Origin of the sequence: Pseudomonas sp. HY13-MNA-CIBAN-0226, assembly GCF_040310305.1 — a bacterium.
Lineage (GTDB): Bacteria > Pseudomonadota > Gammaproteobacteria > Pseudomonadales > Pseudomonadaceae > Aquipseudomonas > Aquipseudomonas gregormendelii.
The window spans coordinates 113,724-170,557 of sequence record NZ_JBEOPS010000016.1; the positions used below are offsets into that span (position 1 = coordinate 113,724).

At 60.9% G+C, this 56,834-nt stretch carries 52 protein-coding genes and 2 pseudogenes (2 of these 54 cut by a window edge); 17 read left to right on the plus strand and 37 right to left on the minus strand.

Translation table 11 applies throughout. The annotated features are described in order from the left end of the window. Together AAEZ05_RS18500 and AAEZ05_RS18505 are read right to left on the minus strand one after the other, a co-directional pair. On the minus strand, window positions 1-51 hold the beginning of the coding sequence (locus tag AAEZ05_RS18500; RefSeq protein WP_045058490.1) for a catalase. 1,416 nt of this gene lie to the left of the window's left edge; the window shows 51 of its 1,467 coding nt (coding positions 1-51); its start codon is at window positions 49-51; the stop codon falls past the left edge of the window. Between the two features lie 125 nt (window positions 52-176). After that, window positions 177-866, minus strand: coding sequence for a hypothetical protein (locus AAEZ05_RS18505; protein ID WP_350648388.1), 690 nt, complete (start codon window positions 864-866; stop codon window positions 177-179). 442 nt (window positions 867-1,308) lie between these two features. Here AAEZ05_RS18505 and AAEZ05_RS18510 point away from each other — a divergent pair, with 442 nt between their 5' ends. Then, window positions 1,309-1,575, plus strand: a complete 267-nt coding sequence (locus tag AAEZ05_RS18510) for a Rho-binding antiterminator (protein ID WP_045058492.1) — start codon at window positions 1,309-1,311, stop codon at window positions 1,573-1,575. Window positions 1,576-1,678: 103 nt separating this feature from the next. Here the strand turns inward: AAEZ05_RS18510 and AAEZ05_RS18515 are convergent, their stop codons facing one another. The 3 genes from AAEZ05_RS18515 to AAEZ05_RS18525 form a co-directional block, all read right to left on the minus strand. Further along, window positions 1,679-1,927, minus strand: a complete 249-nt coding sequence (locus AAEZ05_RS18515; protein WP_045058493.1) for a CsbD family protein — start codon at window positions 1,925-1,927, stop codon at window positions 1,679-1,681. Window positions 1,928-2,037: 110 nt separating this feature from the next. Then, entirely contained in the window at window positions 2,038-2,463 is a 426-nt protein-coding gene (locus AAEZ05_RS18520) for a VOC family protein (RefSeq protein ID WP_045058494.1), read from the minus strand. 48 nt (window positions 2,464-2,511) lie between these two features. Then, entirely contained in the window at window positions 2,512-4,401 is a 1,890-nt protein-coding gene (locus AAEZ05_RS18525) for a sigma-54-dependent Fis family transcriptional regulator (RefSeq protein WP_350648390.1), read from the minus strand. A 244-nt stretch (window positions 4,402-4,645) separates the two neighbouring features. Here AAEZ05_RS18525 and AAEZ05_RS18530 point away from each other — a divergent pair, with 244 nt between their 5' ends. Then, on the plus strand, window positions 4,646-6,469 hold the full coding sequence (locus AAEZ05_RS18530; protein WP_350648392.1) for an NAD(P)/FAD-dependent oxidoreductase: 1,824 nt from the start codon (window positions 4,646-4,648) through the stop codon (window positions 6,467-6,469). Between the two features lie 81 nt (window positions 6,470-6,550). Here AAEZ05_RS18530 and curR read toward each other — a convergent pair whose 3' ends face one another. Beyond that, window positions 6,551-7,135 carry a TetR family transcriptional repressor CurR gene (curR, locus tag AAEZ05_RS18535; RefSeq protein WP_045058497.1) on the minus strand — a complete coding sequence of 195 codons (585 nt, stop codon included), beginning with the start codon at window positions 7,133-7,135 and terminating at the stop codon, window positions 6,551-6,553. 197 nt (window positions 7,136-7,332) lie between these two features. Between curR and AAEZ05_RS18540 the strand changes: the two genes are divergently transcribed. The 8 genes and pseudogenes from AAEZ05_RS18540 to AAEZ05_RS30805 all read left to right on the plus strand — a co-directional run. After that, the gene (locus AAEZ05_RS18540) at window positions 7,333-8,010 is read left to right on the plus strand and encodes a type 1 glutamine amidotransferase domain-containing protein (RefSeq protein ID WP_350648394.1); all 678 of its coding nucleotides are present in this window, start codon (window positions 7,333-7,335) and stop codon (window positions 8,008-8,010) included. A gap of 104 nt (window positions 8,011-8,114) precedes the next feature. Then, window positions 8,115-9,236: an alkene reductase gene (locus AAEZ05_RS18545; protein WP_350648396.1), complete on the plus strand. Its 1,122-nt coding sequence runs from the start codon at window positions 8,115-8,117 to the stop codon at window positions 9,234-9,236. A gap of 398 nt (window positions 9,237-9,634) precedes the next feature. Beyond that, window positions 9,635-10,177, plus strand: a complete 543-nt coding sequence (locus AAEZ05_RS18550) for a DUF3833 domain-containing protein (protein WP_350597786.1) — start codon at window positions 9,635-9,637, stop codon at window positions 10,175-10,177. An 11-nt stretch (window positions 10,178-10,188) separates the two neighbouring features. Further along, window positions 10,189-10,881 (plus strand): SDR family NAD(P)-dependent oxidoreductase, encoded by a 693-nt coding sequence (locus AAEZ05_RS18555; protein ID WP_502947558.1) that lies wholly within the window; start codon window positions 10,189-10,191, stop codon window positions 10,879-10,881. Window positions 10,882-10,924: 43 nt separating this feature from the next. Then, window positions 10,925-12,463 (plus strand): cryptochrome/photolyase family protein, encoded by a 1,539-nt coding sequence (locus tag AAEZ05_RS18560; protein ID WP_350648398.1) that lies wholly within the window; start codon window positions 10,925-10,927, stop codon window positions 12,461-12,463. Next, window positions 12,460-12,642 carry a DUF2256 domain-containing protein gene (locus tag AAEZ05_RS18565; protein WP_082069139.1) on the plus strand — a complete coding sequence of 61 codons (183 nt, stop codon included), beginning with the start codon at window positions 12,460-12,462 and terminating at the stop codon, window positions 12,640-12,642. The genes AAEZ05_RS18560 and AAEZ05_RS18565 overlap by 4 nt, the downstream gene beginning before the upstream one ends. Before the next feature lie 182 nt (window positions 12,643-12,824). Next, window positions 12,825-13,508 (plus strand): annotated as a pseudogene (locus AAEZ05_RS30800) (PAS domain-containing protein); the annotation flags it as partial. A gap of 108 nt (window positions 13,509-13,616) precedes the next feature. Then, a pseudogene (locus tag AAEZ05_RS30805) lies at window positions 13,617-14,051 on the plus strand (methyl-accepting chemotaxis protein); the annotation flags it as partial. Window positions 14,052-14,505: 454 nt separating this feature from the next. Here AAEZ05_RS30805 and AAEZ05_RS18575 read toward each other — a convergent pair. From AAEZ05_RS18575 to AAEZ05_RS18650, 16 genes are all read right to left on the minus strand, one after another. Beyond that, window positions 14,506-15,546: a 3-ketosteroid-9-alpha-monooxygenase, oxygenase component gene (locus tag AAEZ05_RS18575; RefSeq protein WP_045058503.1), complete on the minus strand. Its 1,041-nt coding sequence runs from the start codon at window positions 15,544-15,546 to the stop codon at window positions 14,506-14,508. A gap of 178 nt (window positions 15,547-15,724) precedes the next feature. After that, on the minus strand, window positions 15,725-17,101 hold the full coding sequence (locus AAEZ05_RS18580; RefSeq protein ID WP_350597779.1) for a DUF1329 domain-containing protein: 1,377 nt from the start codon (window positions 17,099-17,101) through the stop codon (window positions 15,725-15,727). A 101-nt stretch (window positions 17,102-17,202) separates the two neighbouring features. After that, window positions 17,203-18,405, minus strand: a complete 1,203-nt coding sequence (locus AAEZ05_RS18585; protein ID WP_350648402.1) for a helix-turn-helix transcriptional regulator — start codon at window positions 18,403-18,405, stop codon at window positions 17,203-17,205. Between the two features lie 76 nt (window positions 18,406-18,481). Next, complete coding sequence (locus tag AAEZ05_RS18590) at window positions 18,482-19,690, minus strand: acetyl-CoA C-acyltransferase (protein ID WP_350597775.1); 1,209 nt, start codon at window positions 19,688-19,690, stop codon at window positions 18,482-18,484. A gap of 6 nt (window positions 19,691-19,696) precedes the next feature. Beyond that, entirely contained in the window at window positions 19,697-20,167 is a 471-nt protein-coding gene (locus AAEZ05_RS18595; RefSeq protein WP_122839851.1) for a MaoC family dehydratase, read from the minus strand. Between the two features lie 10 nt (window positions 20,168-20,177). Next, window positions 20,178-20,963 carry an SDR family oxidoreductase gene (locus AAEZ05_RS18600; protein ID WP_152644248.1) on the minus strand — a complete coding sequence of 262 codons (786 nt, stop codon included), beginning with the start codon at window positions 20,961-20,963 and terminating at the stop codon, window positions 20,178-20,180. Between the two features lie 117 nt (window positions 20,964-21,080). Then, entirely contained in the window at window positions 21,081-21,959 is an 879-nt protein-coding gene (locus tag AAEZ05_RS18605) for an SDR family oxidoreductase (protein ID WP_350648404.1), read from the minus strand. 59 nt (window positions 21,960-22,018) lie between these two features. Then, window positions 22,019-23,170, minus strand: a complete 1,152-nt coding sequence (locus tag AAEZ05_RS18610; protein ID WP_045058508.1) for an acetyl-CoA C-acetyltransferase — start codon at window positions 23,168-23,170, stop codon at window positions 22,019-22,021. 3 nt (window positions 23,171-23,173) lie between these two features. Then, on the minus strand, window positions 23,174-24,232 hold the full coding sequence (locus AAEZ05_RS18615) for an acyl-CoA dehydrogenase family protein (protein WP_045058509.1): 1,059 nt from the start codon (window positions 24,230-24,232) through the stop codon (window positions 23,174-23,176). 9 nt (window positions 24,233-24,241) lie between these two features. Continuing rightward, window positions 24,242-25,405 (minus strand): acyl-CoA dehydrogenase family protein, encoded by a 1,164-nt coding sequence (locus tag AAEZ05_RS18620; RefSeq protein WP_045058510.1) that lies wholly within the window; start codon window positions 25,403-25,405, stop codon window positions 24,242-24,244. A gap of 10 nt (window positions 25,406-25,415) precedes the next feature. Then, a complete protein-coding gene (locus AAEZ05_RS18625) occupies window positions 25,416-26,168 on the minus strand; it encodes an enoyl-CoA hydratase family protein (protein WP_350648407.1) in 753 nt (250 codons plus the stop codon). Then, window positions 26,165-27,277: an NAD(P)H-dependent flavin oxidoreductase gene (locus AAEZ05_RS18630; protein ID WP_045058512.1), complete on the minus strand. Its 1,113-nt coding sequence runs from the start codon at window positions 27,275-27,277 to the stop codon at window positions 26,165-26,167. The genes AAEZ05_RS18625 and AAEZ05_RS18630 overlap by 4 nt, the downstream gene beginning before the upstream one ends. Continuing rightward, the gene (locus tag AAEZ05_RS18635; RefSeq protein WP_045058513.1) at window positions 27,274-28,182 is read right to left on the minus strand and encodes an enoyl-CoA hydratase; all 909 of its coding nucleotides are present in this window, start codon (window positions 28,180-28,182) and stop codon (window positions 27,274-27,276) included. Before AAEZ05_RS18635 ends, AAEZ05_RS18630 begins: the two co-directional genes overlap by 4 nt. Before the next feature lie 15 nt (window positions 28,183-28,197). Beyond that, the gene (locus tag AAEZ05_RS18640) at window positions 28,198-28,995 is read right to left on the minus strand and encodes a CoA-transferase subunit beta (protein WP_045058514.1); all 798 of its coding nucleotides are present in this window, start codon (window positions 28,993-28,995) and stop codon (window positions 28,198-28,200) included. A gap of 12 nt (window positions 28,996-29,007) precedes the next feature. Further along, window positions 29,008-29,883, minus strand: a complete 876-nt coding sequence (locus AAEZ05_RS18645; protein WP_045058515.1) for a CoA transferase subunit A — start codon at window positions 29,881-29,883, stop codon at window positions 29,008-29,010. A 12-nt stretch (window positions 29,884-29,895) separates the two neighbouring features. Next, window positions 29,896-30,786: a VOC family protein gene (locus tag AAEZ05_RS18650; protein WP_045058516.1), complete on the minus strand. Its 891-nt coding sequence runs from the start codon at window positions 30,784-30,786 to the stop codon at window positions 29,896-29,898. Window positions 30,787-30,985: 199 nt separating this feature from the next. On the opposite strand from AAEZ05_RS18650, the gene AAEZ05_RS18655 reads away from it, so the two are divergent. Together AAEZ05_RS18655 and AAEZ05_RS18660 are read left to right on the plus strand one after the other, a co-directional pair. Beyond that, complete coding sequence (locus AAEZ05_RS18655; protein WP_045058517.1) at window positions 30,986-32,158, plus strand: acyl-CoA dehydrogenase family protein; 1,173 nt, start codon at window positions 30,986-30,988, stop codon at window positions 32,156-32,158. After that, on the plus strand, window positions 32,155-33,348 hold the full coding sequence (locus AAEZ05_RS18660) for an acyl-CoA dehydrogenase family protein (RefSeq protein WP_350648410.1): 1,194 nt from the start codon (window positions 32,155-32,157) through the stop codon (window positions 33,346-33,348). The genes AAEZ05_RS18655 and AAEZ05_RS18660 overlap by 4 nt, the downstream gene beginning before the upstream one ends. A gap of 113 nt (window positions 33,349-33,461) precedes the next feature. On the opposite strand, the gene AAEZ05_RS18665 is transcribed toward AAEZ05_RS18660, so the two are convergent. Genes AAEZ05_RS18665 through AAEZ05_RS18675 form a run of 3 tightly spaced genes read right to left on the minus strand, consistent with a single transcriptional unit; the run spans window position 33,462 to window position 35,619 of the window. Next, a complete protein-coding gene (locus AAEZ05_RS18665) occupies window positions 33,462-34,097 on the minus strand; it encodes a nuclear transport factor 2 family protein (protein ID WP_045058519.1) in 636 nt (211 codons plus the stop codon). Continuing rightward, on the minus strand, window positions 34,097-34,870 hold the full coding sequence (locus AAEZ05_RS18670) for an SDR family NAD(P)-dependent oxidoreductase (RefSeq protein ID WP_045058520.1): 774 nt from the start codon (window positions 34,868-34,870) through the stop codon (window positions 34,097-34,099). Before AAEZ05_RS18670 ends, AAEZ05_RS18665 begins: the two co-directional genes overlap by 1 nt. A gap of 14 nt (window positions 34,871-34,884) precedes the next feature. Then, window positions 34,885-35,619, minus strand: a complete 735-nt coding sequence (locus tag AAEZ05_RS18675) for an SDR family NAD(P)-dependent oxidoreductase (protein WP_045058521.1) — start codon at window positions 35,617-35,619, stop codon at window positions 34,885-34,887. Between the two features lie 275 nt (window positions 35,620-35,894). Between AAEZ05_RS18675 and AAEZ05_RS18680 the strand changes: the two genes are divergently transcribed. Further along, on the plus strand, window positions 35,895-36,728 hold the full coding sequence (locus AAEZ05_RS18680) for an alpha/beta fold hydrolase (protein ID WP_350648413.1): 834 nt from the start codon (window positions 35,895-35,897) through the stop codon (window positions 36,726-36,728). Between the two features lie 90 nt (window positions 36,729-36,818). Here AAEZ05_RS18680 and AAEZ05_RS18685 read toward each other — a convergent pair whose 3' ends face one another. The 5 genes from AAEZ05_RS18685 to AAEZ05_RS18705 form a co-directional block, all read right to left on the minus strand. Beyond that, on the minus strand, window positions 36,819-38,048 hold the full coding sequence (locus AAEZ05_RS18685) for an NADH:flavin oxidoreductase (RefSeq protein ID WP_205893619.1): 1,230 nt from the start codon (window positions 38,046-38,048) through the stop codon (window positions 36,819-36,821). A 72-nt stretch (window positions 38,049-38,120) separates the two neighbouring features. Further along, on the minus strand, window positions 38,121-39,767 hold the full coding sequence (locus tag AAEZ05_RS18690) for a DUF1302 domain-containing protein (protein WP_052672974.1): 1,647 nt from the start codon (window positions 39,765-39,767) through the stop codon (window positions 38,121-38,123). Between the two features lie 94 nt (window positions 39,768-39,861). After that, complete coding sequence (locus AAEZ05_RS18695) at window positions 39,862-41,478, minus strand: FadD3 family acyl-CoA ligase (RefSeq protein WP_045058524.1); 1,617 nt, start codon at window positions 41,476-41,478, stop codon at window positions 39,862-39,864. A gap of 31 nt (window positions 41,479-41,509) precedes the next feature. Further along, window positions 41,510-42,532, minus strand: a complete 1,023-nt coding sequence (locus AAEZ05_RS18700) for a 2Fe-2S iron-sulfur cluster-binding protein (RefSeq protein WP_350648416.1) — start codon at window positions 42,530-42,532, stop codon at window positions 41,510-41,512. A gap of 78 nt (window positions 42,533-42,610) precedes the next feature. Continuing rightward, complete coding sequence (locus tag AAEZ05_RS18705; protein WP_350648418.1) at window positions 42,611-43,798, minus strand: acyl-CoA dehydrogenase family protein; 1,188 nt, start codon at window positions 43,796-43,798, stop codon at window positions 42,611-42,613. Between the two features lie 321 nt (window positions 43,799-44,119). On the opposite strand from AAEZ05_RS18705, the gene AAEZ05_RS18710 reads away from it, so the two are divergent. From AAEZ05_RS18710 to dmpG, 4 genes are all read left to right on the plus strand, one after another. Next, window positions 44,120-44,893, plus strand: coding sequence for a glucose 1-dehydrogenase (locus AAEZ05_RS18710; RefSeq protein ID WP_045058527.1), 774 nt, complete (start codon window positions 44,120-44,122; stop codon window positions 44,891-44,893). Between the two features lie 68 nt (window positions 44,894-44,961). Beyond that, a complete protein-coding gene (locus AAEZ05_RS18715) occupies window positions 44,962-45,753 on the plus strand; it encodes a fumarylacetoacetate hydrolase family protein (protein WP_045058528.1) in 792 nt (263 codons plus the stop codon). Between the two features lie 46 nt (window positions 45,754-45,799). After that, window positions 45,800-46,726, plus strand: coding sequence for an acetaldehyde dehydrogenase (acetylating) (locus AAEZ05_RS18720; protein ID WP_122839829.1), 927 nt, complete (start codon window positions 45,800-45,802; stop codon window positions 46,724-46,726). 10 nt (window positions 46,727-46,736) lie between these two features. Next, window positions 46,737-47,765: a 4-hydroxy-2-oxovalerate aldolase gene (dmpG, locus tag AAEZ05_RS18725; RefSeq protein ID WP_045058530.1), complete on the plus strand. Its 1,029-nt coding sequence runs from the start codon at window positions 46,737-46,739 to the stop codon at window positions 47,763-47,765. A 173-nt stretch (window positions 47,766-47,938) separates the two neighbouring features. On the opposite strand, the gene AAEZ05_RS18730 is transcribed toward dmpG, so the two are convergent. From AAEZ05_RS18730 to AAEZ05_RS18760, 7 genes are all read right to left on the minus strand, one after another. Further along, complete coding sequence (locus tag AAEZ05_RS18730) at window positions 47,939-48,772, minus strand: SDR family NAD(P)-dependent oxidoreductase (RefSeq protein ID WP_045058531.1); 834 nt, start codon at window positions 48,770-48,772, stop codon at window positions 47,939-47,941. A gap of 12 nt (window positions 48,773-48,784) precedes the next feature. Then, the gene (locus tag AAEZ05_RS18735; RefSeq protein WP_045058532.1) at window positions 48,785-49,552 is read right to left on the minus strand and encodes an SDR family oxidoreductase; all 768 of its coding nucleotides are present in this window, start codon (window positions 49,550-49,552) and stop codon (window positions 48,785-48,787) included. Window positions 49,553-49,687: 135 nt separating this feature from the next. Then, on the minus strand, window positions 49,688-50,923 hold the full coding sequence (locus tag AAEZ05_RS18740) for a helix-turn-helix transcriptional regulator (RefSeq protein WP_045058533.1): 1,236 nt from the start codon (window positions 50,921-50,923) through the stop codon (window positions 49,688-49,690). A gap of 147 nt (window positions 50,924-51,070) precedes the next feature. Continuing rightward, on the minus strand, window positions 51,071-53,503 hold the full coding sequence (locus tag AAEZ05_RS18745) for an efflux RND transporter permease subunit (protein WP_350648422.1): 2,433 nt from the start codon (window positions 53,501-53,503) through the stop codon (window positions 51,071-51,073). A 14-nt stretch (window positions 53,504-53,517) separates the two neighbouring features. Next, window positions 53,518-54,504 carry a WD40/YVTN/BNR-like repeat-containing protein gene (locus AAEZ05_RS18750; protein ID WP_045058535.1) on the minus strand — a complete coding sequence of 329 codons (987 nt, stop codon included), beginning with the start codon at window positions 54,502-54,504 and terminating at the stop codon, window positions 53,518-53,520. A 288-nt stretch (window positions 54,505-54,792) separates the two neighbouring features. Beyond that, the gene (locus AAEZ05_RS18755; protein ID WP_205893610.1) at window positions 54,793-55,743 is read right to left on the minus strand and encodes a bifunctional OB-fold nucleic acid binding domain-containing protein/MaoC family dehydratase; all 951 of its coding nucleotides are present in this window, start codon (window positions 55,741-55,743) and stop codon (window positions 54,793-54,795) included. Window positions 55,744-55,747: 4 nt separating this feature from the next. After that, window positions 55,748-56,834, minus strand: partial view of a thiolase family protein gene (locus AAEZ05_RS18760; RefSeq protein WP_045058537.1) — the 3' portion only. 125 nt of this gene lie beyond the right edge of the window; only the last 1,087 of its 1,212 coding nucleotides appear in the window; the start codon falls outside the window, past its right edge; its stop codon occupies window positions 55,748-55,750.

The window sequence follows — 56,834 nt, forward strand, 5'->3', positions numbered from 1 at the left end:
GTTATCGACAACCGGGGCGCCGGTGGCGTGAGTCAGGTTTTTATCGTTCATCAGGTTGACCTCTCAGGGCACTAACGAAGCAATTCGACCAGATCGCTAGTGGTAACGATGGCATGCGCGTATGTCGGTCCATTGATCTCATGCGCCGCGTTCGGCGTTATTGGGCCCTTTAGGCCTCAGGGCTTTTCCTTGGCATTCCATGTCCCCGGCAAAGAAAGATCACCCGATGCGACATCCCATACCGAACTCACACACAGCAGCGGGTCGTGCAGGTCGGCGTTAACCTTGAGCCCTGCCGTCACACCGTCGTATTTGAAGTTATCGGGAAATCCAACAGCTGCCAGGGGCACTTGGATAGTCACTGTGTCCTTGCCGACATTGAGTCCATAACCTGGAGAATCGATATACAGCGGAACGCCAGGCCAAGTCGCCGGCATCTTCGGTTTCATTCCTTCGGGAATATCACGGACTTTCAGACCGCTGGGCCCACAACTGGCTTCTTTGGTCAGGACGACCCAATGGGAATGCCACAAGCCACCATCATTGTCTTTTTTGCCGTCGTTGTTCTCATCCAGCTGCGGGGTATCGTCGAAGTCAGGGTGCGACGTCAGTGCCAGCGCGAGGATCCCGGACTTGGCTTCGAACCCTACGGCGTCGCTGCCCAGACTGGTTGGCCAGACATAACTGTAAACGTCCGAACCAGCGAATTTTCCGGTGGATTTCGGCGTGCTACTGCCCGCTGTTCCGGCGACAACTTGCTGAAAGACAAGATTATCGCCTTCTCGATAAATATGCGTGTGGACCAGATCAAACGCAGCATCTGATTGGCCTTTAGCGCTGTTGATGCCCCCCGGTTCATGGGCCATCAAAGGCAAGCTCACCGCTGAGCACATAATCAAACACGATAAACGTCGCATGCTTCGCCCCTCGAATTAAATGATTCGATCAGTGCACCGGGGGCTTTCGCGTCAGTTTCGCCAGCATTATTTAGTCCGGTAACTGCTGGTAGCACTCAGCCGTTTGGCACCATTGGTATCTTGTGAACGAGCGGATGATCCGGAAATACCAACACGCGAGCTACGTAAAAACGGCAAATTGCGAGGAGCGCGCCTCTGATGATGAACACGTCACTGGAGCGGATATCCGCTAAATAAGGAATGGATGATATTTTGACGAATTCAGGATGCTAAAATCGAACTGCGCCGTTGACAGTTTTGTCACAGCGAAGCCGCCAATCCAGAAGTTGCTGCTGCAATAGTCAGCCGGGGTTACTTCATCATTGAGCTACAGGTTGCTAGGAGAAATCAGATGAAAGCGTATCAGCCCCTGAACTGCGACCTGCATGACTACCTGGAGATAGCCTGTATGCACCATTACGACTTGCATATCGAACTGCTCCGAGGACCGGCTTTCGTGGCCAGGGCGCTGACCACACGGACCGCTCCGAGCAAGGAAGAATTTCTCGTTGTGGAGAATGAAGGCGGCAAGGTCGAGTTACGACTCGACCAATTGCTGGCAATAACACCACTCGACTCCAATGCCAGTTTCGGTCGAATAGCGCTCGCAGGGGCCTAGCAACAAGCCCGCCCCCGCACCCTACCGACAGACAATCCCAGCGAGTACGAGGGGGAGTAAAGCCATGAGGGTACGTGCCAGCTGGAAGTCCTCTACGCCTGGCTCAGCGGCGCAGGAACCGACTCACTAACAGCACCACTGCTGCACCTATCGCGAGTGCAGCAACCGGTTTTTCCTTAACAAACGTCGATACGTTGTCGAGTGTGTCGCCATAGGTTTTGGTCAGTTGACCAGCAACCTGGTGTCCAGCACCTTCAGCTTCAATCTTCGAATCGCCCAACAACCTGCCGACCGCGCTCTGCGCCTTGCCGGCGAGTTTTTCCGCAACACCTTCGACCTGTTCACTCTTCATGATTCACCCAACCTTTGCGTGTAAGTGGCCAGCTCAGGGTCGACCCAAGCCAGGGGATATTTGCACAGCGTTAGGGGGATAGGCGTAATGATAAGTTCAAAGTTGATGACTCATTTCGCGAAGAGCTGACTCATATCCTTGAACGCCTTGAACTCAAGGGCATTACCGCAGGGGTCAAACAAAAACATGGTGGCTTGCTCGCCGACCTGCCCCTTGAAACGAATGTAGGGTTCGATCACAAACTGCGTGCCAAAAGACTTCAGGCGCTCGGCCAGTACTTCCCATTCTGCCCAGCCCAAGATGATGCCAAAGTGCGGAACAGGTACGTCATGGCCGTCTACCGGGTTGCTATGGACGCTGTCCTGGGAAGTGGTTTTCGGGTGTTCGTGAATAACCAGTTGGTGGCCATAAAAGTTGAAGTCGACCCATTGGTTGCTGGAACGACCTTCCTCGAGGCCGAACACTTCGCCGTAAAAAGTGCGTGCAGCAGCGAGATCGTAAACGGGGATTGCGAGGTGGAAAGGCGCGAGGCTCATCAGAACTCCAATACAGTTGTTGTTGGCCAGGAAACAGCGATTGCGCACTCAACCAGGTCGTGAAATCCCATGTTGGCGCAGTTTGCGATACAGCGTATTGCGGCTAATCCCCAATCGGGCGGCAACACGAGCGACGTGCCAGTGTTCCGCCTCAATCAAGGTTAGCAGCGTCTGCCGTTCCGACACTCCCAGCGGGTTCTCGGCCAACACGGCAGGCGCTGCCGGCAGCAACTCCGCCACGTCTTCCAGAGTGACACGGCCCTCCAGCGCCAATGCGACCAGTGTGCGCAGGCACGTGCGCAGTTGCCGGACATTGCCCGGCCAGGGATGCGTCAGCAAGCGTTCTCTCACGCCTGTCTCCAGGCGAATCCTTGTACCTTTTGACTCTTCGCGCAGCAGCAGGTCGAGCAACCGGCCCTTGTCTGAACGCTCACGCAACGGCGGCAGCTGCACGGCGAAGCCGGCGACGCGATAAAACAGATCTTCGCGAAAACGCCCCTCGGCCACACAGGCTTGGAGATCCTGGTGGCTGGCACAGATGAGCCGTATGTCGAGCGCACGTGCCGTAGCGCCGCCCAGGGGCACCACCTGACGCTCCTCCAGCACACGCAGCAGCCGGGTCTGTAACGCGAGTGGCATATCGGCTATTTCATCAAGGAACAGAATGCCGCCATGGGCCTGCTCCAGCTTGCCGATCATCCCGTCCTTGCGTGCGCCGGTGAAGCTGCCACCGCGATAGCCGAACAGCTCGCTCTCGATCAGCGTTTCTGGAATGGCCGCACAATTGATCGCCACAAACGGTTGACTGGCTCTGGAACTGGCGCGATGCAGCGCTGCGGCAAAGGCTTCTTTGCCGGTACCGGTTTCGCCCTGTAGAAACACCGGTACGTCACGTTCCAGAACTCGTAATGCGCGAGCAAAGCCACGTTGCAGGCGCGGGTCTTCCAGGCACACGTGCACGTCGTTGACCGGGGCAATTGCAGGCGTGACGAGAGGCGCATGGCGCAAGGGCTCTCGCACCTGTCCGTAGAACTGGCGTCCGTCCAGAAGGCGCATTGGCCAGCAGACACTCGGTTGCGAGCTGGCTTGACTCATCACCTGATCGATAGGCGTCTCCAGCAGCATCGTCAGCGATTGCCCCACCACCTGCTCACGGCTGAGGCCCAGCAGGTCCAGCGCAGCATGATTGACTGAACGGATACAGGCACTTTCGTCAAAGCTGAGCAGCCCTTCGCCCAGCAGCCCGACGAAGCCTGCCTCAGGGTGAAAACGCAGCAAGTACCGTTGCGGATCATGCCCCAGGAAATAACAGCTCTCGATCAAGTTGGCTGTGAGGTTGGTCAACGCCATGGCTTTGAAGTGCTGCTGAAGACCCGGTTCCTCGCGCACGGATGAGAGGTTAAGAACGGCGAGCAACTCTCCGCTCGCATCGAATATGGGGCTGGCCGAACACGTCAAGCCGGCGTGCTTGCCACGGAAGTGCTGATCACGACGGATGGTGACGTGCTGTCGCTCGACCAGGCAGGTGCCGACACCGTTGGTGCCCTCGCAATCCTCGCTCCACACCGAACCAAGCCACAGTCCGGAACGCTGGAATTCGACTCGTTCGGATTCGTTGAACACACTGTCAATCGCCACACCACGAGCATCGGTGAGTAGCACCACGTGGCCGTCACCCCCCAGTTGGTGGTGCAGGCTGGTCATCTGCCAGTGCGCTACGGAGATGATGTGTTCCAGGGGCGCGCGGTGATCCAGCAGGCGTGGGTGCTCAACTACATTCGGCGCGCGGCGGCTGGCGGGATCGAGCTGATGCTGATCCAGGCAACGACGCCATGACCGGGTAATAGCCAGGTCAGTCGTATGGCCATGGCTGGCAGGGATGCCCTGTACAGCTTGCAGCACCTGTTGTGCATGGGCGTTGATAAAGGCCGGCTTCATTGTTCTTGTTCTCCGCTACGGTCAGGACACGGGGCTGTTGCCAGCTTATAGGAAAAGCCGACCGAGAGCGCCCCATGCACCGCGTGACACTCTGTCATCCACCATTCCCTAAATCGTGACATAGACCCGAGTCAAAGCCTGAGCCGCAGCGCTTCAGCCGCTCTGCAACGGGCCTCTCATAAAGGTGGCCCGAGCCTTGCTCCAGGGCAAGTTGTCACAAAAACAACAAGAACGGGAGAAGCCCATGAACATCGCTGTCGAAACACCCCTGCACACGCCAACTGCCCAGCTCGCGGGCTGGGTCGACAACCTCGGCGAGCGTCTCGCCCAACGCGACCTGGACGGCGCGCTGCAATTGTTTGCCGAAGAGTGTCACTGGCGTGACCTGCTGCTTTTCAGCTGGAACCTGGTGACCCTGGAAGGCAAGCCTGCTATCCGCGACATGCTCGAAACACGCCTTGATCAAACTCGGCCCGAGCAATGGACACTCGAAGGTGATGCCACGCTCAACAACGGTGTGCTCGAAGGTTGGATCAGCCTGGAGACCGCTACGGCGCGAGGTAAAGGCTACGTCAGGCTGAAGGAGGGCCTGTGCTGGACGCTGCTGACCAGCATGCGCGAGCTCAAAGGCTTTGAAGAACCCAGGGGCCGCCGTCGCCCGATGGGTGCCAATCATGGTCACGCCCATGCCGACAAACGCAACTGGCTGGAACGCCGTCGTGACGAAGAAGCATCACTGGGCATCACCACCCAGCCGTACTGCCTGATCGTGGGTGGCGGCCAGGGTGGGCTGGGGCTCGCCGCACGGCTCAAGCGAATGGGCGTGCCAACGCTGATCGTCGACAAGGCCGAGCGTCCTGGCGATCAGTGGCGCGGCCGTTACAAGTCGCTGTGCCTGCATGACCCGGTCTGGTACGACCATATGCCCTACCTGCCCTTCCCCGATCACTGGCCGGTCTTCACCCCAAAAGACCAGATCGGCGACTGGCTGGAGATGTACACCAAAGTCATGGAGCTCAATTATTGGCCGCGCACCGAGTGCGTGAGCGCCAGCTTTGACGAGCAAAGTGGCACCTGGACGGTGGACGTTCAACGCGATGGTGAGCGCGTGACGCTACAGCCTGCCCAGTTGATCCTCGCCACCGGCATGTCTGGCGTACCCAACGTTCCTGTTTATGCGGGTGCCGAGGTTTTCAACGGCCAGCAGCATCATTCCAGCCGCCATCCCGGCGGAGACGCCTGGCGCGGCAAGCGCGCGGTGGTCATCGGTGCCAACAATTCGGCTCACGATATCTGCGCCGACCTGGTGGAGAACGGCGCCGAGGTGACCATGGTGCAACGGTCCAGTACCCACATCGTGCGCTCCGATAGCTTGATGGATCTGGTCTTCGGTGGGCTCTACTCTGAAGACGCCCTGGAGTCAGGCCTGACCACGGACAAGGCCGACATGCTGTTCGCCTCGATCCCTTACAAGGTGATGCCAAGCTTTCATCAACCCGTCTTTGCCGCGATCAAGGAGCGTGACAAAGACTTCTACGAGCGCTTGACCAAGGCCGGTTTCATGCTCGATTTCGGTGACGACGAGTCTGGCCTTTTCATGAAATACGTACGCCGTGGTTCTGGTTACTACATCGACGTGGGCGCCTCGGAACTGATCGCTAACGGCACGATCAAGCTCAAGAGCGCACCGGGCCTGGGTGTGGAACGCATCGAAGCAGATGCCGTCGTACTCAACGATGGCAGCCGACTACCGGCCGACCTGATTGTCTACGCCACGGGCTATGGCTCAATGAATGGCTGGGCGGCGAAGCTGATTTCCCAGGAAGTCGCGGACAAGGTCGGCCGCTGCTGGGGCTTGGGTTCAGGGACCACGAATGATCCTGGCCCGTATGAGGGCGAACTGCGCAACATGTGGAAGCCCACGCAGCAGCAAAACCTCTGGTTCCACGGTGGCAACCTGCATCAGTCACGGCATTATTCGCTGTACCTGGCGTTGCAGCTGAAGGCGCGTTTTGAAGGCATCGACACATCCGTCTACGGCCTGGCGAGCAGTCATCACACTGGATGAGTAAAATGGCGCCCGGCCGGGGTTGGGCGCTTCTCCATGAGCATCAGGCTGTCCGTCCTCCGACCCATTAACGGGTCAGATTCAAACCTCCAGAAGCCGCTTCGTCATCGTCATCGACGTTTGCAAAGATTGCCCCGTGCGCTGCAGCTTGTTCAGCAAACTGGCACCCAACCAAAGTTGGTAGAGGGTTTCGGCCAGCTGACGAGCGTCGGCATCCGGAAGACTTTTATCCAGCTGGCCCTGTTCCAGGCAAGTCGTGATGCGCGCAACGATGCGCTCAGCGCCATCGCGTAGCGTGAGGCGCATCGATTCGGAAAGGTCGGCGACCTCTGCACTTAACTTCACCACCAGGCATTCGTCGCCATGGCCCTCCAGGGTGCAGCGGTTCTGCCAGCCCTGCCAGTAATCCATCAGCCGCTCGAAGGCATTGAGCCCGGGCAGTGTCAGACGTCTTTCCATGTCCGACAGGTAGCCGACAAAGTAATCCTCAAGCAGCGCCTGCCCGTAGAATTCCTTGGATTTGAAGTAGTGATAGAACGAGCCCTTGGGCACACCGGCAGTCTGCAGGATTTCGTTCAGGCCAACGCTGGTGAAGCCCTTTTCGGCCATCATTCGGTGGCCGGTATCGAGCAGATGTTGGCGGGTATCGTCGTAGGTCGGTTTCATGGGGCGCAAAGTACCAAACAATAGACCAGTCGTATATTTCTGATGGGCAGGAGTTTGCCATAGAGTGCGGTCGGAAACACACCTGAAAGAATTTACTAGACGACTGGTCTAATTGGAAACTATGCTGTGCCCCTCACTCCTTCCCGGGTGTCGAAGGCGAACCCGTCCTCGCACACCCGACCAACACAGGGCGCCCTATGAAAATCTTGATGGTTCTGACTTCCCACGACCAACTTGGCAACACTGGCAAGAAAACCGGTTTCTGGCTCGAAGAGTTCGCGGCCCCCTACTACGCCTTCAAGGATGCAGGTGCAGAGATCACCCTGGTGTCGCCGGCAGGCGGCCAGCCACCGCTCGATCCAAAAAGCGATGAGCCCGGTGCGCAGACCGCCGAAACCGACCGGTTCCGTCAGGACCCTGCAGCGCAATTGGCACTGGCCCATACCGGGCGCCTGGCCGATGTCAGCGCTGACAATTTTGATGCCGTGTTTTACCCCGGTGGACATGGCCCGCTGTGGGATCTGGCTGAAGACAAACATTCCATCGCCTTGATCGAAGCCTTCGACCGCAGCCACAAGCCCCACGGCTTCGTCTGCCACGCGCCGGGCGTACTGCGTCACGTCCTCGCTGCTGATGGCAAGCCGTTGATTGAGGGTCGGGACGTGACCGGTTTCACCAATGCTGAAGAAGCAGCCGTGGGCCTGACGGACGTCGTGCCGTTCCTGATCGAAGACGAATTCCAGCGTCTGGGCGGGCGCTTTTCCAAGGTGGCCGACTGGCAGGTTCATGTCGTCGCTGACGGCAAGTTGGTAACGGGTCAGAACCCTGCCAGCTCGGCGGCCGTCGCCGAAAAACTGCTGAAAATGCTGGCCTGACGGATATCAACTCACTGCCCAGGCACCGTGCGCGTGTTTGCACACGGTGTTTTTTTCGCCCCATCGATAGTCGACTGGTCTAATACCCAGCGAACAGGTATCTCATGAAAAACAGCGCTTACTTCACACCCGTCACCCTCGGCCGGCATACCCTGAAGAACCGTATCGTTCTGCCCCCCCTCACCCGCCAGCGCAGCTCGCAACCGGGCAATATCGCCAACCCGTTGATGGCCGAGTATTACCAGCAACGCGCCAGCGCCGGCCTACTGGTCACTGAGGGCACGCAGATCGAGCCTAGGGGTCAGGGATATGCCTGGACGCCCGGCATCCACACGCCTGAACAAATCGCCGGATGGCGCACGGTCACCGAGGCTGTTCATGCCAAAGACGGCGTGATCTTCGCTCAGCTCTGGCACGTCGGGCGGGTGTCTCACACCGCGTTGCAACCTGAGGGTGCGGCACCGGTGTCAGCTTCCGCGATCGCCACCGAGCGTGTCAGCGTATTTATTGAAACAGCGCCGGGTGCCGGTGCGCTTGTTGCGCCATCCGCTCCGCGAGCGCTGAGCACGGATGAAGTCCAGGAACTGGTTCAGTTGTATATCCAGGCTGCGCGCAATGCGATGGACGCCGGCTTCGACGGCATCGAACTGCACTGTGCCAACGGCTATCTGGTAAACCAGTTCATCTCTGCTCACAGCAATGTGCGCACCGATCAGTACGGTGGCTCTCTGGGCAACCGCCTGCGTTTTCTGCGTGACGTGGTGGCGGGCGTCGCCGAGTGCATCGGCCGGGAAAAGGTCGGCGTGCGTTTCGCGCCGCTGTTCACCACCACCGATGAAGCGCGGACCTATCTGGGGATGGTGGAGGAAGACCCGCACACGACCTACATCGAAGCGATCAAGGTGCTTGAAGATGTGGGCATTGCCTACCTGTCCATCGCCGAAGCCGACTGGGACGACGCGCCGATGATGCCGCACGCCTTTCGTCGTGCGGTGCGCGATACGTTCAGTGGCGCGATCATTTATGCCGGACGTTACAACGCCGAATCCGGCGCGCAATTGCTTGAGTCAGGCTTGGCAGACCTGGTCGCTTTCGGCCGCCCGTTCATGGCCAATCCGGATCTGCCTGCGCGGATCGCCCACGACTGGCCGCTCAACCCACTGAACCCGGCTACGGTCTACGGCGGTAATGCCGAAGGCTATGTGGATTACCCGACCTACGAGTAATCCCCTGGTTTAGCACCGCGCTCCCATTTCCCCGGGGGCGCGCATTTCCCCCTATCTCCCTTCCGTTGCCCTCCCGCGCTCTTGATCTGACGTTCTCGTTTCTACACAAAATAATGGCTGACGCATTGTCAGGGTTTTTTTTTCAGCCTATCTTGATTAAAACCTATACAGATCAGTTACTATCGTACAACTATTAAAGAATGGACTGGGCAAGCCCGCGTTGACGATGCCTGCTCCATACGCCGCGTACGACGGTGCAGCCGGCAAGTTGCATTGCGCAAAAACCGCGGCTTCATCTTTCGGCAGGTGCCAGAAACCTGTACACCACGAGGCACCTGTACAAGCATGTAAGGCAACTAAATTCACCCTCAGCACCTGCTCACCCAGGGAGAACGGCAATGACCCGACGTTTGGTTTTACTGGCTTTGGTACTCAGCATTGCGAGCTGTGGCAGCGTGGATGTCACCCACTATGCGGATCAGCAACCGGCATTAAATCTGGAGCGCTTTTTCAGCAAACCGGTCAAAGCCTGGGGGATGTTTCAGAAGCGTTCCGGTGAGGTGGCCAAGCGTTTCGAGGTCGACATCGTCAGCCGTCGTGAGGGCAACAACCTGATTCTCGATGAGCGCTTCCTGTACAGCGACGGCACCCGCCAACGCCGCGTCTGGACCCTGACGCCCGAGGGCCAGGGACGTTGGAGCGGTCGCGCCGATGACGTAGTGGGTGTCGCCAAAGGCGAAATCGCCGGCAATGCCTTGCGCTGGCGTTATCGCCTGAACCTGCCGGTTGACGGCACAACCTATGAAATGAGCATGGACGACTGGATGTACCTGATGGACGAGGACACGTTGATCAACCGCACCAGCATGTCCAAGCTGGGCGTCGAGGTTGGCCAGGTGACGTTGTTCTTCCGGCGCCAGGGTGCAGGAGAAACCCATTGAACGCGTTCACCATGAACTCCCTCGGCGATGGATATCGCGCCCTGGTGATCGGCGCGAGTGGTGCCCTGGGTACGGCTTTTTGCGAGCTGCTCGGCAAGGACCCTCGATGTGGCGGGGTTCGCCAGTTGGGGCGCAATACAGTGCCCGCACTGGATCTGGAGCAACCCGAAACCATCGCCAGCGCCGCCACTGAATTGGCAGCGCAAGCGCCCTACCAGTTGATCGTGCACGCCGCCGGCCTGCTCCATCGTGACCAGATCAAGCCGGAAAAAAGCTACAGCGCGATTGAGCATGAGGCGCTGCAGGCCGTGTTTCAAGTGAACGCGCTGGGGCCGGCGCTGGTGTTGCGGCACTTTTTGCCGTTGCTTGATGCCCGGGGCGCGATGGCGGTGCTCTCGGCGAAAGTCGGCAGCATCGGCGACAACCGTTTGGGTGGCTGGTACGCCTATCGCGCCTCCAAGGCCGCGCTGAATATGCTGATCAAGACCGCCGCCATCGAATTGGCCCGTACTCGTCCGCAGAGCCGACTGCTGAGTCTGCACCCAGGCACGGTCGTGTCGGGGTTGTCGCAACCATTTCGAGGGGCCACCAGCGCACGTCCGGCGGACGTTGCCGCAGCTGAACTCTTGAGCCTGATTGATCAGTTGACGCCGGCCGATAGCGGACATTTTTTTGCCTACAACGGAGAGCGCCTGCCCTGGTAGGCAGGGAACAAGCATGAATCTGCAGACGCTGGACTGAACAGATATGAACAAGCGCCATCGGTTGTGCCTGGTCCTGGGTGACCAGTTGTCCTTTGACTTGGCTTCCTTGCAGAAACTTGATGCCCAGTGCGATACGGTGCTGCTGGTCGAGGTCATGGAAGAAGCCAGCCATGTCCCCCACCATCCGCAGAAAATCGCGCTGATTTTCAGTGCCATGCGCCATTTCGCCAAGGCCCTGCAAGAACAGGGTCTGCAAGTCGAGTACGTGACCCTGGATGACCCGCAAAACAGCGGTTCGGTGGCGAGTGAATTGCGACGCTGGCAACAGCTGTTGCAAGCAGAGGAAGTACACGTCACCGAGTGCGGGGACTGGCGGCTGGAACAGGCGCTCAAGGACTGTGGCCTGGCCATCCATTGGCACGCCGACACGCGCTTTGTGTGCAGTCGCGCTGAGTTCGGCACTTGGGCGCAAGGCAAAAAGCAGTTGCGCATGGAGTTCTTCTACCGCGAGATGCGGCGCAAGAGCGGGTTATTGCTCAATGGCGACGGCTCTCCAGTAGGCGGCGCGTGGAATTTCGATGCCGAGAACCGCAAGGCCCTGCCCAAAGGGGTGAAAGCGCCCTACCCGCTGCACTTCAGTAACGACGCCATCACCTGCGATGTGCTTGCGCTGGTCAGGGCGCGCTTCAACCATCACTACGGCGCACTCGACGACTTCGACTATCCGGTCACCCATGCCGACGCACAGGCGCTGTGGGCGTATTTTCTGGATTATGGCCTGGCAGGATTCGGCGACTATCAAGACGCCATGGCCAGTGATGAACCTTTTCTATTTCATGCGCGCATCAGTGCGGCGCTCAATATTGGACTGCTGGACCTGCGTCAGTTGTGCAGCGACGTGGAAGCTGCATATTGGGCGCACCGGATTCCACTCAATGCCGCCGAAGGCTTCATCCGCCAGCTCATCGGCTGGCGCGAATATGTACGGGGCGTCTATTGGCTGAAAATGCCCGATTACGCCGATGGCAATCTGTTTGGCAACAGCCGGCCTCTTCCAGAGTTCTACTGGACGGGCGACACCCGAATGAACTGCATGGGACAGGCGATCGGCCAGAGCTTGAAACATGCCTATGCCCACCATATCCAGCGGCTGATGGTGACCGGCAACTTCGCACTGTTGGCCGGCATCGCGCCGAGCCAGATTTGCGAATGGTACCTGGCGATCTACATGGACGCCTTTGACTGGGTCGAACTGCCCAATACGCTGGGCATGGTCATGCACGCCGACGGCGGTTACCTGGGTTCCAAGCCTTATTGCGCCAGTGGTCAGTATATAAAGCGGATGTCTGACTACTGCCGTAACTGCGCCTACGAAGTCAGTGAGAGCACAACGGACGACGCCTGTCCTTTCAATTCACTCTACTGGCATTTCCTGATGCGTCATGGCGACCTGCTGCGCAGCAACCAGCGCATGAGCATGGTCTACAAAAACCTCGACCGCATGACCGAGCCCAAGCAGCAAGCGCTTTGGGAGCGGGGCCAGAAACTACTCGCCAAACTGGATGCCGGGGAGTCGCTGTGAAAAAGAGTGAGCTCCCGGTCAAAGTTTGCGCGGTCTGCGGATTGCCCTTCGCCTGGCGCAAGAAATGGGCGCGATGCTGGAACGAAGTGCGTTATTGCTCGGAGCGTTGCCGGCGATTTAGGAGCTCCTGCCTTACTAACGCCGTTACGGCTCGTTCGGCATCCGCGATTCGTATCTGATTTCACAGGTTTCCGTACATCTGACATCGACCTGCATAGCTTTCCGTTGGCTTGAAGGAAATGCCAAGCAGCCTATATCCACTGAGGTATGCATGTTCAACTCGACTATCAAAAAAGAACTGGCCGTCAGCCAGCGGCGCTTGGCTGACAGTGAAGCCACCCTTGCAGCCTTAGGTGGCTCCATGGCCCTGATTGAGTTCCAGCCTGATGGCACGATCCTCAGTGCCAATCGCAACTTCCTGAAGGTAATGGGCTATAGCGTTGAAGAAATCCAATCCCGGCATCACCGCTTATTCTGTACGCCGAAATACGCCAACAGCGCTGCTTATCAAAGCTTTTGGTCACGCCTGGGTAATGGCGAGTTCATCAACGACCGCTTCCTGCGCCTGGACAAACAGGGGCGTGAGCTCTGGCTGGAGGCCAGCTATAACCCTGTTCGCGATACCACCGGACGGGTGATCAAGGTCGTCAAGATTGCGACGGATGTAACTGCCCAGGTTCAGAAGGAACAAGAGCAGGAGAGCCAGATCAAGGCGATTAACCGGTCCATGGCAACCATCGAGTTCAACCGGCAGGGAGAAGTCGTCAACGCCAATGAAAACTTCCTTGCAGTGATGGGTTACCGCTTGGAAGAGATTGTTGGCAAGCACCACCGGCTGTTCTGTGAGCGTAGCGAAATCGAATCCCCCGATTACTGCCAGTTCTGGGAGCGCCTGAATCAAGGCGAATTTTTCTCAGGCAGCTTCAAGCGCCTCAACAACCAGGGACGCGTGGTCTGGTTACGTGCGACTTACAATCCGGTGTTCGACGCCAACGGCGATCTTTACAAAATAGTCAAGTATGCGAGCGATATTACGGATCAGGTTCTACAGCAGGAAACCGAGTCACGAGCGGCGCGCATGGCTTATGAGACTTCACTGAAAACTGACGATACAGCCCACGAAGGAGCCCGTGTAGTGCAGGACACCGTGGATGTCATGCAAAGCCTGGCCGACGAATTGAATCACGCAGCCGAAGGTGTCAATGCCGTCAGTCAGCAGTCGGAGATAATCAGCAGTATCGTGCAGACCATCCGTGGGATTGCCGAGCAGACGAATCTTCTGGCGCTCAATGCGGCCATCGAAGCGGCTCGTGCCGGAGATCAGGGGCGAGGTTTTGCCGTGGTTGCTGACGAAGTGCGCAACTTGGCTGCACGTACTAGTCAAGCCACTGTGAAGATTGTCGAGGTGGTGCAGCACAATCGTGAGTTGGCCACGGGGGCAGTGGCCAGGATGGAGGCGAGTAAAGACAAGGCAGAACAAGGCGTCAAATTAGCCGGTGAGGCGGGTCAAGTGATTCTCGATATTCAGGACAGTGCTCGTCAGGTCGTACAGGCGATCAGCCATTTCGCCTCGACATTAGCACGCTGACACAGCCATCAGCAGAGCACTTTAATACAGCCTGAAACGCTGGGCAGCGTTGTGGCGCCCACCTCTACGACGGGGCCGCCCCCATTGATAACAACTGTCGCGACAAACAGGGGCGGAGCGTTGCCGGCGGTTCAGAGGCAACCCTCCCCTGAAACAGCCCTAACGGAAATCCAGCCAGTTTGAGACTCCCGAACTCAGCGAAAGGCAGCTCGCATAGCGCTTGCACGCCTTGACGCTGGTCGACTCCGCCGGCACCGACATCTTTACAACCAACACCAGGAGAAACACTACTAACAAAGGAAAGGTGTAGGCATTTTTTATTTTCATTTTGTATTCCCTCATTGCCTTCAAATCGGACCTGAGTCATCACCATGGACTCAAGGGTGGCTGTGTCCTTGGGAGCGGCGCCTTGGAGAGTATTCACTTGCTTCTCGAAGGCGCCCTGCTCCCTTTATCAGCGCTCGTCGACCGTTATGAACTCGCGACGCAGCGCCATTGACGCGGGCACGTCGTCCTCATTGGTGAAGAATTGCTCATACCACTCGCGCAACTGATAGACCGGCCCGTCGGTTTCTGCGAGCACCGGCTTGTCGATACGGATTTTGTGCTTCCAGATCACCACGTCCTGGTAGAACGAGTCCCGGTTGCCCTGGACATACGCCCTGGCCACTTCCTGGTTTTGCTCTTCCGTCCAGCCCGGTACGCGCTTGACCATGCAACCAAAGCGCAAGTCAAAACTGTTTGGCGTCACTGGCACATGGCTGTTGAGCAGAATGGCGTGGATCCGCGCATCGCCGAACATCGAACTGATATGGGTGAAGTGAGTGGCCGGACCGTAGTAGGCCGATGGTGCGATCAGGTCACCGCCCAGGCGCTCGGAGTCACCATGAAAAATCTGATGGCCGATATGCCCTTCGAAAATGTTGGCGAAATACTTGGTTGGCGTACCGTGCACCGGCCCGAAATGCTGGGCATCCACCAGGTTATCGACCAACTCCCGTGGGTTGGTTTCGATCAGCATGGTGTCGATGTTCCAGTTATGAATCCAGTCCGGGTCGTCCATCTCAGGGAGGTGCGGAATGATCACGCCCTCTTTGGGCGGACGGCCTTCGGGGTTGTTCCAGACGAACAACAGGTTGTTCTCCTCGCAGGTCAACCAACTGCGCGTCTTGGCCTTGGGAGGAATGCGCTTGCAGTAAGGGATCTCCACGCATTTGCCGCCGGTGTCGTACTTCCAGTGATGGAACGGGCATACCAGTCTGTCGTTCTCGATGGTGCCCTGTGACAGGTCGGCGCCCATGTGCGGACAGTAGGCATCGAGAATACTGATGACGCCCTGGCTATCGGCAAACGCCACCAGCCGAGTGCCGAAGATTTCCAGGGTATGAGGCTTGCCATCACGGTAATCGTTGGCATTGCCCAGGCAGTGCCAGCCGCGCGCGTAACGGTGGGTACGCTGGGCATTCTCGATGTTGATTTCAGCGAGTTTCGTCATTGTTATTATTCCTCAAATGCAGACTTCGGGGCAGGCGATGCCCCCAAGAAATACCGGGTAATCCCATGGCGGATATCATTGAGCAGTCGCGCAGCAAGATCATCGTGCAGTTGGACTAGATCAAATGAGAGCTACTCTCAAAGTGCGCCCCTGAAACAGCGGGCGCCCTGTTGACTGCTTACTGGCCGAAGCGGCGAGCGGCTTCCGGGCCGAAGTCCCTGGGACTGAAACCGGGTTTGTTCAACAGGTAACCGTTGCGCTGCTCGTTGATCAGGTTGAACGCCAGGTAGCTGCCAGCATTGAGGTCGTAGTACAGGCCGACGCCCGCCTGCTGGGCCTGGCTCTCGTAGGCATAAAAGTAGTTGACCATCGAGGTGCGCCATAACTCGCCACGGTTGTCGTAGTTGTCGGCGAGCATCGGAAACCAGGTGTCTTCGTCGACATACAACTTGCGTTTGCCATACAGGTGGCGATAGCCAGGTTTGAGCGTGCCTTCCAGTTCCCAGACCCTGTGACGCTCATAACGCATGGCATCGGGATTGATGTGTCCGGGAGTCAACAGGCTGGCGTAGGTGAGCTTGGCGTCGTGCAGACGATAGGTGTTGTACGGAATGTACATTTCCCGTTTGCCAACGATCTTCCAGTCGTAGCGCTGGCCGGACCCGTTGAACAGGCGCACTTCATCCACAGTGATCGAGCCGCCACTGCCGGGGAATGACATGTCGAAACCATAACCCGGCGATTGACGCACGCGCCGGGTGCCTGGATCGTAACGCCAGGCCTGGCGCGGTTCGGTTTTGTCGTTCCAGAATTCGGTGCCGGTGTTGATCTCACCCTTGTCCCGCTGCGGTAGCAGAGTTTCGTTGAGATAGAACGACGAGTTGCCGTTGGTATCGCCGATCTTGCCGGGTTCCAATGATGGAGCCAGGTTGCGCGAATGCACCCTGCCCCAGTTGATATTGCCGTCCTTGAGCACGTAGGCGTTATCGGAGGTGTACTCTTCGGTCCAGGCCCGCAAGGTGAAGGTCGAGGCATTTTTCAACAGCTCCAGCCCGCTGCGCGGCACCGGGAATGGTGTGCCGCCGGTCTTGCCGACGACCCCTTCGCCGTCATCGACCAGACGCGCCACGCTGGCGTTTTCCCGAGTGGCCTGGCATACCGAGTCACTGACGCGAAAATCCCTGTGCGAGGGATACACCGGCATTTTGTAGGTGGCCGGGTACAATTTGAACAGGGCTTTTTGCCCGTCAGACAGGGAGTCACTGTATTGCGCGATGTTCTGCGCGGTGATCACAAACAACGGTTTTTCGTCCGGGTACGGATCCACGGGGTGGTGCCCCGTACCTTTGAAATCAACATGGGGCGGCGCGCCCAGCCACTTGCCACTGAACGCCGGGATACTGCCATCGGCATTGCCGGCCTGTTCCGCGCCCAGGCACGTCAAGTCTTTGCCAAGGCGCGGGATGTCCTCCGGTGCTGCGTTTGCGGTGCCGATGGCACAGCATCCAAATAACAACGTCAAGGCCCAGCCAGGGGACTTATTACTGCCGGTCATTTTTATTCTCCTTGGGTTCGACAACGGTTGCCCAGTATCGACAGGCAAGGAAACCGAGAGCATCGTCCGCACGGACTAACGCATTTTGGCCTGGCCCCAAGTCACAGCCGAGACCCGGCCGGCTGCGGCGCACCCAGCGCTACCACGCTATTGAGCATGATCCGCACCAGCTCGGTCTGGCGTCGGACACCCGTCTTGGAAAATATCGAACGCAGGTGCGCGCGTGCGGTATTGCGCCGGATATTCAGAATTTCCGAGGCGTCCTCAAGCGACAGGCCGTTGGCCAATTCCAGGGCGAGCGCGGTTTCTGCCGGGGTCAGGTTGTACAGCTGCGAAGTCAGCACCGTGCTCACCAGCGATTTGCTCACCGCGTCCCGCACATACACCACCACTGTGGGTTTACCGTGGCCTTCGAGCAGTTCCCGTGAAGGAATCAGTTCCACCACTACGCCGAGGCTGACCTGTCCCGAAGGACGGGAAATCGACGTCGCCTCGGCCACCTGCACGCCCCTGGCGGCGCCTTGCCTGGCACGCTGGAAGGCATTGCGCACCAGGCGCGCCAACTCCCGATTGTCACTGGGATAGGTAGCCTCCAGTCGACCTCCCACCACTTTAAGGCCGTCCTGACTGTCAAGGATTTCCCTGGCCACGGGGTTGAGTTGCACTACGCAGCCGTTCTCGTCGAGCACGAAGGTCGCCACTGCGAGGCGGCTGATCGTTTGCGAATACAGGCTGCCCAGAGACTCACTGCGGTCCAGCAGCGAATACATGTGCAAGGCCCGACGCAAATGGGGCAGCAACATGGCGCACAAGGCCCGCTCGGTCTCACTGAATTGCGGGTGGCCCTGTGGTCGATTGATCCGGAAACGCACGATGCCGCCATCCGGCATGCGTATATCCGCACCTAGCATGTGGTAACAATCGTAAGGTTGGCAGTACAGCAGGTAAAACGCCGAACTGGCCCATTCGGCATCGCTCATCAGCTCATCGATGGTGAATACCGTGTCGGTGGGCAAACCCTCGAACAGGGTAGATTTGGCGTAGTAGGCGTAATGGTTGATGCCGCCCTGGCCCAATTCGACATCACCGGCAACCACCATCGGTGACAGCAGCGGCTCATCCTGAACCCGCAGGATCAAGGTCACGAAATTAGCCTTGAACAGCGCGCGTATGTCGCGCAACGAGTCACTCAAGGAGGCCGTGTTCATCGACGAATCGTAGATGTTGCCAATGATCCGTTCGTACTCGGCCAACTCCAGGCCCATTTGCGCGAGGACCTGTGCATTGGGCATACAACTTTGCATATCCATTCCCCAGCAACGGGCCCGACCTGCGGGCCCCCATGGCTTTAATCGAATGTGCGGCCGCGTCCCGCTCGCTTCACGGCAGTTCGAACAGGCCGGCGGCGCCCATTCCGCCACCGATGCACATGGCAATCACCACATAACGCGCACCGCGCCGCCGCCCTTCGAGCAAGGCATGGCCCACCATCCGCGCGCCGGACATACCGAATGGGTGACCGATGGCAATCGCCCCGCCGTTGACGTTCAGGCGCTCTGCCGGGATCTGCAGCGCGTCGCGACAATGCAACACCTGGCAGGCAAAAGCCTCGTTGATCTCCCACAGGCCAATATCCCCCACCCCCAAGCCGAAACGCTTGAGCAGCTTGGGTATGGCGATCACCGGACCGATGCCCATTTCCTCGGGTGCGCATCCACCCACGGCAATGCCACGGTAGATGCCCAAAGGCGTCAATCCGCGACGCTTGGCCTCGGTACGACTCATCAACAGACTCGCCGCAGCACCGTCCGAGAACTGCGAGGCGTTGCCGGCGGTGACGAACGTCCCCTGCTCGATCCATTTACCGTCCTTCCACACCGGCTTCAGGTTTGCCAGGTCTTCAAGGCGCGTACTCGGTCGGTTGCACTCGTCACGCAGAACCTGCACACGCTCATGACCATTGGGCTGGCCATCAGCGGCGAACAGCAGCTTGTCCACGCTCAGGCCGACGATTTCCTCATCAAAGAGCCCGTCTCGTTGAGCAGCAGCCGTGCGCAGCTGGCTTTGCAATGAATACTCATCCTGGGCGGCGCGACTGATGCCATAACGACGGGAGACGATCTCGGCGGTTTCAATCATCGGGATGTAGGCGCTGGGCATCACTTGCAGCACCGCTTCGGATTGGGCGCGGAAGCTGTTTTTGTGTTTGGTCTGGGTCAGCGACAAGGACTCTACGCCGCCGCCAATGGCAATGTTCATCTCGCCACTCATGATGCTCTTGGCAGCTACGCCGATACTCATCAGCCCCGAGGCGCACATGCGGTCCAGCGCCATACCCGGCACACTGTCCGGCAAGCCACCGGTGTAGGCACAGAGCCGACCGATGTTATAGGCCTGGGTACCCTGTTGAACCGCCGCACCCATGATCACATCTTCTACGTCCCCAGGCTCAATGCCGGCACGTTCGACCACCGCGCGTACCACATGCCCACCCAGCACTGGCGCCTCGGTATCGTTGAACGATCCACGAAACGATTTGGCCAGCGCTGTACGGGCGGTGGCGACGATGACGACTTCATTCAGGTCCATGGAAACTCACTCGCAAATTGGGTTGAAGGTATAGCGGCTGATGGTGTCGATTACGCAGCCCGGGCGCGCCTGGCCTTCGACTTCCACGGTGATGCGCACCACCAGTTGCACGGCGTCGCCCACTGGCTCGGCGCGGATAATCTGGCCGCTGCCGCGCACCCGCGAGTCGACCTTGACCGGGGCCGGGAAGCGCACCCGATCGCTCCCGTAGTTGACGCCCATGGTCATGTTTGAAAGGGTCAACAACTGCGGCATGAACAGGTTGGCCAGGGACTGGGTCAGGTAGCCGTGGGCAATGCAGGTGCCGAACGGCCCGTTGGCGGCGCGTATCGGATCGACATGAATCCACTGGTGGTCACCCGTGGCCTCGGCGAACAGATCGATGCGTTCCTGGTTGATGGTCAGCCAGGCGGTGTGGCCCAGGTCCAGGCCTTCGGCCGCAAGCAGAGCCTGGGCGCTGCTGAAAAGGTGACTCATGAGCGTGCCCTCAAGCTTGTTGTGAACTGACTGACAGCACTTCACCGACCATGTAGGAGGCGTAGTCGCTGGCCAGGAACATCATCACGTTGGCCACCTCCCATACTTCGGCGGCGCGACCGAACGCTTCGCGCCCTGCCAGGCTGGCGAGCAATTGTTCGCTGGAGGCTTTCTTGAGAAAATCGTGCAGGGCAATCGACGGCGATACCGCATTGATGCGCACGCCAAACTCAGCGGCTTCCAGGGCGCTGCAGCGGGTCAGGGCCATTACGCCGGCCTTGGCCGCAGCGTAATGGGCCTGTTCCTTTTGGGCCCGCCAACCGAGCACCGAGGCGTTATTGACGATGGCTCCTGCGCCGCGGCGCTGCATGTGCGGCAACATCGCCCGAGTCATGCGAAAGGTGCCCGTCAATGTCACGTCCAGCACCCGCAACCACTCTTCATCGCTCATCTCTACCACACGCTTCTGGCCACCCAGCCCCGCATTGTTGATCAGCACATCGACCCCGCCCAGAGCCTCTTCAGCCGCCGCCACCAAGGCCTGGACTTCGTCTTCTATCGTGACATTGCACAGCTGGCCGTAGATCGCCTGCAGGCCGGTCTCGCCCTTGAGGCGCGCTACCGCCTCTTCCAGGCGCCGCGGGTGAACGTCGGAAATCATCAGCGCCCGACAACCTTCCTCGGCACTGCGTCGGGCCGCTGAGTAACCGATACCGGCACCGGCCGCGGCGGTGATCAATACCGACTTGCCGGCCAGTAATTGATGACCGGGAACATAAGGGGGGGCTTGTTTCACAGCGTCTACCTCCGAAGAAATCAATACGCTGCAGTTTTACGGAGCGGGCCAGGCGGGCACATCGTCAAAATGGGGTATGAAGGTCGAGAACGTTGACGTGAACAAAGGGTCGGGGCTTCAGCTGCCCCAGACGTTCTGTGCCTTGGGCGCTTCAGCGAGAATCGAGTCCACGGCCGCACCAATCTCTTCGACTTGCCACAACGCGCCTTTATCGCGGGTGACGCCCGTGCGCCAGCCGTCTCCCAGGGAGATCCGCCCGCCCTGGCTTTCGAAGACCTGGCCGCTGACATGGGCCGACGCCGGGCTGCCAAGCCACACCACCAGCGGCGCGACATTTTCCGGCGCCCAGGCATCGAAGCTGTCGTCCTCAGGCTTTTTCACCACGTCGGGCATGGCACTCTCGGTCATCGAGGTACGTGCCGCCGGGGCTAACGCGTTGGCGGTGACACCGTAGCGCGCGAGCTCCGCCGCTTGCACCAGGGTCAGCGAAGCAATGCCGCCCTTGGCCGCCGAATAATTGGACTGTCCCACCGAGCCTTGCAGGCCGGCGCCGGAGCTGGTGTTGATGATCCGGGCGTCGACCGGTTTGCCGGCCTTGGCAAGGTCGCGCCAGCGCCGACCGAGAATGTTGGCCAGGCAGTAATGGCCCTTGAGGTGGACGCGCATGACCATGTCCCAGTCTTCTTCACTGAGGCTGATGAACATGCGGTCGCGCAAGACGCCAGCGTTATTGATCAGCACATGTACTTCACCAAACGCGGCCAACGCCGCATCGACGATGCGCTGCGCAGTGGCCAGCGTGGTGATGTCGTCGCTGCTGGCAATGGCCTGGCCGCCGCTCGCGCGAATTTCACCTGCCACATCTTCTGCGGCATCGGCGCGAATATCGTTGACCACGACATTGGCCCCTTGCGCGGCGAACGCCAGGGCATAGGCGCGACCGAGCCCGCCTCCGGCCCCGGTGATGATCACGGTGCGGTCTGCACAAATAGCCATGTTTAACTCCTCTGGATTTGGGTGGACGCGCAGCCGAAGCGGCGGCCCACGTAAAAGAATTACAGCCGTTCGATGATGGTCACGTTGGCCTGGCCGCCGCCTTCACACATGGTTTGCAAGCCATAGCGCCCACCGCTGCATTCCAGTTCGTTGAGCAGCGTGGTCATCAGCCTTGCTCCGGTTGCGCCCAGCGGGTGCCCCAAGGCAATTGCCCCGCCATTGACATTGGTGCGTGCCGGGTCGTAATCCAGCTCTTTGGCCCAGGCCATGACCACAGAGGCAAAGGCCTCGTTGATCTCTACCCGGTCGATGTCAGCCATGCTCAGCCCGCTTTTGGCCAAAGCCCGGCGTGTCGCCGCAATCGGTGCGGTGAGATGCCAGATTGGATCGTCACCCAGCACCGTTAGGTGATGAATCCGCGCCCGTGGCGTCAAGTCGTAGCGTTTGAGCGCCGCCTCCGACACCACCAAAAGCGCAGCTGACGCGTCGCAGGTCTGGCTGGACACGGCGGCGGTGATCGATGGGTACTGAGGGTCCACCGGCTGCAGTTCAGCCATCTTTACCAGGCTGCTGTGCCGCGGGGTTTCATCCACCGCGAGGCCCTGGCAGGCGACGATTTCCCGAGCAAATCGCCCGTTGGCAATGGCCGCCAATGCGCGTTCGTGACTTTGCAGGGCAAAGGCTTCCATTTGCTCGCGACTGATCTGCCAATGATCGGCAATCCGTTGCGCGGCGTAGAACTGGTTCACCGGTTGCTGACCAAAGCGCGCACGCCAGCCAACGCTGCCCGAGAATGGATCGGCAAAGCCCAGGGGCTGGCCGGCCAGCATCGCGGAGGAAATCGGGATTTGGGTCATGGTTTGCACGCCGCCCACCGCGACCACATCCTGGGTGCCGCTCATCACCGCCTGCGCGGCAAAATGCAGCGCCTGTTGCGATGAACCGCATTGGCGATCCACGGTGGTGCCGGGGACCGTCATTGGCAGGCCTGCGGCCAGCCAGCTGGTGCGCGCTATATCGCCGGCCTGGGAGCCGATGGTGTCGACGCACCCGAATATCACGTCGTCGTAGTCTTGCGCGGGGATCACGTTACGCTCCACCAGTGCCTTGAGCACATGGGCGCCCAGGTCAATCGCGTGGATCTCGCTCAACGAGCCCTTGCGCTTGCCGGTGGGGCTGCGCAGTGCATCAACAATGTAAGCCTGTGCCATGACTCATTCCTCGAAAGTGTGTCCAGGCCCCAGGCCAGTAGTGTCGGCGAACAAGTAGTCGCTGACGCGGTTTTTGTGAAATCCGCGGTCGCCCCAGGATGCATCCAGAGCCCAGGCGCGCTTCATGAACATCTGCAAATCGACTTCCCAGGTGTATCCCATTGCGCCGTGAACCTGGATGCCTTTGCGGGCAGCGATCCAGCTCGCCTCATTCGCCGCGAGGCGGGCCTGGGAGACCCATACGCCCGCGTTGACGTCGCACCGGGCCAGGGCATGTGCGGCGCGGTACAGCACGGGTTTGGCCTGTTCGATGTAGCGGGCGACATCGGCCAGGTGATGCTTGACAGCCTGGAAGCTGCCGATCGGCTTGCCGAACTGTTTACGCTGGGCCACGTAGTCCACGGACAGGTCCAGCATGCGTTGCGCCAATCCCAGCAGTTGCCCGGCCACCGACAGCGCGCCACGGTCCAGCAGACGGTCCTGTAAAGCACGCCCCTGCTCGCCACTGGCCACACAGGTCGCCGGCGTTGGGATCCACTTCACCTCACCCAGGCGGCGCGAAGCGTCGATGCTCGGATGGTTTTCTACCTCAACCTGAGAGCGAGGCACCACGTGGATCTCATCGCCATGGGTGAGCAGCAGTACTTCTGCCAATTGCGCATCGCTGACCAGCAAATTGACCGGATGACTGATCGCCATGCGCAAGCTCCCATCGGCGATCCGGGGCAGCAGTTCGGCGCGGGCCGGGTGGCCTGCGGGCAGGCCGGCAAGTAAGCCACTGGCAACATAAGCGGTGTCGGCCAATGAATCGGGAATGGCGTAGTAACCCAGTTCCTGGGTCATCAGTGCCCAGGTCACATCATCCATGCCCAGGCCGCCTTCGGCCTCGGGCACTGACAAGGCAGTCAGGCCCTGGCCGGCGATCTTGTTGCGCAGGTCCCGCGAGCGGCCGGCATCGGTTTCCCAGATTTCCCGAAGCATTTCCGGGGCGGCTTCGGTCATCAGGAAACGACTGATGGCCTCGTGAAACGCCAACTGGTCATCGTTAAAAGTGAAGTCCATGGCGGTTCCTTATTTCGGCAAGCCGAGCATGCGCTCGGCAATGATGTTGCGCTGGATTTCGTTGGTGCCGGCGTAGATCGGCCCCGACTGGGCGAACAGGAAACCCTCCAGCCAGCCGGCCGCATCGCCGGCCTGGGAGGCCTTGCCCACCAGCTCGCCGCGCCCACCGAGAATGCGCATGGCAGTCTCGTGCATCTTCAGATCCAGCTCTGACCAGATGATTTTGTTGATGCTCGACTCAGCGCCGATCTGCTCGCCTCGGCTCAGGCGGCCCACGGTGTGATAGGCCGACAGCGCGTAGGCTTCAGCGCCCATCCAGGTCTCCAGCACGGCATCGCGCAGGCTTGGGTCGCGGTCGGCGCTGGCGCGGTGTGCCTTGTACAGGGCCACGAGCTTGCGTGCCGTGGCCTGGAAGCGCGCCGGTGAGCGCAGCAACAGGCCGCGCTCGAAACCGGCGGTGGCCATTGCCACGTGCCAGCCCTGCCCCTCGGTACCGATACGGTTAGCCACCGGCACCCGCACGTCATCGAAAAACACCTCGGCGAAGGCGTCCTTGCCGTTGAGCGCCTTGATCGGGCGAATGCTCACTCCCGGTGCGTCCAGCGGCACCATGATGAACGAAAGCCCGTGGTGCCGGCTCGATCCTGGCTCGCTGCGGAACAGCCCGAACAGCCAGTCGGCGTAGGTCGCCCGGGTTGACCAGGTTTTCTGCCCATTGATCACGTAGTGGTCACCGTCGATCAGGGCCTTGCTGGTGATTGCCGCCATGTCGGACCCCGCGTTGGGCTCCGACCAGCCTTGCGCCCACATGTCCAGGCTGGCGGCCATACGCGGCAGGAAACGCTGCTTCTGCTCCGGCGTGCCGAATTCCATCAGGGTCGGCCCCAGCAACAGCTGGCCGTTCTGATTGACACGCATGGGGGCTCCGGCGCCGTAATACTCTTCCTCGAAGATCAGCCACTCGATCAGGTCGCTACCGCGTCCGCCCAGATCGGCTGGCCACATCACCATCGACCAGCGGCTCTCGAACAGCTTGGCCTCCCACGAGCGGTGCTGTTCAAAACCTTCGCGAGTGTCGTAGCTGGCCAGCGGCTCGCGTGGCAGGTTGGCTGCCAGCCAGGCCCGCACTTCGGCGCGGAAAGCGATTTGCTTGGGGGTGTAAGTCAGGTCCATGGCGTTTATCTCAGAACTTGGCGTCGCGTTTTTCAACGAAGGCCCGGCGCGTTTCCGCGGAGTCCGGGCTGCTATAGGCCTGCATGGTGAAGCCCTGTTCCCAGCGGTATTTGTCTTCCAGGTTGCCGTCTTCAATACCGTTCAAGGCTTCCTTGGCGATGCGGATCATGCCCGGGCTTTTTTCGGCAATTTTCGCCGCAATGCCCAGGGCGGTTTCGCGTAATTGATCCTTGCTGACAATCCGCTCGATGAAGCCGTATTGCAGCGCTTCGGGGGCGCTGATGCTGTCGCCGGTGAAAAACAGGTAACGGACTTTTTGCACCGGGAACAGGCGCTGCAGATGTGCACCGCCGCCCATGGCACCGCGGTCGACTTCCGGCAGGGCAAAGGTCGCGCAGTCGGAGGCGACAACAATGTCCGCCGCACCGGTGATACCAATGCCGCCGCCCAGGACAAAACCATGGACCGCGACAATCACCGGCACCGGGTTGCGATGCACGGCCTTGAAGGTGGCGTAGTTACCGGCATTGACCTCGACGATCCGCTCCGGGTACTTGTCCAGCTCCTTGATGTCGACTCCGGCGCAAAAGCCCCGGCCCTCGGCGCGAATCACGATCACCCGCACTTCGGGATTAGCCCCAAGGGCTTCGATGTGCTGCGCCAGGGCCTGCCACTCCTGGCTGTCGAGGGCGTTGACCGGGGGCTTGGCGATCACCAGTTCAACGATGCCCTGATTGAGTTGTGTGCTAAATGCCTGGGTCACAGGTGTTCTCCGATACTGGCGGGACGATTCGATGGGAGGTGCTGGCTGCGTGCCAGGAGCGTATCCAGGCAGTGCTGTGCCTCACCGGCGATGCCTTCGATCACCTCGCGGCAACTGAGCAATTCACCAATCGCAGCGGCGACCTGTCCACTGGGCAGGATGCCCTCGTCCGGTGCGCCATCGACCATGGAGCGCTGCAACAGCACCGGCTGGTTGGCAGCCATCACCACCTGCGACAGCTGCGATGGGTCTTCGCGTAGTGCACGGACGAACACCGAGGCCATGTGCGCCAGGCTCATGCCGGTTTGCTGCTTCCACTGCCACGCACTGCCCAGGGCGATGCGCAGGCGACCGAAGGGGCCCGCTTGTTCGAGGTGATTGATGAAGCGGTTTTCGATCATTCGGTGGCGCATGCCATCGACCGCAGTGGTCACACGCACCTGCTGCGGATCCTTGACCTTCAGGTAGCGCTCTAGTGTCGCGGCCGGAGTCGGCGATTCGCGGGTCATGAGAAACCGTGTGCCCATGGCGATTCCCGCGCCACCGGCAGCCAGGACCGAAGCCAGCCCACGGCCAGTGGCGAACCCACCCGCCGCGATCACCGGCACCCTGACCGCCGCCAGTACCTGGGGCAGCAGGATCGAACTGGGTACGCCGCCGGTATGGCCGCCGCCCTCGCCGCCCTGGACAGTGATCAGGTCGGCGCCCAGCTCCACGGCCTTGAGCGCATGCTTCAAGGCGCCCACGGTGGGAATACACAGCACCTTGGCCGCCTTGAAGCGAGCGATGGTCTGTTTGTCCGGACCACGCCCGTAGCTCACGGCGCGCAAGCGGTACTGAATCGCCAGGTCGACACACTGCGCAGCGTTGTCCTGGAACATATGGAAATTGAGCCCAAAATTGCTGCCGCCGGTGGCATCGATTACCTTGCGGATTTCGCCTTCCAGCTCATCAGCCGGGATGGTCGCCCCGGCCAGGAAACCGAAGCCCCCGGCCTGAGTCGTGGCGATCACCAGGTTGGCATCAGCGACCCAGCCCATGGCGGTCTGCACGATCGGGTAACGGCACCCGAGGGCTTCGGTCAGCGGTGTTTCCAACCAGCGGTTCATTGGTTTTCGTCCTCGGCCTGCTTGTTGGCGCGGGCCATCCCCTTGGCATCGAAACCGCCCAGTTTGTCGCCGGACAGCAACTCGTTATGGGCATGGGCAAAGTGGTGCCAGGCAAATACCGCATCCATCGCCGTGCGTTTACCTTGCAGGTCTTCGACGTGGTTGACCGCCTGTTTGGTCAGGGCCAGGCCCATGCGTGGCTGGCGGGCGATGCCTGCGGCCAGGGCGTAGGTCGCCTGTTCAAGCTCTTCACGCGGCACCAGGCGATTGACCATGCCCACTTGCCAGGCCCTTGTGGCGCTCATGCGGTCACCAGTGAAGAGAAATTCCTTGGCGATACGCGGATTCATTTCGTAGGGGTGAGCAAAATACTCCACCCCTGGAATGCCCATACGCACCACCGGGTCCTGGAAAAATGCGTCGTCGCTGGCAACGATCAAATCGCAGACCCAGGCCAGCATCAGCCCACCTGCTACGCACGCGCCCTGGACCATGGCGATGGTTGGCTTGGGCAGTTCGCGCCAGCGCCGGCACATGCCCAGGTACACTTCCTGCTCGCGGGCATACAGTTGCTCGCCACCGGGTTTGTTGGTGTGGTCCCACCACAGGTGCGCGCGCTCGAACGGTTTGTCGATATCCCGGCCGGGCGAGCCGATATCGTGGCCTGCGGAAAAGTGTTTGCCGTTGCCGCGCAGGACGATGACCTTGACGCTGTCGTCGTTCACCGCCTGGCGAAAGCAGGCATCCAGGGCATAAGTCATCTGCGAGTTTTGCGCGTTGTTGAAGGTCGGCCGATTCAGCGTCAGCGTGGCGATACCCTCGGCCACGCTGTACAGCACCGGGGTGTCCGTCTCGTAAACGGCGTTGTCCTGGCGGACGATGAATTCACTGTCGCTGCTGTGCATGGTCGTGTCCTTGCCTCAGGCCGTACGGATGCCGGGCGGATTGCCCTTGATCGCCGTGGCGCGGTAATCGTGGGGGTCGAGTCGACGGATCACGGCCAACTGCTCAGGGGTGGGATGCACGGTTTCGTGCAACTGCGCCGACTTGAGCAACGGGAAGCCGGTGTTCTCCTGGACCTGATCGAAACTCACGCCGGGGTGCAGCGAGCGGACCTGCACTGCACGCTGCGGTCCATTGAAATCCAACACGCACAAGTCGCTGACTACGCAGTCAATGTCCATCAAGTCGCGACGCGCACCTTCGGGCCAGCGCTCGGCCTTGAAGCCCACGCCGGAGACCATGTCGACTTCGCCGCTGACGAACACCCGGGTGTTATGACTGGGTACGAAGAACGAATTCAGGTGGTTGATGCTGTTACCTGGCAAGCCGCGCACGCCGAGGATCGCGGTCTTGGGCTTTTGATAGTCGCCGACGCAGGACAGGTTGGTCTGGCCCCAGCGGTCGATCTGGGTCGGCCCGATCATCGCGTGGCGGCGGCCACCCCACACGCATTCGAAAACCCGCTCGAACGACATGTAACCCGAGTACCGTGGCACGTAGTCACCTCTTGGGCCCAGCGGGATCGGTTCTTCTACCAGAAACGCCTCGCTGTCGGTCATCAGCAGCTCGGGGCTGTGAGTCAGTTTGGCCAGGCTCGCGCCCAGGCGCGGAATCACGCCAAGGCCAGAGGCAATCACCTCGCCATTACCGCGCCAGGCCTCGGAGGCCGCGACGATCATCAGTTCAGCGAGGGTAAAATCACAGGTTGCAGACATGGTCGCTAATCCTCAGAACACGGGAAGGGGCAAGACGCCCATGGAATCGGCACCGCCGTTCTGTGCCTGATAAGCCAGCTCGCCACCGGCAATGTAGGTCTGCACATAGTCCTGCCAGCCGTTCTCCGCCTGGCTGCTGGCGACATAACCCTTGAGGTGTTTGATGTCCCATCCGTAATCAGGTGCGCACAGCGTCGGGTGCGCACCCAGAGGTGCATGCACCACACCGCTCACCAGGTAACGTTCAAAGGTGTTAAAACGGGCTTGATCGGCGCTCAGCTCCAGGCGCTCTTCCAAGCGTTCGCACGACACGAAACACTGCTTGGCAGCGCGGGCGAACAGGTGATCGAAATACGGGTCCGGACCTGTCACCAGGCAGTTACCCAAGCGGTCGGCGACGTTGACGTGCAGGAACGCCACGTCGAGGTTGAGCGCCGGCATCGCCAGCAACACCTCGCCATCGGCATAGGGCGACTGGATCGTTTTAAGCTGCGAATTCAAGCGCGTGACATCGGTGGCCAGGCCGCAGCGGGTCGGCAGGAATGGCAAGCGCATGCCAGCGGCGCGCAGCCCCCACTGGAACATACCTTCGTCCAGCTCCATCAGTTCCAGCTCGCCAGCCTCGCGAGCTTTGCGGTAGTAGGGTTCCAGCGGAATGGCATCGAGGGTAGCGAAGCCGAACACCAGCTTCTTGACCTTGCCGGCAGCGCACAGCATGCCCACTTCCGGGCCGCCATAGGCAACCACCGTGAGATCCTTGACCGGTGAGCGCAGGATCTCGCGCACGATAGCCATCGGCTTGCGCCGCGGGCCCCAGCCACCGAAACCGATGGTCATGCCATCGCGTAATTGAGCGACCGCATCGGCCGCTGTCAGTTGTTTGTTCATCAGGATCATTCCTTACTGATGGCCGACCGAAAAGTCGTGCCCCCAAATGCTCACACGGGTGAACTCGAACGCCGAATGCTCGGCCCAGTCGACTTGCAAACCGCCAAAGCCGTACTCCAGATCAAAACCGGACGGCGTCTTCATGTAGAAACTGGTCATGCGATCGTTGAGGTGCTGGCCTAGGGTCGCGGACAGGGACACGTCATGGGCGTGCAGACGATCGTGCGCCCGGCCGACCTCGGTCATCGAATCGACCTCGACCATCACATGCACGCAACCTGACGGCACCGGGTACTCGGCGAGTGCCAGGCTGTGGTGGCGGGCGTTTTGACAATGCAGAAAGTGAATGCGAACCGCCGGCACCGATGGGTCGGGACGAAAGTTGAAAATATCCGAGAGCTCAAAACCCAGCACATCCTTGGCGAACGCCAGGGTGGCGTCGAAGTTTGGTGCTGGCAGCACGGTATGACCCAGGCCCATGTCGCCGGTGATGAACCGCGGCACCCCTTGGGGCGACACAAACGGCAGGCAATCGGAGCGATGACCCCAGCCCAGCTCATGACAGTTGCCCGACGGGTCGGTGACCTTGATCAGCGCCTGTACACCGCGCTGCTCGACCTCGATCGCAGAGCCCGGCTGCCATTCGATGCCGGCGGCGCTCAGGTGCTCGAGTGCAGACTTGAAGGCCGACTCGTTGGCCAACTCCCATCCGGAAGCCAGATAACGCGCCTCGCTCCCTTCGACGATCAGCATACGAAACGGACGCTCGTCCATCTTCACGTACAGGCCACCACCTGGGGCCGCCTGCACTTGCATGCCCAGCACGTCTTCGGCGTAACGCTGCCAATGACTGAGGTTTTCGATCTGCGAGACGAAATAGCTCAAACCGCGAATGTCGATCATGCCTTGGTCCTCGTTGGCTGAATGGGCTTTCGTGGTTGGCATTGTGCAAAGCGCCGCCCAAGGCTTCATCGTCCGTTGAGACTAAGCAGAGCTCGGCACAACGACGCGCAGCGGGTCAGTACTAGTCCGTTTTAGTGATTCGAACACCTCCCTCAACGCCACAGACTCGCGCATCCATTCGCATTGCAGAGACCGCCCCATGGAGTTCGCTTTTACCGAAGAACACCTGATGATTCGCGATAGCGCCGAGCGTTTCCTCGCCCAGGCCAGCGACTCGCATGCCGTGCGCGCCGCCATGAACCGGCCTGACGCTCATGATCCCGAGGTCTGGCAACGGATCGGCCAGGAACTGTACTGGCCGGCGCTGATGGTGCCGGAACGCTTTGGCGGCATGGGCCTGGGCTTTGTAGAGCTGGCCATTCTGCTGGAACAAAGCGGTCGCTATCTGCTGGGTTCGCCGCTGTTCGCCACTGCCTGCCTGGCCACCCCGGCACTGCTGCTGGGGCACAACGAACCCGTAAAGGAGCACTGGCTGGGGGCGATTGCCGCCGGTGAAACACGTGCCACCCTGGCCTTCGCCAGCCTTCCGGGACTGGAGCCTGGCAGTGTGCAAGCCGTGGCCGCAACGCGCCCTGGAGGTTGGACCCTTGACGGCCACTACGCACAGGTCATCGACGGCGCCTGCGCCGACCTGCTGATCGTCGCCGCTCGCGCCCCAGGCACTCAGGGCGAACGAGGCATCAGCCTGTTCGTCTTGCCTGGCAATACGCCTGGCGTCGTACGTACCCCCCTGGCAACCCTGGACCAGACCCGTCGCCTTGCCCGCATTGAACTGCATGAAGTGCAGGTCAGCGAGTCACAACAACTGTGCGGTCCAGACCAAGGCTGGGCGGTGCTGCGTAGCACCCTGCTGATTGCCACTGCCGGCCTTGCCGCCGAACAAACCGGGGGCGCGCAGCAGGCCCTGGACCTGACCCTGGCCTACATTGCTGAACGCCGGCAATTCAAGCGCACTATCGCCAGCTTTCAGGCAATCAAGCACCGCTGTGCCGACATGATGCTGCAAGTCGAGTGCGCCCGGTCGGCAGCCTACTATGCCGCCTGCGTGGCCCAGGAATGCCTGGCCCCCCAAGGCGATGCCGCCGTGGCCCAGGAGCTTGAGCAGGCCGCCGCCACGGCAAAAATCCATGCCAGCGAGGCGTTTTTCAACTGCGCCGCCGAGTCGATCCAGCTGCATGGCGGCGTCGGGTTCACCTGGGAATACGACCCACACCTGTATTTCAAACGAGCCCGCGCCAGCGAGCACCTGCTAGGCAGCCCGGCGTTGCACCGCGAGCGCCTGGCCAAGCACCTGTTGGGAGAACAACCATGAGAATCGGATTCAGTCGTGCAGACGAAATGTTCCGTGAAGAAGTTTCCCGGTGGCTGGCCGAGCACCTGAGCGGGGAATTTGCCCCACTGCGCTTTCGCGGCGGTCCGGGGGATGAACACAGCTTTCCTGAGGAGCGCAAGGCCTGGGAGCGCCGGCTTGCCGCAGGTGCCTGGATCGGCGTCGGCTGGGCCAGGGAGCACGGCGGACGAGGACTTTCCATCAGCCAGCAGGTGATCTTCCATGAGGAGTATGCCCGCGCCGGTGGCCCCGGGCGCATGGGGCATATCGGCGAAGGCCTGGTCGGCCCGACACTCGCCGCCTTCGGTACCCCGGCGCAGCAAAAGCGCTTGCTGCCCGGGATCCTCGAGGGCCGCCAATTCTGGTGCCAGGGCTATTCGGAACCCGGAGCCGGTTCGGACCTTGCCAACGTACAGACCCGGGCGAAACTGGATGCCACGGGTGAACACTGGCTGATCAGCGGGCAGAAGGTCTGGACCTCCCTGGCCCACGAAGCCGATTGGTGTTTCGTGCTGGCGCGCACCGAGGCTAGCAGCCAAGGGCATCACGGCTTGTCATTCCTGTTGGTGCCGATGGCCCAGGACAGCATCCGCGTACAACCGATCCAGCAACTGACCGGCACCAGTGAATTCAACGAGGTGTTCTTCGACCAGGCCATCACGAGTGCCGATAACCTGATCGGACAACCAGGCGATGGCTGGAAGATCGCCATGGCGCTCCTGGGTTTTGAGCGCGGCGTATCCACCCTGGGTCAGCAGATGCAGTTTCACAACGAACTCGATGAGATCATCCGCATCGCCCGCGCCAACGGCGCCGCACGCGACCCGCTGCTGCGTCAGCGCATCGCCCAGGCCTGGAGCGGGCTCAAAGTATTGCGCTACAACTCTTTGCGCATGCTCTCAGGCCCTCAAGACGGTAGCCTCAGTCGCGAAGCGATGATCTACAAACTGGCCTGGTCCACCTGGCACAGCGACCTGGGCAAACTGGCGATGGACGTACTGGGCGATGACGGGGAAATCCTCGACGGCGCGCCCTACCAGCTCAGTCGCCTGCAGTCGCTGTTCCTGTTTACCCGCTCCGACACCATCTATGGCGGCAGCAATGAGATTCAGCGCAACGTGATTGCCGAACGGGCATTGGGCATGCCACGTGAACCACGAGGCCCTCATTAACAACAGCGCCTGAAAAGATTGATGCTTGCGTGAGATGCAGACACAGCAAGGGGGAGCAAGCTCCCCCTTCTGATTTCACTGGTAACGCTCCATGCTCGGGAACGATCGGCCCTTCAGCGCACACGAATCCTGGGGTCATCGGCCCCGCGACGCAGCGCTTTGAGAAAGCCTTCCAGCGGAGCCGGCTCGGCGATCTGCGGCAAGGCGTCCTTGTCCGGGCGCTGTGTCCAGAAATCCTCCCAGGAAGGGAAAAGTTCGTGGAAGGAGCCGGCGTACGGTTCGCGCCCGGGCCAGCGCATTTTCAAACCGCCGATGGGTGGTTTGTTCAGGTCGGTCGCATACCAGTAGCATGGCAAGCGGCGACGGAAGCACCAGCGCCCGTCGATTCGCTCATAGTCGTCCCAGTACAGCATCTGCATGATGACCCACTCGGGACCGGTCTCATGTTCGTTCTTCGAATACACCACGCCGGTGGCGTGATCGGCATCGCTGAACTCAATGATGTGTTGGCCCAAGTGATGTGAAGTGCCGTGAAATTGCTTGCGCATGGTTTCGTCCAGCCACACCTTCAGGTGCGCCCGGCCGCTCTTGTCGCGCCCCACGCGCACGTCCGGGGCGAAGCAGTTGGCCATGGCATCCATATCACGCATGTCCAGCGCCAGGGCATATTTGCCGGCCAGTTGGCGAATCGCGTCCAGCGACTCCAGTCGATCGATGCGCGCAAGCAATGCGCTCGAGTCCTGGCTCATCAGTCGAGCACCGTGTACAGGTCCGAACCGCGCCCGCCGTCGACCGCCAGGCTGGCGCCGGTGACGTACGAAGCCTCGTCGCTGGCCAGAAACAGAATCGCGTTGGCCAGCTCCACCGGCAGGCCGACCCGTTTCATCGGGATCACTTTTTCAGTGTTGGTACGGGTCTTGGCGTCACCCAGCATGCCGGCTGTGGCCGGGGTATCAACCACGCCCGGGATGATCACGTTGCAGCGAATGTTGTGCGGTGCGCCTTCGCTGGCCGCCGCACGGCTGAAGTTGATGACCGCCGCCTTGGCCGCGGAGTAGCCGGCCATCCAGGCGGTGCCGAACAGGCCGCAGATAGACGCGATATTGACGATCGAACCACCGCCCTGCTCTTTCATCAACTGCATCGCGGTACGGGTGCCCCAGAAGGTGCCGTCCACGGTGGTCGCAAAGTTGGCGTGCCAGTCTGCGGTGGTCATTGTGTCGATACCACCCCACGTGTAAGCCATGGCGTTGTTGACCAGAATGTCCAGACGCCCGTGCCGTTGTGCAGTCGCTTGAAGCGCGTCGACGTAGGCCTGCTCATTGCTGACATCGGCCACGGCGATGTCGGCCTGCCCACCCTGGGCCAGGATTTTCTCCTGCACACCTTGCAACGGTTCGATGCGACGACCGCACAACACCACAGTGGCGCCTTCTTCGGCGAATCGCAGCGCGGTGGCTTCGCCAATGCCGGAACCGGCGCCGGTAACGAAGGCGATTTTTCCTTGTAAACGCTTGCTCATGAGTGTCTCCCTGATTAGATAAAGGCCATGCCACCGTTGACGGCGATGTTCTGCCCGGTCATGAAGCTGGCGTCTTCGCTGGCCAGGAACACCGCGACCCTGGCGATCTCGTCGGTTTCGCACATGCGGCCCAAGGGCACGTTTTTCAGCAGCGCCTGCATGTAGTCATCGGGGATGCCCGCCATCATTGGGGTGTTGGTGGGGCCCGGCACCAGGGTGTTGACGCGTATGCCACTGGCTGCCAGTTCACGGGCAATTGAGCGGGTCAGGCCCATCACGCCGGCTTTCGAGGCACAGTAGTGGCTTGGGCCATCACCGGTCAGCGCGGCAGTGCTGGAGAGGTTGATGATTGCGCCCTTGCGGCCACCCTTGACCATCAGCCTGGCGCCTTCACGGCAGCACAGGAAGGTTCCACCCAGGTTGACCCCGATCACCCGCGCCCAGCTCTCGTCCGGGGTATCGAGGAAGCTGTCCAGCGCGCCCACGCCGGCGTTATTGACCAGGATGTCGAGGCCGCCAAAGTGCTGCTCCGCCTGGCCCATGGCGTCCGCCACGGACGCACCGTCACCGACGTTACAGGCCAGGGCCAGTACCTGGTCACCCAGATCCGCCAGGCTCTCGGCCAGGGCCGCCTGATTGAGGTCCACAGCCACCACCTTGGCGCCTTCGGCGACAAAACCACGCACGATGGCCTGGCCCATGCCCTGGGCGGCACCGGTCACGAACGCCACTTTGTTGAGTAACTTCATAGCAATCTCCGAATGTGCAAATACGCTGCGGCCCGCTGCCCTTGCAATGGAGCCGTCCCCTGCATGATTAGCGGTAAGCGCCTGGGCACACATCGTCCGATGGGACTAGCGCCTGAGTGGTCTGAACGGACGATGTGTGCAGCGCTGTCAGCCCCCAGCATTAGCATTGCGCGCACCACGTCAGTCTCCGCGTCCCCCTTCAACTCGCTGCATTCAATCGGCTGCAGTGCCTGGCATGGCTGCGCGTCATGAATCCGCAGACAATGGAGAACCCCATGAACCAATCCGTAGACTTGCCCCTGCCCGTCGGCCATTACGCAAACCTGCCAAACGGCCTGTGTCTGCACTATCTGGATGAGGGAGCAGGCCCCGTGGTGCTGTGGCTGCACGGCAGCGGGCCGGGCGCCAGTGGCTTCAGCAACTTCAAAGGCAACTACCCGCAATTGGCAGCCGCGGGCTATCGCAACATCGTGCTTGACCTCCCGGGTTTCGGCCGATCGGACAAGCCCGAGGACGTCCAGTACAACCTCGATTTTTTCGTCGACTGCGTGGCCGCGTTCCTGGAGTGCATCGGCGTGCGGCGTTGCACGCTGCTGGGTAATTCGTTGGGGGGCGCGATCGCCCTTGGCCTGGCCCTGCGCCTGCCGCAACTGCCACAGAGCCTGATCCTGCTGGCTCCGGGCGGTGTCGAAGAACGCGAGACCTACTTCAAGATGGAAGGCATCGTACGCATGGTCAGCCTGTTCAGCGCTGGTCCCATCGGAATGGAAGAGATGCGCAGCATGATGCGCCTGCAGCTGTTCGACGATTCGATTCTGCCGGAAAGCCTGCTACAGGAACGCGTAGCGGTGGCAGCGACCCAGCCGAAAAACCTGTTCAGCACCATGATGGTTCAGAACATGCAGGCGCGCCTGGGTGAGATCCAATGCCCGATCCTGGGCTTCTGGGGTACCGACGATCACTTCAACCCTGTCAGTGGTGCCCAGCGCATCATTGACGGTGCGGCCAATGCCCGGTTTATCGTGCTCAACCGTTGCGGGCATTGGGTCCAGGTGGAACACCGGGAATTGTTCAACCGCAGCTGCATCGACTTCCTGCAACACGGCTGATCCGGGCGGCGCGGTGTACGTGCTGCACCGCGTTATCTCTCTTCGCCGGCAAGCCTCGTTCCCCCGGAGCCGGGCCTTGACGTATATCCGTTACCCCGCTGCTGGCTGACGGTTCAACTCGGCGTCGCCGGGCTTGCCCAGTACGCAGGACGTGCCGCCGGGGGTGTACATCATTGCCACGCAGCGGTTGCAGGCCGTGCAAATCGAATCGCGACTGACGCCGCTGGCGAGTTTATTGACGTAGTCTTGCTCGGCCAGCAACACCCGCCCCATGGCGACCAGGTCAAAGCCCTCGGCCATGACCTGTTCAATGCTCGACAGGCTCTTGGCTCCGCCCAGGTAAGCCAGGGGCATCTTGACCGCCGCGCGTACTTTGCGCGCGTGTTCCAACAGATACAGCTCGCGGAACTCTACCGTCGGCTCTTTACGGCGCTGAATGGCCATGGCCAGGGCGATGATCTTGTTTTTCTGCTGCACGCGGTTTTCCTTGGGAAAGGAAGAGCCGAACATGGTGGTGATCGATTCCGCGTTCATCCCGGCGCTGAGCACCAGCAAGTGCGCGCCTTCATCCTCCAGCATGCGGGCGATCTGGGCTCCGTCTTCGGCACTGTTACCGGCGCGCACGCCTTCGGTGATGCTGTATTTGCAGATCACCGCCATCTCCTGGCCGACCGCATCGAGCACCGCGCGCAGCACCCGTCGCGGAAAGCGCAGGCGGTTTTCCAGACTGCCGCCGTACTGGTCGCGGCGCTTGTTGTACATCGGCGAAATGAACTGGCTCAACAAGTAGCCATGACCCATGTGGATTTCCACTGCGTCAAAACCTGCCTGGCGCGCCAGCCGCGCGCCTTGGACGAAATCGTGCACCACTTGCTGCATATCGGCTTCGTTCATCGCCTGCTTGAGAAACATGCCACTCATCAGGCCTATCTTGTTGAAGCCTCCGCTGGCTGAAAGCGGACGTTTGGTTGAGCGCTCGCGAATAAAGGTGAAGCAGCCACCATGGGTGATCTGCGCGCTGGCCAGGCCACCGGACTCGTGCACGGCGTCGGTCAGGGCCTTGAAGTGCGGCACGCTGGATTGAGCGAGGATCAACTGGTTGGGCAAGGTGCGGCCATCAGTGCTCACTGCGCAGTAAGCCACGGTGGTCAGGGCGATTCCGCCAGCGGCGAGGGACGAGTGCAGCTTGACCAGTTGTTTGGAAGGCACACCCTGGGCGCTCATGCCCTCATTGGTGGCGGCCTTGATAAAGCGGTTCTTCAGGATCAGCGGTCCGATCTTGACGGGGCTGAACGCAGATGGGATTGAACGAGGGTTCATGGCAGGCCTCTTTATTTTTATCAGGCTAAAAACGAAGCGCTGCGTCGCCACGTCGCGACGCAGCGATAATCTTCAGAAGGTGTATTTGGCGTTCAACGACAGGTAATCCCGGTCAGCCAGGAACCGCCCCTGGGCGACATCCGGAGAACTCAAGTAGGCGATATAGGTCATGCCAACCTGAAAGTTACCCAGATACTTGAAGTCTCCCCCCACAGTCAGGCGCTTCTCGTCGCGCCCCAGGCCCTGGTAGGCGCTACCGTCGAGGTTCTGTGTCCATACCACCTTGGTGCTCAGGTCCAGGCCGTTGGCGATGGACGGGTAGTCCATGTAGACGCCCACGCCCAGCAGGGTCGAGCCACGGGTCTGGGTCTGCGACTCGAACTGGTCAAAGGTGCCGTCAACGCCAGCTCCGCCACCGGTGATGGTCAGGCTGTCCACCCCGTCGATGTGTTGATGCACCACTTCGCCCATCACGGTGGTCTGTTGGGCCAGCATGCTTGGGCCGAGGATGTACGAGGCGTTGAGGTTGCCTTGCCAGATCTGCCCGGTAGTCGGCGCACCGTTGTTGAGGTAGACCGAGGCGCCATCACGGTAGCTCAGGTCACCGGCGTACTGCACCGAGTCGCCGACCTTGGAGCTGAAGCTGATCCCGGTCAGTTCTACGTCTTCGAAGTACCCCAGGCGATAGGTCGGTGCGCTGGAATCATGACCGATGCCCTTGAGCGATGAGTATTGGGTGTTACCCGTAAAGTCGAAGAATAATGAGCCCACCCGCTCGTGATAGCGGTAGTGGAACAGCCCCACTTCGGTGTTTTCGGTGATTCGGTAGCGTACCCCCACCCCCCATTGGCCGCTGTCTCTGGCGTCTTTTTCACCGGCATAACCGACCGCCAGGCCGTTTGGCAGGCTGTCGACTACCCCAGCGCCCAGACGATAGAACTCGGCACCGGGTCCGAAGGTGTCGCTGCCGAAATAATCGCCCACAGGGTTGAGCTGGGTTTTTTCCCATTCGTACTGGTAATAGCCGACCAGCGCCAGGTCTTCGTTCAGCGACCACGACCCGGACACCTGCCCCACCGGCAGGTACGAGTCCTTGGCCTCGGTACCCGGCACATTGAATTTGGTGGCATCCACCGGGGCCTGCCCCTGGCTGATGTTGGCCCAGAACAGGCTCTCGCCCCATGCCACCAGGTGCCGCCCGGCCTTGAGCGACAGATACTGGGTCTCGCCGACGTCGAAGTTGCCATACACATAGGCATCGAGCAGCCGCGCGGTGCTGCCGCTCAGCCGGCGGGTTTCGTCACTGAAGCCGTCGTTGTGTCCGGTCTTGTTCACCGTCTGCGCCGAGTCGTTGGCGTTTTTCTGGTTGTAGACATCGTCATAGAACTGACTCCCGCGCACTACCGCACCGAGGTTGTCATGTTTGAGTTGCAGTTCGCCGAACAGACTCAGGCGGTTATTGATCAATGAGCCGCGCTTGAAATTTCGCGTGCCGTCGTCGTTGTTCGGGTCATTGAGGTATTGACTGGCCTGCTTGGCGGTACGCATGGAGGCGGTGTAGTTGACCGTCAGCGACGAATCCAGGGTGGTGTTTTCCCCCAATTCGACGGTCGGCGCGGCGCTGGCCGTGGCACTGGCCACCGTGATGGCTGTCGCCAACAGGCAGCGTCCATCGATCGTTCTCCCCGGACGGCGCGCAACAAGGTTTCGGGTAAACATGCTCATCTCCTTTTTTGTTGTTCTGGCTTGTGTCCTCACAGCATGAAAAAAACCACTTTCGCGCACATCGTCCGTTTGGTGAGATGAGCGTTTGTTACGCCAGCACGCCATTGGCCACCATCGCGCGCAGTTCGCTCTTCACAACCTTGCTCGACGGATTGAGCGGCAAGGCGCGGAAAAAACGCACCTGGCGCGGCACCTTGTAATTGGCCATTTGCTCACGACTCCAGGCAATCAGTTGTGCCTCGTCGAGCTCTGCGCCCTCGCGCAGCACAACGCAGGCACAGCCGACTTCGCCCATGCGCTCATCGGCAATGCCAATCACCGCCACCTGGGCAATCGCCGGATGCCGGATCAATGCCGCTTCGATTTCCGCCGGGTAGCAGTTGAAGCCACCGACGATGAACATGTCTTTCAGTCGATCGGTGATGATCAGGTTGCCCGCTTTATCCAGGCGCCCGACATCGCCGGTGTGGAGCCAGCCATCGGCGTCGATGACTTCGCGGGTCGCTTCGGGGTCCTGGAAATAGCCCTGCATGATGTGAAAGCCACGCAGGCAGATCTCACCGGTTTGCCCTGGATCCAGCGCCTGGTTATGCGGATCGCGAATACTTGCTTCAGTGCCGGCAATAGGCCGTCCGCTGGTGCCGGCGATCACCTGCGCCGAGTCTTGTGGGTCGCAGATAGTCGCAAGCCCCCCGCATTCGGTCAGGCCGTAGGCAGTGGTCACCACGGCAAACCCCAACTCGTTGCGCATGCGTTCTATCAGGCTCGGCGGAATACTCGCTGAACCGGTCACCGCGATGCGCAAGCTCGACAGGTCGGTCTGCTTGAGCTGCGGATGCGCAAGCAGCGAGAGGTACAGGGTCGGCGCGCCGGGCAAGACGCTGATGCGCTCGCGGGCGATGCGCTGGAACACTTGTTCGGCGTCGAACACCGCATGGGGCAGGATGGTCGCTCCGCCGATCAGGCAAGTCAGCCAGCCGGCTTTATAGCCGAAGGCATGAAAGAACGGGTTTACGATCAGGTAACGGTCACCCGGCACCAGGCCGATGACCTTGACGTATTCAGTAAAAGCCCGCAGGTTCTGGCCATGCCCGCTCATCACACCTTTGGGTTTGCCGGTGGTGCCGGACGTGAACAACAGGTCGCACATGGCCTGGGGGTCGACCGCTAATGCGCGTTGCCTGGCGCTGTCGGCATCGACGGTTACCGCACCACACAGAAACTGTTGAAGCGTCAGGTCCGCAGGCGATTCGGGCGTATCGCCATCGAGTATCACCAGATGCTGGAGGCTGGCCGGTCGATGGGGTGCGAGGAGCGCCGGGTAATCCACATCGAGAAATCGCTGCTGGACAAACAACAGCCGGCAGCCGCTGCGTTCCAGCACATCGGCGGCCTCAAGCCCCTTCATGCGCGTGTTAATCGGCACCAGCACCGCACCTGCACACTGAATGCCCAGCGCGGCGAGGATCCAGTCACCGCTGTTCGGGGCCCAGATACCGACCCTGTCACCGGGCTGGATACCCACAGCCATCAGGCCCCGGGCAAAGCTCATGACGCGTTCGGGCAGTTGGGCGTAGTCGATGCAGTGGCCGTTGTCCTCAATGGCAGTGCGACCGGCGTGACGTTCGGCGCTACTGAAGACTAACTGGGCAAAGTTGACGGGGGCGGCGCTCAGGGGCGCGGCAAGATTCAGGCTCTGATTCATCGTGGGCTCGGGCTTGGCATCATTGGGGGCTTCACTCTGGAAAGCGGATACGCAATTGCGCGCTGGTGGGCACTGCCTGACAGGCAAGAATCCAGCCTTCGGCCAGGTCACCCGCATCCAGGGCATCGTTGTGCAGCAGCTCGACATCGCCGCTTACCAGCGTGCACATGCACGAAGCGCAGCCACCCACGCGGCAGGCGCTGGGAGGCTTGAGACCGGCACGTTCCATCGCAGCCAGCAAGGTCTCGCCGGTGTCGCAGGCCAAGTGGTGGTCCTCGCCATCCAGGCGCACGGCGAGTTGGGCGGCCACTGCAGCCTCGATGCTTGCCACCTGTGGCAGCTCGCCTTCGCCGGGCAGCGACACGAACCGCTCGACATGCACTCGGCGCTCCGGCATGCCCAGGTCCTTTAACGCATTGACGGCGGCGTCCATGAACGGGCCCGGTCCACAAATGAACGCCTGCGCATCGATAAACGGCCGCGCCAGTTCGGCCAGTTGTCCGACGCTTGGGATGCCCTGTACCGAATCGAGCCAGTGGACGATTTGCAAGCGTTGCGGGTGGGCGCTGGCCAGGTGCCGGAGTTCATCGCGGAAAATCACTGAGGATTCATCGCGGTTGGCGTAGATCAGCAAGACCCGGCCGGTTCCGGCGAGCAACGCCGAACGCAGGATCGACAGCACCGGGGTCACGCCACTGCCGCCGCCGAACAGCAGTAAATCGCCGTCGAGGCTACGCGGCACAAATACCCCGGCAGGTGGCAGTACCTCCAGGGTCTGGCCGGCCTGCAACTCGCTGCACAGCCAGTTCGAAGCGCGGCCCTCGTGCACACGTTTGACCGTTACCCGCAAGGGCTCATCCAGCAATGGCGTGCTCGACAATGAGTAGCAACGGGGCAGCCAACCGCCCTCGAAGGGCACTCGCAAGGTCAGGAACTGGCCGGGTTGATAGTGGAAGCGTTCACCCAGATGCTCCGGCACGTCGAAAACCAGGGAGCGCGCATCGGCGGTTTCCTCGATCACTCGTGCCACACGCAGGGCAAGATAATTGTTCATAGATCAGCTACTCATGACCACCTGCCCGTGTATTACGGGCGGGTGTAGACCCAAGGAGTCAAAACGGGCGCCATGGCTTCAGACGTAAGGGTCCGGATTGGGCAAACCCAGCATCACCGCGCCGTAACTGCGCCCGTAAGCCATGTAATTGTTGGCAATGTGTCCACGTGCCTGGTGCAGGTCGCGGAACAGTCGCGCCACCGGGTTGGTGTTGTACAAGCCTGAAGCGGCCATGCTGCGCAGCAGGTCGTTGGCCCGTTCAGCGCAAATATTGGTCACGTAGGCCGACTGGTAGCGATACAACAGCCGGGTTTCGGTATCCGGGTATTCGCCGGCGCGGGCCAGGCTCATGAGGTGCTCGTAGTTGCGTTCCAGCACCAGGCGCAGGCTGTCGACGGTGATCATCGCTTCGGCAATGGCGGTTTGCGCCACAGGATCGTCTGCGGTACGGGCACCGTGCTTGCCGATATGTTTGGCGGCATTGTCACGGAACTCGTTGATCGCACCCTGCAGGGCGCCAATGGCCGATGTGGAGACGGCGCGGGAGAACACCTGGGCAAACGGGATCGCGTAGATCGGGTTGGTGTTGACGTGGCGCCCGGGCGTCGCATCGAGCGTCCAGTTATTGGTGCGCTGCACGCGATGGGCGGGGACGAATACATCCTCGACCGTGATGTCATGGCTTCCGGTGCCGCGCAGGCCCATGACGTCCCAATTGCGCTCAATCTGGTAGTCCTTGCGTGGCAACAGGAAGGTGCCGTGCTCGGCGGCCTGTTCGCCATCGGGCGGCAGTATTCCTCCCAGAAGCACCCATTGGCAGTGCTCACTGCCGCTGGAGAACCCCCAGCGCCCGCTGATGCGGTAACCGCCCTCGACCACCGTGACCCTGGCCGCCGGCATGTAGGTCGAGCAGATCAATGCATTGTGGTCATCCGCCCAGACTTCGCGCTGGGTTTCAATCGGGTAACGGGCCAGTTGCCATGGATGAACCCCCATCACGCCATATATCCAGGCAGTGGACATGCAGCCTTCGGCAAGGATGGTCTGGATTTCGAAGAAGGTGCGCGGGTCCACTTCATATCCACCAAACGCCCGTGGCTGCATGGCCCGTAGCAGTCCAGTGGACTGCAACTCGAGCACGGTCTCCACCGGTATCTTCAAGTCCTTGTCGGCCTGCGCCGTGCGCGCCTTGAGGGCGGGCACCATGCTGCGCGCACGCTCAATCAGATATCGTTCGTCCTGGGTCTTTTCTCGCATGCTGTGCATCACTCAACTCTCCCGATCTCACTGCGCCACTGCGCGAGTTGTGATCAATCATCGGATCGAGCGCACGATCATTCATCGTCAAAGCGGACTAGGGGGCCGTACGGTTTGCACCGGTTGCGAGAGCCGGGTTCTTCCTGGGTAGGAGCTGCCGCAGGCTGCGATCTTTTGATCCTGTTATTTAGAAGCAGGATCAAAAGATCGCAGCCTGCGGCAGCTCCTACGGGGTATGTGCCCTGCTTGATAGTCCATTGAGACGATGCTGGCTACGGTCGTTGCGACGATAGTCAACCCATCAACCATCGACCCCACGGAGCAAGGGCCATGAGTATTTTGCAGCGTTTCCAGATGCACGGCAGCGTCGCCATCGTCACCGGCAGCGGCCGGGGAATCGGTCGGGCGATTGCCTTGGCGTACGCCGAAGCCGGCGCAGATGTGGTGTGCTCGGCGCGGTCACTGGACGAAGTCCAGGCCGTGGCCGAAGAAGTTCGCGGCCTTGGACGACGCGCCCTGGCGGTCGCGTGTGACGTCAACGACGCCGAGCAACGCCATGCGCTGGTGCGTCAGAGCGTGGAGCAAATGGGTCGTATCACTCACCTGGTGAACAATGTCGGCGGTGGCGGTCCGAATGATCCGCTGGCGATGTCGCCCGAGCAGTTCGCTCAGGTGCTGAACTTCAACGTCGCCACCAGCTACGCCTTCTGCCAATTGTGTGTGCCGCTGATGCGCGAGGCAGGCGGCGGCAACATCATCAATATCAGCTCGGTAGCGGCACGCTATGCGCAGCGCCATTTCAGTGCCTACGGCACCGCCAAGGCTGCCCTCAGCCATCTGACCCGCCTGCTGGCCCAGGACTTCGCACCGCAGGTTCGGGTCAACGCTGTCGCACCCGGCCCTACCCTGACTGAAGCGCTCAATGGCGTGATGCCGAGTGCCATGCGCCAAGTCATGGAAAGCAACACTCCACTCAAGTGCCTGGGTACCCCGCAAGATATTGCTGCCGCCGCGCTGTATCTGGCCAGCCCGGCCTCGGCCTGGGTGACTGGCAAGGTTATCGACGTCGATGGCGGCGCAGACTCGTCGGTCTGGCCCGGCTAAGCAGCTGTTTTTGGCCCGCCCCTGATGACGCCGGGCGGGTTTTTTTTCCACATGACTGGAGCCCTGCCATGGACGCTCATTTGATCAACACGCTTGGCGACGAATTGTTCAACGCCTTGCGCAGCCGTCAGACCCTGGCGCCTCTGACCCGGCGCTACCCTCAGATCACCCTGGAACAGGCCTACCGGATTTCCTTGCACTTCCTGCAACGTCGCGAGGCACTTGGCGAGCAGGTGATTGGCAAGAAAATCGGGGTGACCAGCCGCGCCGTACAGGAAATGCTGGACGTGCACCAGCCAGACTTCGGTTTCCTCACCAATGCCATGCAGGTCGAGGATGGCTGCGAAGTCAGCCTCGCCCGTTACAACCTGATCCAGCCGAGGGCCGAGGGCGAGATCGCCTTTATTCTCGGCGAAGATTTACAAGGCCCCGGCATCAGCGCCGAGGACGTACTCGCTGCCAGTCAATGGGTCGTGCCGTGTTTCGAGATTGTCGACTCAAGAATCGATGACTGGCAGATCCGTATCCAGGACACCGTGGCCGACAACGCTTCCTGTGGCGTGTTTGCCCTTGGCGCCCAGCGCACCGATCCGCGCTCGCTGGACCTTGCCGCCGTGCACATGCAAATGCTTAAAAACGGCCAGCCGGCAGGCTCGGGACTGGGCTCGGCGGTACAAGGCCACCCCTGCGCAGCCGTGGCCTGGCTGGCCAATACCCTGGGCGAGCTGGGCATTCCGTTCCGCCGCGGCGAGATCATTCTCTCCGGTGCCCTGGCGCCGCTGGTGCCCGTAGTCGCCGGTGACCACATCAGTCTTTCCATGAGTGGCCTGGGCGAAGCCAGCCTGCGCTTTGTCCCTTGATCACCCTGCACGCCCTTCCCTTTCTCCCTTCCTGGAGCCAAAGACCATGAACAAAAAGATCAAATGCGCGCTGATCGGGCCGGGCAACATCGGAACCGACCTGTTGTACAAATTGATGCGCAGTGACGTGCTGGAACCGGTGTGGATGGTGGGCATCGACGCCACCTCCGAAGGCCTCGCCCGGGCTCGCGAGCTGGGCCTGAAGACCACGGCCGAGGGTGTCGACGGATTGCTGCCTCATGTGCTGGAAGACCAGATCCAGATTGCCTTCGATGCCACTTCGGCCTACGTGCACGCGCAAAATTCGCGCAAACTCAATGCCTTGGGCGTGTTGATGATCGACCTCACGCCAGCAGCCATCGGCCCGTATTGCGTACCGCCGGTCAACCTCAAGGCTCAACTGGGCCTGGGCGTCATGAACGTCAACATGGTCACTTGCGGCGGCCAGGCCACCATTCCGCTGGTGGCAGCGGTGTCCAGCGTACAACCGGTAGAATATGCCGAAATCATCGCCACCGCCGCTTCCAAATCAGTCGGGCCCGGCACCCGAAAAAACATCGACGAATTCACCCGTACCACCTCCAGGGCAGTGGAAAAAGTCGGCGGCGCGAAGAAAGGCAAGGCAATCATCATCATCAACCCCGCCGAGCCGCCGCTGATCATGCGCGATACCGTGCATTGCCTGACAGTCACTGAGCCCGACCAGCCGGCGATCACGGCCGCTATCGAGGCCATGATCGAGCAAGTGCAGCGCTATGTGCCCGGCTACAAGCTGGTTAATGGCCCGGTGTTCGACGGCAATCGGGTGTCGATTTTCATGGAGGTCGAAGGCCTGGGCGACTACCTGCCCAAGTACGCCGGCAACCTCGACATCATGACGGCTGCGGCGGCACGCACGGCCGAGATGTTCGCCGAGGAAATCCTCAAGGGCGAACTGGTTCTGCAAGCCACCGGCTTAACCGCCAACGCATAAGGAAAAGACCATGGATCTTCGCGGCAAAAGCATTACCGTCCACGACATGTGCCTGCGCGATGGCATGCACCCCAAGCGTCACCAGATCAGCCTGCAACAGATGAAGGACATCGCCTGCGGCCTTGACGCGGCCGGCGTGCCGCTGATCGAAGTCACCCACGGTGACGGGCTCGGCGGCAGTTCGGTGAACTACGGCTTCCCGGCCCACACCGACGAAGAATACCTGTCGGCGGTAATCCCGCTGATGAAAAAGGCCAAGGTTTCTGCGCTGCTGCTACCGGGCATCGGTACAGTCGATCATCTGAAAATGGCCCATGAACTGGGCGTCAACACCATCCGGGTGGCCACCCATTGCACCGAGGCCGATGTCAGCGAGCAGCACATCTCCCACGCCCGCGGCCTGGGCATGGACACCGTCGGTTTCCTGATGATGGCTCACATGAACAGCCCCGAGGGCCTGGTCAAGCAAGGTTTGCTCATGGAAAGCTACGGCGCCAACTGCATCTACCTGACCGACTCGGCGGGCTACCTGCTGCCCCATGAAGTCAGTGCACGTGTGGCGGCGATGCGGGCAGCCCTCAAGCCAGGGACCGAGATCGGTTTTCATGGCCATCACAATCTGTCGATGGGTGTGTCCAACTCCATCGCCGCGATTGCCGCCGGGGCCAACCGCATCGACGCCGCCTGCGCGGGCCTCGGTGCTGGCGCAGGTAACACGCCGATGGAGGTGCTGGTGGCAGTGTGTGATCGCATGGGGATCGACACGGGTGTCAGCGTATTCGGGATCCAGGACGTGGCCGAAGACCTGGTGGTGCCGATCATGGACTTCCCGATCCGCAGCGACCGTGATGCCCTGACCATGGGCTACGCCGGGGTCTATGGTTCCTTCCTGTTGTTCGCCAAGCGCGCCGAGAAAAAATACGGCGTGTCGGCCCGGGAAATCCTGGTCGAAATGGGTCGCCGCGGCATGGTCGGCGGCCAGGAAGACATGATCGAAGACACCGCCATGACCCTCGCCCGCCAGCGGCGGCAGGCGTAAAGATCCCACAGCCCGCTCCGACGCTTTCGCGGGCAAGCCCGCTCCCACAGGATAAGTGATGTACGCAGGTTTTGTGTACGACACCGAAACTGTGGGAGCGGGCTTGCCCGCGATGAGGCCATGCCCGTCGCCCTCTATGCCAACTGGCCCACCGCTTTCACAAGCAGTTTCTGTCAACGCCAATCGGCGACGATGCCGTGCTCCAGCGCAAACGGCTGCGCAGCAATGGTCCGCCGTTGAAACCCGGATGCCTGTTCCGCCGTGGCCAGCCACAGCATCACCGCCGCCGGCACGTGGGGTGGAGCGCTGCCGGCACGCAGGGCGATCAGGCCTTTGTCGCCGATGGTCGCCTTGAGTGCCTCTGTGGTGACTACGCCAGGATTGAGCGTATAGGCGCGCACGCCAGCCTCCCCCAGTTCAGTGGTCAACACCCCGGACAATCGCGACACTGCCGCCTTGCCGGCCCCGTACGCATAACCCCAGCCGCCCTTGCCCGCAGCTACCGGTGGGTCGCTTTCGCCGGCACCGGAAGTGACGTTGATCACCACCCCGCCCCCGCGCGCCACCATGTGCTCGGCAACCGCCTTGGTCAGCAGGAACGGGGTGAGAATGTAGCCCTGGAACATCCGTTCCAGGGTCTGGGCCTGCAGGTCCATGAATCCGGCATTAAGGTCACTGCCCTGGTAGATCGCGTTATTGATCAGCACGTCGATGCGCCCGTACTCGGCCAGCACCGCCTGGCAGGCGGCCAGGGCCGAGGCGCTGTCGAGCAAATCCATCGGCACGACGAGCACCCGGCACCCCAGATCACGCAAGGCCTGCGCAGTACCATTGAGGCTGCCGGCCAGGGGCGCCCCGGCGGCGTCGCGCAGGGCATGCTCATGTTGTTCCCCCTCGTTGAGGGTACGGGCGCTGATCGCCAGGTCGAAGCCGGCGCGGGCGAATGCCAGCGCCGCCTCACGGCCGATGCCCCGGCTGGCGCCGGTGATGAATGCCACTTTGTTCATGCAAGTTCCTTTTTAGAAGCGCGTGGCGCGGACCATGGCGTCCATGCCGCCATCGACGAACACGACACTGCCATGAATAAACGAAGCCTGGGGCGATTGCAGGAAGGCAACTACTGCGGCAATTTCCGCAGGTTGTCCGGCACGACCCAGAGGTGCGACAAATTCGCGGGTAGCCTGGCCAAAACGCGAATCGTCCAGCGAGGCCTGGTGCAATGGCGTTTCAACCGCACCCGGCGCGACTACGTTCAAACGCATGCCCTGCTTGCCCCAGCTCACCGCCAGGCTACGGGCATGCTGGCTGATGGCACATTTGGAAGCAGCATAGGCGACGTGCGGTTGACCGAGGTCGTTGGCCAACTCAAGCGCCCGGGCCTCTTCACCCGCGATCATCGCGTCGGTCATCGGCTGGCCATCGGGCCCGGAATGAGTCGCCGCCACCGAGCCGATCACCAGCGCAGCCGGCTGTTGGCCCTTGGCCAACGCTCCCTGCAGGCCGTCGAGCAACTGGCTGACGCCGAAGTAATTCACCGCAAGGATCAAACCGCAGTTGGATGCCGTGACACCGACCCCGGCGCAACAGATCAGCCCATCGAGGACCCCTCCGCTGAGTTCAAGCACTTGCCCGATGGCGGCCTCACGCCCTTGCGCAGTGGACAGGTCGGCGATCACTTCGGCGTTACTGCGATCGATCCCTATGACCTGATGCCCGGCGGCGCGCATGGCCGCAGATACGGCCGCCCCGATTCCCGAGGCGCTGCCGGTGATGGCTGTAATTGGCATGGTGATTCTCCGTGATTGGTCCGCCCAGTATCGACAGGGCGATCACGGGACGGCATCGTCTGTGCGGACTAAAAATGTGCTGCGTGAATGTTAGCTACGCCGGGCGGCGAATGGCCCGGCGAAGGGTGGGCAGGATCAGGCCTGACGGTAGATCGGCACGGCCAGTCGCAGCGGGGGCACCTTGATTTTTTCGGCCACCTTCAACGCGAGTTGCGGCTTGCCCAAGGCAACCACGCTGTTGAGCATGATGCGCACCAGTTCCGTCTGGCGTCGCACTCCGGTCTTGGAGAAGATGGAGCGCAAGTGTGCCCGCGCGGTGTTGCGCCGGATATTGAGCACTTCGGCAGCTTCCTCCAGGGACAAGCCGTTGGCGAGTTCCATGGCCAGGGCGGTTTCGGCCTTGGTCAGGTTGAACAGCTGCTTGGTCACCACTTCACTGGCCAGGGATTTGCTCGACGCATCGCGGATATACACCAACGCCGCCGGTTGCCCCTTCTCCTCTGCCCAGTCCAGTGATGGAATCGATTCGACGACCACGCCGAGGTTGACCAAGCCGGATGGACGCGTAACCGACATGGCCTCGGCGCTTTTTGGGGCATCGGGACAGAACGCGCCACGAATCAGGCGTTGCAACTCACGGTTATCGCTGGGATACGTCGCCTCAAGGCGTCCGCCCACCAGTTTCAAGCCATCGGAACGGGAAAGGATTTCCTGGGCCACGGGATTGATCTGCAACACACTGCCGCTCTCGTCGAGCACCAGGGTCGCCACCGATAACCGGCTGATGGCCTGGGAGTACAACTCGCTCAGCGATTCACTGCGGTCTCGCAAGTTATGCAGTTGGGAGGCACGTCGCAGGTGAGGCAGGAAGCTGGCGCACACTGCGCGGTCGTGGGCAGAGAAGTTGGGAGCCCGTTTGGGGCGAGTCATGCGCAAGCGCAGTTTGCCGCCGTCCGGTGTGGAAATATCGGCACACATTAAGTGGTACACGTCATAGGGTTCGCAGAACATTTTGTAGTAGCCATTCTGCTCCCATTGCGTTGCGCTCATGAGGTCGTCCACGGTGAACACATGGTCCAGCGGCTGGTTGGAGAACGGCGAATCGATTTGCGGGTAGGTCATGTAGCAGATATCACCGGCGCCTTCGATGTCACCGACGATGATCATCACGCCGGTTTCGGGTTGCTCCGGCACCCGCAGGATCAAGGTGACGTAGTTGGCACCGTAGAGTTTGAGAAAGCTTCGAAGGGCGTGGGCCATCAGCTTTGGATCCAGGGCGCCTTCGTAGATTTCGCCCACCAACTGGTTGTAGTGCGTGAGATCGAGGCCAAGACTGGCCAGGGCCTGGTGCGTCAAGTCAGCGTTTTGCATAGTCTTATCTCGCTCGGGTAAGGACTGCGCCCTTCCCTTGTTATTTTTATAATTTCGGCTGGGGGAACCCGGGTTCCCCCTCATTCGACTGCAACTTCTCAGCCAGTTTCCCTAGTGTGTGCGGACTCCACAATAGGTCGGACAGGTTTATTTTTCGCCTCCTCGATCACGCTCGGCCGGGCTGTTTTTCAGACGAAACTGCCCTTGTAACGGCACCGGCTGGCGCATTCTGTCGGCGACCAACGGCCGCCCACGATTGAACCAGGCGGCCAGCGCCGGAAGGAGGAAAATTGCCCCCAGCACGTTGACCAGAAACATGAACGACAGCAACACACCCATGTCAGCCTGAAACTTCAGCGGTGCGAACGCCCAGGTGCACACGCCAATGGACATGGTCACGGCCGTGAATACCGCCGCCGTGCCGCGTTGGCACATGGCCTGGTAGAACGCCTCGCGCAGATTGGCTCCGCGCAGCATTTCGTGCTGAATACGTTCGTACAGGTAAATGCCGTAGTCCACGCCCACTCCGACACCCAGCGCCATGACAGGCAAGGTGGAGACCTTCAGGCCGATACCGAGCATGGTCATCAGTGCGTTACACAGAATCGCGACAATCGCCAGCGGCACCAGAATGCACAACACCGCGCGGATGGATAAGAAAGTCAGCCAGCAAAACAGTGCCACTGATCCAAACAACGCCCCGAGCATGATCACTTCCGCACGCTTGACCGCCTCGTTGGAGGCCGCCATAACCCCCACGTTGCCACCCGCCAGGAGGAACTCGACTTGCGGCGAGCTGACTTCGGCAATGATCCGCCTCGCTTCAGTGATCGCATGGCTGACCGTGCTGCCTTCGTGGTCGGTGAGGAACACCAGGATCTGCATCTGCTGGCAACCGTCGGTGACCAGGCCATCATCCGGCATATAGGCCCGAGCGCCCTGACTCAGGCCGCGGGGTGATCCCGGTATCGCCGCCCAGCGCGGATTGCCTTCGTTGTTGCCAGCAATCACCCGTTTGCCCATGTCCGCCACGCTTTGAATCGACTGCACACCCGAGACGGTACGCATGTGGAAATCGAAGGCTTCCACCGCGCGCATCACGGTAGGCGACAAGCAGCCCTCTTCGACACCCTTGACCTGGACGAACACTGACATCACATCCAGCCCGATGGAGTAGCTGCTGATGATCCTGGCGTTGTCCTGGTTGTAGCGCGAATCAGCGCGCAGTTCCGGCGCGCCCGCGCCGATATCACCCACTGCCAGGTCGCGAGCCTTGTAGGCCCCGGCCGCCAGCAGCAACAGACTGACAACAAATACCCCAAGGGCAGGCCCAGGCTCGGCCAGTGCCGACAAGCGCCACCACAGGGGGTGCCTGCCCGCCGGCCGCGATTGCGCCCGACGCAACAGCGCAGGTTCCAGCCGCAGGTAGGAAATGATCACCGGCAGCATCAGTTTGTTGGTGATGATCATCAACATGACGCCGATGCAGGCCGTCACGCCCAATTCGTGAACGATCGGAATGTCGATCATCATGATCACTGCGAAGCCCAGGGCATTCATCAGCAAGGCCAGGGAGCCGGGGATAAAGATCTTGCAGAACGCCGAGCGCGCCGCTTCCTTCGACGTACTGCCGGCCAGCACGTCTTGTTTCCAGGCGTTGGTCATCTGCACCGCATGGGACACGCCGATGGAGAAAATCAGGAATGGCACCAGGATCGACATCGGATCGATCCCCAGGCCCAGCAGCGGCAGCACACCCAGCAACCAGACCACCGGCAGCAACGCGACCAGCAACGCCACTACTGTCAGGCGCAGGGACCGCGAATACAGCCACAGCAGCAACCCGGTGATGACGAAGGCCACCACAAAGAAACCGATCACCGTGTTCAACCCTTCAACCACATCCCCCACCAGTTTGGCGAAGCCGACAATGTTGATCTCGATATTGGGGCTGTTGTACTTGCTGCGGACCTCTTCCAGACGCTTGGCGATCTCGACATAGGACACCGGCTGGCCAGTCTTGGGATCGACGTCCTGCAAGTCGGCGCGGACCATGGCCGACTTGAGGTCGTTGGCCACCAGACGACCGACCTGCCCGGAGGCCGCCGTGTTGCTGCGCACCTGCGCCAGGTCTTCTGGAGTACCGCTGAAACGCGGAGGCACTACCACATCACCGAAGAACCCTTCTTCGGTGATTTCGATATAGCGCACATTCGCGGTAAACAGCGACGTCACGCTGGGGCGACTGACCCCGGAAATGAAAAACACGTCGTCGGTGACCTTGCGCAGGGTCTCCAGGTACTCGTTGTTGTAGATGTCGCCTTCGCCTTTCCAGCGCACGCTGACCAGGAAACGGTTGGCACCCGTGAAGTAGCGGCTGAACTGGAGAAAATTGATCATGTACTCGTGACGCACCGGGATCTGTTTGTTGAAACCCGGATCCAGTTGCGTATGGGTGGCGCTGTAGCCAAGGCCCAGCGTCACGAGGACGAACAACACCAGCAGCCCCTTGCGCCAGGCCATCAGGTGGTCGGCGCACGTTTCGACGCAGCGCGTCACCCAGTGTTTAGCTTGATTCATTGACCGCCTCTCATTTACTGGGTGGCCTGTGTGGCCACTAGGGCAGCGACGCTGCCACCTGAGCCCTGCAACACGCCGCGCTCGCCACCTACCAGCAGTCGCGAGCCCACCATCGTCGCCGAGGTCAACGTGCCAAGACCGGCCAGGCGTCCGACGCCGACGAGCGCGCCCTGTGCATCCAGGCGTACCACCGAACTGCCGGCCCCGACGATCACCAGGCCGGAGTGATCGGGCAGTAACACATGGCCGTACAACGGCAGTTGGTTACCGAGCTTGATCTGGGTCCAGCTGTCGCCGAAGTCGTGGCTGACGAACACATGCCCGCGCATGCCGTAGGTCACCCAGTTGTTCGCACTCAAACGCACAATGCCGAACAGCGAACCGCTGTAGAACGCCGGCAGGGGCTGCCAGTGCTGGCCGCTGTCGGTAGTACGCAGCACCAGGCCCTGCTCGCCCACCAGCATGCGTCGGCCATCGTTGCCACCTGCCATGCTGTTCAGGTGCGCGCTGTCGATGTCCAGCTGCCGCGGTGCCCAGGTTTGTCCGCCATCCAGAGATTGATAGAACTTGCCGAAGCTACCGAACGCCATGACGCTGTCGCCACCGCCGGTCCAGATGCCAAGCAGCGGCTCGCCCAGATCGCTGTCGTAACGTATTTCCTGCCAGCTGCTGCCGGCATCCTCGGAACGCAGGATCCAGCCATCATGTCCCACGGTCAGCAAACGCTTGGCGTCAAGCGCCACCACTGCAGTCAGTGTGGCATTGCGCTGCGTGGCGACGCTGGCTGGCTGCCAACTGACGCCCTGATCATCGCTGAGCAAAATGCTGCCACGTTCGCCCACGGCCACCACTCGGGCGCCAAGATTGAGCAGGCCGTTGATCTGCACCCGGTCCGGGCGCGTGGCCAACAGTTCTGCTTGCGGAGGGGATTTGGGGGAAAAGGTGTAGCCAATGGTCAAGGCGACCACCAGGCAGACCGCGTAGCCGATCACCGAGCGCATGAGCAACGCTCCTGTTCGGGGACGGCGTGGATAAGGCAAGTCATAGGGCCAATCCTCTTGTTTTTGTCACGCACCAAGGCATGCGAGGCAATCGAGATGGGCGTTGCCTCTGGATCAATAGTCGGTGCAAGGAATGGGTGGCACATCGTCCAAATGGCTTATGCAACTGTGGGAGCGAGCCTGCTCGCGATGGTGGTAGACCAGTGGGCATTGATGCCGACAGGTATGGCCTCTTCGCGAGCAGGCTCGCTCCCACAGGAGATCACCGCTCATTGGATTGGGTGGCGATCAAGCCATGTACAGGATCACCAGGTCGTTGATCACCGACGGCCGGTCCTGGCCCACCACATGAATGTTGAGTTCCAGGGTGAGCTGGGTGCCACGGGCCAGGATTTCGACTTTTTTCACCCGGGCCCGCGAATGGATGCGCGAGCCGGCTGGAACAGGCGCAGGGAAGCGCAGGCGATCGGAGCCATAATTGATCTGAGTGGTGAAGCCGCTGATTTCGAAGCCCAACGCCAATTTCATCCGCGACTGCAGCACTTGCACCAGCGCACCATGGGCAATGGTGCCGCCGAATGGACTTTGCAGCCGCGCCCGCTGCGGATCGGTATGAATCCAGTAATCGTCCCCCGACAACCGCGCAAAGTCGTCGATCAGCGCCTGGTCGACCATCACCACATTGCTCCAGTCGCTGTATTGCTCACTGACCAGCGCCTGCAAGGCCGGCCCGTCGTTGAGGTCGACCTGTCGCGCGGGAAGTTGTGCCGCCGTTGAAGGCGCCGGCTCGCTGCCCATTGCGGGCAGCGGCTCAAGGCTCGCCGCATCCTTGTCAGTGCCGGTGAAGCGCAGCAGACGATTGCCCTTGGCGTCGACTTCGGCGAACACCGGCTGCAAGGCCATACCGATCTCGATTTCGTTTTCCTCAAGGCCGACCAGGTTGGTGTTGATGCGCACCCCTTCGGCCAGCTCGACCACCGCCAGTTTCTGCGGCATTTCATCCATGAAATCGGGCAAGGTCGCGATGCGCGTCACGGTATAGCTGTACAGCGTTGCTGCGCCGTCGACTTCGCGCCAGGCCAGGTCGTGTTCCAGGCACACAGGGCAATGTCGGCGCGGGTAGAAGTTCCAGTGTGCACAGGCATTGCACTGCTGGATCAAGAGTCGGCGAGCCTTCAGACCCTCCCAGAAGGGCGCGGAGATCTGTGTCGCCACGGGCATCGGTTTGTTGTTGGACATGTGCTTATGCTCCCTGAAGTATCAATGCGCCCTGCTCACTCATTACGCCACCGGTGCCCGAGACGTAGACGCTGTCGCAGCGACCCAGTTGCCGTTCTCCGGCAGTGCCAGCGATTTGCGTCACCGCCTCGATCACCTGACTCATGCCACCGGCCGAGGCCGACTGGCCGAAACTCAGTTGTCCGCCATGGGTATTCATCGGAAAATCACCACGCCAGGTCAGGTCGTGTTCACGCACAAACGCCATGCCCTCACCCTTGGCGCAGAAACCGGCATCCTCAAGGGTCAGCAAGGTGGTAATGGTGTAGCAGTCGTAGATCTGCGCGGCATCGACGTCTTGTGGCTTGAGCCCAGCCATGGCAAAGGCTCGCTGGGAAGCCGGACCAATTGGCGTGTGCAGCATGTCCTCGGCATAGGACGGCGACTTGAATGCCAGGTGTTCGCCAAACCCGGTGATGAAGGCCGGACGCTTGCGGGCCCGCGCGGCCACTTCCTTGTTGGTGATAATCATCGCGGCGCCGCCGGCCACCGGCATGACGATTTCCAGGACGTGCAAGGGGTCGGCCACCATCTTGCTGGCCAGCACCTGCTCGATGGTCAACGGCTGGCCATAGAACATCGCTTGCGGATTGGCCAGGGCGTTAGTGCGCTGGTCCACGGCAATTTTGGCCATGGCCCGCTGGTCGTAGTCGTAGTGCGCGGCATAACGCTGGGCGATCATCGCGTAGCCGGTGTTCTGACCCATGTGCCCGTAAGGCAGATCGAATTCAGCCTCGGGCGCGCCGAATGCCGTGCTATGCCCGCCAAAGCGCATGGACCGGGCCATCCAGCCAGGATCCTCATCGGGCCCCAATGGCGCCATGCGTGCAGGGATCACGCATAGCACGGCCTGGCATAGCCCCAATTCGATTGCGGCGGCGGCGCGCCAGACCATACCGACCGAGGTGCAGCCCCCCAGGTCCACCACTTCGGCAAAGTTCAGTCGCAAGCCCAGGTACTCGGCAGCCATCGCCGGTACAAACACCGAGGCCTCATGAAAATGTGGACCGTTGATCACCAACCCGTCGAGGTCCGAGGCCTTGAGGCCGGCA

Bases quoted from the DNA above. Each gene is read 5' to 3' on its own strand.
- AAEZ05_RS18505 (WP_350648388.1), bottom strand. From the start codon at position 866: ATGGCCCATGAACCGGGGGGCATCAACAGCGCTAAAGGCCAATCAGAT.
- AAEZ05_RS18510 (WP_045058492.1), top strand. From the start codon at position 1,309: ATGAAAGCGTATCAGCCCCTGAACTGCGACCTGCATGACTACCTGGAG.
- AAEZ05_RS18515 (WP_045058493.1), bottom strand. From the start codon at position 1,927: ATGAAGAGTGAACAGGTCGAAGGTGTTGCGGAAAAACTCGCCGGCAAG.
- AAEZ05_RS18520 (WP_045058494.1), bottom strand. From the start codon at position 2,463: ATGAGCCTCGCGCCTTTCCACCTCGCAATCCCCGTTTACGATCTCGCT.
- AAEZ05_RS18525 (WP_350648390.1), bottom strand. From the start codon at position 4,401: ATGAAGCCGGCCTTTATCAACGCCCATGCACAACAGGTGCTGCAAGCT.
- AAEZ05_RS18530 (WP_350648392.1), top strand. From the start codon at position 4,646: ATGAACATCGCTGTCGAAACACCCCTGCACACGCCAACTGCCCAGCTC.
- curR (WP_045058497.1), bottom strand. From the start codon at position 7,135: ATGAAACCGACCTACGACGATACCCGCCAACATCTGCTCGATACCGGC.
- AAEZ05_RS18540 (WP_350648394.1), top strand. From the start codon at position 7,333: ATGAAAATCTTGATGGTTCTGACTTCCCACGACCAACTTGGCAACACT.
- AAEZ05_RS18545 (WP_350648396.1), top strand. From the start codon at position 8,115: ATGAAAAACAGCGCTTACTTCACACCCGTCACCCTCGGCCGGCATACC.
- AAEZ05_RS18550 (WP_350597786.1), top strand. From the start codon at position 9,635: ATGACCCGACGTTTGGTTTTACTGGCTTTGGTACTCAGCATTGCGAGC.
- AAEZ05_RS18555 (WP_502947558.1), top strand. From the start codon at position 10,189: ATGAACTCCCTCGGCGATGGATATCGCGCCCTGGTGATCGGCGCGAGT.
- AAEZ05_RS18560 (WP_350648398.1), top strand. From the start codon at position 10,925: ATGAACAAGCGCCATCGGTTGTGCCTGGTCCTGGGTGACCAGTTGTCC.
- AAEZ05_RS18575 (WP_045058503.1), bottom strand. From the start codon at position 15,546: ATGACGAAACTCGCTGAAATCAACATCGAGAATGCCCAGCGTACCCAC.
- AAEZ05_RS18580 (WP_350597779.1), bottom strand. From the start codon at position 17,101: ATGACCGGCAGTAATAAGTCCCCTGGCTGGGCCTTGACGTTGTTATTT.
- AAEZ05_RS18585 (WP_350648402.1), bottom strand. From the start codon at position 18,405: ATGCAAAGTTGTATGCCCAATGCACAGGTCCTCGCGCAAATGGGCCTG.
- AAEZ05_RS18590 (WP_350597775.1), bottom strand. From the start codon at position 19,690: ATGGACCTGAATGAAGTCGTCATCGTCGCCACCGCCCGTACAGCGCTG.
- AAEZ05_RS18595 (WP_122839851.1), bottom strand. From the start codon at position 20,167: ATGAGTCACCTTTTCAGCAGCGCCCAGGCTCTGCTTGCGGCCGAAGGC.
- AAEZ05_RS18605 (WP_350648404.1), bottom strand. From the start codon at position 21,959: ATGGCTATTTGTGCAGACCGCACCGTGATCATCACCGGGGCCGGAGGC.
- AAEZ05_RS18610 (WP_045058508.1), bottom strand. From the start codon at position 23,170: ATGGCACAGGCTTACATTGTTGATGCACTGCGCAGCCCCACCGGCAAG.
- AAEZ05_RS18615 (WP_045058509.1), bottom strand. From the start codon at position 24,232: ATGGACTTCACTTTTAACGATGACCAGTTGGCGTTTCACGAGGCCATC.
- AAEZ05_RS18620 (WP_045058510.1), bottom strand. From the start codon at position 25,405: ATGGACCTGACTTACACCCCCAAGCAAATCGCTTTCCGCGCCGAAGTG.
- AAEZ05_RS18630 (WP_045058512.1), bottom strand. From the start codon at position 27,277: ATGAACCGCTGGTTGGAAACACCGCTGACCGAAGCCCTCGGGTGCCGT.
- AAEZ05_RS18635 (WP_045058513.1), bottom strand. From the start codon at position 28,182: ATGCACAGCAGCGACAGTGAATTCATCGTCCGCCAGGACAACGCCGTT.
- AAEZ05_RS18640 (WP_045058514.1), bottom strand. From the start codon at position 28,995: ATGTCTGCAACCTGTGATTTTACCCTCGCTGAACTGATGATCGTCGCG.
- AAEZ05_RS18645 (WP_045058515.1), bottom strand. From the start codon at position 29,883: ATGAACAAACAACTGACAGCGGCCGATGCGGTCGCTCAATTACGCGAT.
- AAEZ05_RS18650 (WP_045058516.1), bottom strand. From the start codon at position 30,786: ATGATCGACATTCGCGGTTTGAGCTATTTCGTCTCGCAGATCGAAAAC.
- AAEZ05_RS18655 (WP_045058517.1), top strand. From the start codon at position 30,986: ATGGAGTTCGCTTTTACCGAAGAACACCTGATGATTCGCGATAGCGCC.
- AAEZ05_RS18660 (WP_350648410.1), top strand. From the start codon at position 32,155: ATGAGAATCGGATTCAGTCGTGCAGACGAAATGTTCCGTGAAGAAGTT.
- AAEZ05_RS18665 (WP_045058519.1), bottom strand. From the start codon at position 34,097: ATGAGCCAGGACTCGAGCGCATTGCTTGCGCGCATCGATCGACTGGAG.
- AAEZ05_RS18670 (WP_045058520.1), bottom strand. From the start codon at position 34,870: ATGAGCAAGCGTTTACAAGGAAAAATCGCCTTCGTTACCGGCGCCGGT.
- AAEZ05_RS18675 (WP_045058521.1), bottom strand. From the start codon at position 35,619: ATGAAGTTACTCAACAAAGTGGCGTTCGTGACCGGTGCCGCCCAGGGC.
- AAEZ05_RS18680 (WP_350648413.1), top strand. From the start codon at position 35,895: ATGAACCAATCCGTAGACTTGCCCCTGCCCGTCGGCCATTACGCAAAC.
- AAEZ05_RS18685 (WP_205893619.1), bottom strand. From the start codon at position 38,048: ATGAACCCTCGTTCAATCCCATCTGCGTTCAGCCCCGTCAAGATCGGA.
- AAEZ05_RS18690 (WP_052672974.1), bottom strand. From the start codon at position 39,767: ATGTTTACCCGAAACCTTGTTGCGCGCCGTCCGGGGAGAACGATCGAT.
- AAEZ05_RS18695 (WP_045058524.1), bottom strand. From the start codon at position 41,478: ATGAATCAGAGCCTGAATCTTGCCGCGCCCCTGAGCGCCGCCCCCGTC.
- AAEZ05_RS18700 (WP_350648416.1), bottom strand. From the start codon at position 42,532: ATGAACAATTATCTTGCCCTGCGTGTGGCACGAGTGATCGAGGAAACC.
- AAEZ05_RS18705 (WP_350648418.1), bottom strand. From the start codon at position 43,798: ATGCACAGCATGCGAGAAAAGACCCAGGACGAACGATATCTGATTGAG.
- AAEZ05_RS18710 (WP_045058527.1), top strand. From the start codon at position 44,120: ATGAGTATTTTGCAGCGTTTCCAGATGCACGGCAGCGTCGCCATCGTC.
- AAEZ05_RS18715 (WP_045058528.1), top strand. From the start codon at position 44,962: ATGGACGCTCATTTGATCAACACGCTTGGCGACGAATTGTTCAACGCC.
- AAEZ05_RS18720 (WP_122839829.1), top strand. From the start codon at position 45,800: ATGAACAAAAAGATCAAATGCGCGCTGATCGGGCCGGGCAACATCGGA.
- dmpG (WP_045058530.1), top strand. From the start codon at position 46,737: ATGGATCTTCGCGGCAAAAGCATTACCGTCCACGACATGTGCCTGCGC.
- AAEZ05_RS18730 (WP_045058531.1), bottom strand. From the start codon at position 48,772: ATGAACAAAGTGGCATTCATCACCGGCGCCAGCCGGGGCATCGGCCGT.
- AAEZ05_RS18735 (WP_045058532.1), bottom strand. From the start codon at position 49,552: ATGCCAATTACAGCCATCACCGGCAGCGCCTCGGGAATCGGGGCGGCC.
- AAEZ05_RS18740 (WP_045058533.1), bottom strand. From the start codon at position 50,923: ATGCAAAACGCTGACTTGACGCACCAGGCCCTGGCCAGTCTTGGCCTC.
- AAEZ05_RS18745 (WP_350648422.1), bottom strand. From the start codon at position 53,503: ATGAATCAAGCTAAACACTGGGTGACGCGCTGCGTCGAAACGTGCGCC.
- AAEZ05_RS18750 (WP_045058535.1), bottom strand. From the start codon at position 54,504: ATGCGCTCGGTGATCGGCTACGCGGTCTGCCTGGTGGTCGCCTTGACC.
- AAEZ05_RS18755 (WP_205893610.1), bottom strand. From the start codon at position 55,743: ATGTCCAACAACAAACCGATGCCCGTGGCGACACAGATCTCCGCGCCC.